At 68.5% G+C, this 57,671-nt stretch carries 49 protein-coding genes and 1 pseudogene (2 of these 50 running past the window's edge); 19 read left to right on the forward strand and 31 right to left on the reverse strand.

Annotation, left to right across the window (positions count from 1 at the left end):
• Positions 1-458 carry the 3' end of a site-specific integrase gene (locus AC099J_RS15325; protein ID WP_479616308.1) on the forward strand. The gene continues 1,375 nt to the left of window position 1, outside the view, so 458 of the gene's 1,833 nt are visible here — the last part of the coding sequence; its start codon lies off the left edge, out of view; its stop codon occupies positions 456-458.
• A 324-nt stretch (positions 459-782) separates the two neighbouring features.
• Positions 783-1,439, forward strand: a complete 657-nt coding sequence (locus AC099J_RS15330) for a chemotaxis protein CheB (protein WP_479616130.1) — start codon at positions 783-785, stop codon at positions 1,437-1,439.
• Positions 1,440-1,848: 409 nt separating this feature from the next.
• On the opposite strand, the gene AC099J_RS15335 is transcribed toward AC099J_RS15330, so the two are convergent.
• The 7 genes from AC099J_RS15335 to norR all read right to left on the reverse strand — a co-directional run bounded on the left by AC099J_RS15335 (position 1,849) and on the right by norR (position 9,283).
• Positions 1,849-2,814: a hypothetical protein gene (locus tag AC099J_RS15335; RefSeq protein ID WP_479616131.1), complete on the reverse strand. Its 966-nt coding sequence runs from the start codon at positions 2,812-2,814 to the stop codon at positions 1,849-1,851.
• A 124-nt stretch (positions 2,815-2,938) separates the two neighbouring features.
• The gene (locus AC099J_RS15340) at positions 2,939-3,322 is read right to left on the reverse strand and encodes a hypothetical protein (protein WP_479616132.1); all 384 of its coding nucleotides are present in this window, start codon (positions 3,320-3,322) and stop codon (positions 2,939-2,941) included.
• A complete protein-coding gene (locus AC099J_RS15345; RefSeq protein ID WP_479616133.1) occupies positions 3,319-3,786 on the reverse strand; it encodes a hypothetical protein in 468 nt (155 codons plus the stop codon). Before AC099J_RS15345 ends, AC099J_RS15340 begins: the two co-directional genes overlap by 4 nt.
• A gap of 59 nt (positions 3,787-3,845) precedes the next feature.
• Positions 3,846-4,490: a recombinase family protein gene (locus tag AC099J_RS15350; protein WP_479616134.1), complete on the reverse strand. Its 645-nt coding sequence runs from the start codon at positions 4,488-4,490 to the stop codon at positions 3,846-3,848.
• Between the two features lie 168 nt (positions 4,491-4,658).
• Positions 4,659-5,363: a hypothetical protein gene (locus AC099J_RS15355; RefSeq protein ID WP_479616135.1), complete on the reverse strand. Its 705-nt coding sequence runs from the start codon at positions 5,361-5,363 to the stop codon at positions 4,659-4,661.
• Between the two features lie 843 nt (positions 5,364-6,206).
• Entirely contained in the window at positions 6,207-7,409 is a 1,203-nt protein-coding gene (locus AC099J_RS15360) for a lysylphosphatidylglycerol synthase transmembrane domain-containing protein (RefSeq protein WP_479616136.1), read from the reverse strand.
• Positions 7,409-9,283: a nitric oxide reductase transcriptional regulator NorR gene (gene norR, locus AC099J_RS15365; protein ID WP_479616137.1), complete on the reverse strand. Its 1,875-nt coding sequence runs from the start codon at positions 9,281-9,283 to the stop codon at positions 7,409-7,411. Before norR ends, AC099J_RS15360 begins: the two co-directional genes overlap by 1 nt.
• Positions 9,284-9,429: 146 nt before the next feature.
• Between norR and hmpA the strand changes: the two genes are divergently transcribed.
• The gene (hmpA, locus tag AC099J_RS15370) at positions 9,430-10,620 is read left to right on the forward strand and encodes an NO-inducible flavohemoprotein (RefSeq protein ID WP_479616138.1); all 1,191 of its coding nucleotides are present in this window, start codon (positions 9,430-9,432) and stop codon (positions 10,618-10,620) included.
• A gap of 16 nt (positions 10,621-10,636) precedes the next feature.
• Here hmpA and AC099J_RS15375 read toward each other — a convergent pair whose 3' ends face one another.
• The 6 genes from AC099J_RS15375 to AC099J_RS15400 all read right to left on the reverse strand — a co-directional run bounded on the left by AC099J_RS15375 (position 10,637) and on the right by AC099J_RS15400 (position 17,790).
• Entirely contained in the window at positions 10,637-12,136 is a 1,500-nt protein-coding gene (locus AC099J_RS15375) for a GGDEF domain-containing protein (protein ID WP_479616139.1), read from the reverse strand.
• 212 nt (positions 12,137-12,348) lie between these two features.
• Positions 12,349-13,329, reverse strand: a complete 981-nt coding sequence (locus AC099J_RS15380; protein ID WP_479616140.1) for a tripartite tricarboxylate transporter substrate binding protein — start codon at positions 13,327-13,329, stop codon at positions 12,349-12,351.
• Between the two features lie 94 nt (positions 13,330-13,423).
• Positions 13,424-14,608, reverse strand: coding sequence for a CaiB/BaiF CoA transferase family protein (locus tag AC099J_RS15385; RefSeq protein ID WP_479616141.1), 1,185 nt, complete (start codon positions 14,606-14,608; stop codon positions 13,424-13,426).
• Between the two features lie 10 nt (positions 14,609-14,618).
• Positions 14,619-15,593 (reverse strand): Bug family tripartite tricarboxylate transporter substrate binding protein, encoded by a 975-nt coding sequence (locus AC099J_RS15390; RefSeq protein WP_479616142.1) that lies wholly within the window; start codon positions 15,591-15,593, stop codon positions 14,619-14,621.
• 489 nt (positions 15,594-16,082) lie between these two features.
• Positions 16,083-16,436: an AtuA-related protein gene (locus AC099J_RS15395; RefSeq protein WP_479616143.1), complete on the reverse strand. Its 354-nt coding sequence runs from the start codon at positions 16,434-16,436 to the stop codon at positions 16,083-16,085.
• Position 16,437: 1 nt separating this feature from the next.
• Entirely contained in the window at positions 16,438-17,790 is a 1,353-nt protein-coding gene (locus AC099J_RS15400; RefSeq protein WP_479616144.1) for an acyclic terpene utilization AtuA family protein, read from the reverse strand.
• 77 nt (positions 17,791-17,867) lie between these two features.
• Between AC099J_RS15400 and AC099J_RS15405 the strand changes: the two genes are divergently transcribed.
• Positions 17,868-19,085, forward strand: a complete 1,218-nt coding sequence (locus AC099J_RS15405; protein WP_479616145.1) for a 6-phosphofructokinase — start codon at positions 17,868-17,870, stop codon at positions 19,083-19,085.
• 134 nt (positions 19,086-19,219) lie between these two features.
• Positions 19,220-20,782, forward strand: a complete 1,563-nt coding sequence (locus tag AC099J_RS15410; protein WP_479616146.1) for a M28 family metallopeptidase — start codon at positions 19,220-19,222, stop codon at positions 20,780-20,782.
• Between the two features lie 50 nt (positions 20,783-20,832).
• On the opposite strand, the gene AC099J_RS15415 is transcribed toward AC099J_RS15410, so the two are convergent.
• The 8 genes from AC099J_RS15415 to AC099J_RS15450 are packed head-to-tail and all read right to left on the reverse strand — an operon-like array spanning position 20,833 to position 28,994.
• Positions 20,833-22,953, reverse strand: coding sequence for an acetate--CoA ligase family protein (locus AC099J_RS15415; protein WP_479616147.1), 2,121 nt, complete (start codon positions 22,951-22,953; stop codon positions 20,833-20,835).
• Complete coding sequence (locus AC099J_RS15420) at positions 22,950-23,747, reverse strand: oxepin-CoA hydrolase, alternative type (protein WP_479616148.1); 798 nt, start codon at positions 23,745-23,747, stop codon at positions 22,950-22,952. Before AC099J_RS15420 ends, AC099J_RS15415 begins: the two co-directional genes overlap by 4 nt.
• 5 nt (positions 23,748-23,752) lie before the next feature.
• Positions 23,753-24,730 carry a tripartite tricarboxylate transporter substrate binding protein gene (locus tag AC099J_RS15425; RefSeq protein ID WP_479616149.1) on the reverse strand — a complete coding sequence of 326 codons (978 nt, stop codon included), beginning with the start codon at positions 24,728-24,730 and terminating at the stop codon, positions 23,753-23,755.
• Positions 24,731-24,746: 16 nt separating this feature from the next.
• Positions 24,747-25,631, reverse strand: a complete 885-nt coding sequence (locus AC099J_RS15430) for a MaoC/PaaZ C-terminal domain-containing protein (protein ID WP_479616150.1) — start codon at positions 25,629-25,631, stop codon at positions 24,747-24,749.
• A 7-nt stretch (positions 25,632-25,638) separates the two neighbouring features.
• Positions 25,639-26,631: a tripartite tricarboxylate transporter substrate binding protein gene (locus AC099J_RS15435; RefSeq protein ID WP_479616151.1), complete on the reverse strand. Its 993-nt coding sequence runs from the start codon at positions 26,629-26,631 to the stop codon at positions 25,639-25,641.
• Positions 26,632-26,653: 22 nt separating this feature from the next.
• Positions 26,654-27,040: a Zn-ribbon domain-containing OB-fold protein gene (locus AC099J_RS15440; protein ID WP_479616152.1), complete on the reverse strand. Its 387-nt coding sequence runs from the start codon at positions 27,038-27,040 to the stop codon at positions 26,654-26,656.
• A 2-nt stretch (positions 27,041-27,042) separates the two neighbouring features.
• Positions 27,043-28,185, reverse strand: coding sequence for a thiolase family protein (locus tag AC099J_RS15445; protein ID WP_479616153.1), 1,143 nt, complete (start codon positions 28,183-28,185; stop codon positions 27,043-27,045).
• Positions 28,182-28,994, reverse strand: coding sequence for an IclR family transcriptional regulator (locus AC099J_RS15450; RefSeq protein WP_479616154.1), 813 nt, complete (start codon positions 28,992-28,994; stop codon positions 28,182-28,184). Before AC099J_RS15450 ends, AC099J_RS15445 begins: the two co-directional genes overlap by 4 nt.
• A 169-nt stretch (positions 28,995-29,163) precedes the next feature.
• On the opposite strand from AC099J_RS15450, the gene AC099J_RS15455 reads away from it, so the two are divergent.
• The 5 genes from AC099J_RS15455 to AC099J_RS15475 are packed head-to-tail and all read left to right on the forward strand — an operon-like array spanning position 29,164 to position 33,423.
• The gene (locus tag AC099J_RS15455) at positions 29,164-29,352 is read left to right on the forward strand and encodes a type II toxin-antitoxin system VapC family toxin (RefSeq protein WP_479616155.1); all 189 of its coding nucleotides are present in this window, start codon (positions 29,164-29,166) and stop codon (positions 29,350-29,352) included.
• Positions 29,353-29,392: 40 nt separating this feature from the next.
• Positions 29,393-32,023: an alanine--tRNA ligase gene (gene alaS / locus AC099J_RS15460; protein ID WP_479616156.1), complete on the forward strand. Its 2,631-nt coding sequence runs from the start codon at positions 29,393-29,395 to the stop codon at positions 32,021-32,023.
• 13 nt (positions 32,024-32,036) lie between these two features.
• Positions 32,037-32,216, forward strand: a complete 180-nt coding sequence (locus AC099J_RS15465; RefSeq protein ID WP_479616157.1) for an AAA family ATPase — start codon at positions 32,037-32,039, stop codon at positions 32,214-32,216.
• Positions 32,217-32,270: 54 nt separating this feature from the next.
• Positions 32,271-32,522, forward strand: a complete 252-nt coding sequence (locus AC099J_RS15470) for a hypothetical protein (RefSeq protein WP_479616158.1) — start codon at positions 32,271-32,273, stop codon at positions 32,520-32,522.
• A 55-nt stretch (positions 32,523-32,577) separates the two neighbouring features.
• Positions 32,578-33,423, forward strand: coding sequence for a DUF4276 family protein (locus tag AC099J_RS15475; RefSeq protein WP_479616159.1), 846 nt, complete (start codon positions 32,578-32,580; stop codon positions 33,421-33,423).
• 61 nt (positions 33,424-33,484) lie between these two features.
• Here the strand turns inward: AC099J_RS15475 and AC099J_RS15480 are convergent, their stop codons facing one another.
• Together AC099J_RS15480 and AC099J_RS15485 are read right to left on the reverse strand one after the other, a co-directional pair.
• Positions 33,485-34,291, reverse strand: coding sequence for an alpha/beta fold hydrolase (locus AC099J_RS15480; RefSeq protein ID WP_479616160.1), 807 nt, complete (start codon positions 34,289-34,291; stop codon positions 33,485-33,487).
• A gap of 181 nt (positions 34,292-34,472) precedes the next feature.
• On the reverse strand, positions 34,473-35,468 hold the full coding sequence (locus tag AC099J_RS15485; protein ID WP_479616161.1) for an AraC family transcriptional regulator: 996 nt from the start codon (positions 35,466-35,468) through the stop codon (positions 34,473-34,475).
• A gap of 189 nt (positions 35,469-35,657) precedes the next feature.
• Here AC099J_RS15485 and AC099J_RS15490 point away from each other — a divergent pair, with 189 nt between their 5' ends.
• The 5 genes and pseudogenes from AC099J_RS15490 (at position 35,658) to AC099J_RS15510 (ending at position 40,715) form a co-directional block, all read left to right on the forward strand.
• Entirely contained in the window at positions 35,658-36,449 is a 792-nt protein-coding gene (locus AC099J_RS15490; protein ID WP_479616162.1) for an SDR family oxidoreductase, read from the forward strand.
• A 3-nt stretch (positions 36,450-36,452) separates the two neighbouring features.
• Positions 36,453-37,700: a styrene monooxygenase/indole monooxygenase family protein gene (locus tag AC099J_RS15495; protein WP_479616163.1), complete on the forward strand. Its 1,248-nt coding sequence runs from the start codon at positions 36,453-36,455 to the stop codon at positions 37,698-37,700.
• A 5-nt stretch (positions 37,701-37,705) separates the two neighbouring features.
• Positions 37,706-38,940 (forward strand): annotated as a pseudogene (locus AC099J_RS15500) (styrene monooxygenase/indole monooxygenase family protein); the annotation flags it as partial.
• Positions 38,914-39,438 (forward strand): flavin reductase family protein, encoded by a 525-nt coding sequence (locus tag AC099J_RS15505; RefSeq protein WP_479616302.1) that lies wholly within the window; start codon positions 38,914-38,916, stop codon positions 39,436-39,438. The pseudogene AC099J_RS15500 and the gene AC099J_RS15505, both read left to right, overlap by 27 nt.
• 35 nt (positions 39,439-39,473) lie before the next feature.
• The gene (locus AC099J_RS15510; protein WP_479616164.1) at positions 39,474-40,715 is read left to right on the forward strand and encodes a dienelactone hydrolase family protein; all 1,242 of its coding nucleotides are present in this window, start codon (positions 39,474-39,476) and stop codon (positions 40,713-40,715) included.
• Between the two features lie 105 nt (positions 40,716-40,820).
• Here the strand turns inward: AC099J_RS15510 and AC099J_RS15515 are convergent, their stop codons facing one another.
• Entirely contained in the window at positions 40,821-41,753 is a 933-nt protein-coding gene (locus tag AC099J_RS15515; protein ID WP_479616165.1) for a pseudouridine synthase, read from the reverse strand.
• Between the two features lie 149 nt (positions 41,754-41,902).
• Here AC099J_RS15515 and AC099J_RS15520 point away from each other — a divergent pair, with 149 nt between their 5' ends.
• The gene (locus AC099J_RS15520; RefSeq protein WP_479616166.1) at positions 41,903-42,739 is read left to right on the forward strand and encodes an undecaprenyl-diphosphate phosphatase; all 837 of its coding nucleotides are present in this window, start codon (positions 41,903-41,905) and stop codon (positions 42,737-42,739) included.
• A 153-nt stretch (positions 42,740-42,892) separates the two neighbouring features.
• On the opposite strand, the gene trmB is transcribed toward AC099J_RS15520, so the two are convergent.
• From trmB to hppD, 4 genes are all read right to left on the reverse strand, one after another.
• Entirely contained in the window at positions 42,893-43,696 is an 804-nt protein-coding gene (gene trmB / locus AC099J_RS15525; protein WP_479616303.1) for a tRNA (guanosine(46)-N7)-methyltransferase TrmB, read from the reverse strand.
• Positions 43,697-43,801: 105 nt separating this feature from the next.
• A complete protein-coding gene (locus tag AC099J_RS15530) occupies positions 43,802-46,099 on the reverse strand; it encodes a heavy metal translocating P-type ATPase (protein ID WP_479616167.1) in 2,298 nt (765 codons plus the stop codon).
• A gap of 159 nt (positions 46,100-46,258) precedes the next feature.
• A complete protein-coding gene (locus tag AC099J_RS15535) occupies positions 46,259-48,535 on the reverse strand; it encodes a hypothetical protein (RefSeq protein WP_479616168.1) in 2,277 nt (758 codons plus the stop codon).
• 159 nt (positions 48,536-48,694) lie between these two features.
• Entirely contained in the window at positions 48,695-49,780 is a 1,086-nt protein-coding gene (hppD, locus tag AC099J_RS15540; RefSeq protein WP_479616169.1) for a 4-hydroxyphenylpyruvate dioxygenase, read from the reverse strand.
• Between the two features lie 470 nt (positions 49,781-50,250).
• Between hppD and AC099J_RS15545 the strand changes: the two genes are divergently transcribed.
• Genes AC099J_RS15545 through AC099J_RS15555 form a run of 3 tightly spaced genes read left to right on the forward strand, consistent with a single transcriptional unit; the run spans position 50,251 to position 55,197 of the window.
• The gene (locus tag AC099J_RS15545; RefSeq protein ID WP_479616170.1) at positions 50,251-52,053 is read left to right on the forward strand and encodes an adenylate/guanylate cyclase domain-containing protein; all 1,803 of its coding nucleotides are present in this window, start codon (positions 50,251-50,253) and stop codon (positions 52,051-52,053) included.
• Between the two features lie 4 nt (positions 52,054-52,057).
• Entirely contained in the window at positions 52,058-53,164 is a 1,107-nt protein-coding gene (locus AC099J_RS15550; RefSeq protein WP_479616171.1) for a phosphatase PAP2 family protein, read from the forward strand.
• Entirely contained in the window at positions 53,161-55,197 is a 2,037-nt protein-coding gene (locus AC099J_RS15555) for a S8 family serine peptidase (protein WP_479616172.1), read from the forward strand. Before AC099J_RS15550 ends, AC099J_RS15555 begins: the two co-directional genes overlap by 4 nt.
• A 16-nt stretch (positions 55,198-55,213) precedes the next feature.
• On the opposite strand, the gene cueR is transcribed toward AC099J_RS15555, so the two are convergent.
• The 3 genes from cueR to AC099J_RS15570 all read right to left on the reverse strand — a co-directional run.
• Complete coding sequence (cueR, locus tag AC099J_RS15560; RefSeq protein WP_479616173.1) at positions 55,214-55,687, reverse strand: Cu(I)-responsive transcriptional regulator; 474 nt, start codon at positions 55,685-55,687, stop codon at positions 55,214-55,216.
• A 21-nt stretch (positions 55,688-55,708) separates the two neighbouring features.
• Complete coding sequence (locus tag AC099J_RS15565; RefSeq protein ID WP_479616174.1) at positions 55,709-56,743, reverse strand: aldo/keto reductase; 1,035 nt, start codon at positions 56,741-56,743, stop codon at positions 55,709-55,711.
• A gap of 92 nt (positions 56,744-56,835) precedes the next feature.
• Positions 56,836-57,671: the 3' portion of an alanine/glycine:cation symporter family protein gene (locus AC099J_RS15570; RefSeq protein WP_479616175.1), read on the reverse strand. It continues 580 nt past the right edge of the window; only the last 836 of its 1,416 coding nucleotides appear in the window; the start codon falls outside the window, past its right edge; it ends in the stop codon at positions 56,836-56,838.

Raw genomic sequence — 57,671 nt, forward strand, 5'->3', positions numbered from 1 at the left:
CGTTGCGGACAGCGGGGTATCGGCGGCTGTTTCCCGACTTGGTCTGGCGACCGGATAAGGGCTACAGCGCCGACCCGGTGAAGTGGTTCAGCGACTTCATGAAGTCGCTTGGCTATGTGCGCAATGGGACGCTGACCAATCACAGCTTCAGGCACACGTTCATCAACGCGCTGCCCGAAGACACACCACAGCGGATGCAGAACCAGTTGTCGGGCCACACACGCGCTACCGATGTCCGCGGTAGCGTCTACAGCAAGGACATGGTGGCCGACGCCGCCGTGGACTACGTGTCGCGATTGGCAATCACTTTGCCCACCATCGCGCCGTTCGACGTGGCCTCCGGCCTGGAGGACCTGCGCGCGGCGATCAATCGCAAGATCGGGCCGACGCGTGGTGTCGAGTGCATGGGGCCGTTGGGTGTGAACAAGCCCACCTCGACGCCCGCCAGCACGGCCTGATCGTGCGGAGCTGTTAAGCGCCGGCCCTTGCGTTCTCGATGTCGAAATGGACCTGCATTTGTAAGCACCTGAATTGACGCCTCTCGCTCTGCGCAGTGCAGTATGTTTGCGTTGACTCGTCGTTCCGGGACTGCGCTGTTTCGTCGAGGGTGAACGGCTTCACATGGCCTGGTCGCTTATGGCGGGCAGCCACCTATAAGGTCTGTTCTGGTGGAGCCGAAAAAAACTCGTTGAAGGGCTTGGGGAGCAGCCTGATCGTGCATAAGGGGTGCAAGGTCTGCACCCTGGTCGCGCCGGGGCAACATCTTTGGGCCAGACCGATTAATGGCCCGCGCAGGTTTGCCCTGTAGACCAGACACGGACGGGCTATCAGAATCAGCGGTGCCTTTGGTATCGCCCTTGATCGTTGTGGCTGCGTCACTTGGTGGCTTCCGGGCGCTCAAGCACGTCCTGGGTAGCCTTGAGTTCGCATTCCCGGCCTCAATCGCTGTTGTGCTGCACACCCATGAATCGAGCCCTGGACGTCTAGCCGACATTCTGGGCAGACACACGGCGCTGCAGGTGAACTATGGTGGCGAAGGGGACCGACCGGCGCGGGGGCGCGTCTACCTTGCACCGCCAAGGGCACATCTGATTATTCGAGAGAGCGGCTGCTTCGGGCTGGACCATGGACCTAAACTGCACTTCACCCGGCCTGCGGCTGACTGCCTCTTCACCAGCGCGGCGCGAGTGCTGGGGCCGAGCGTTATCGGCCTAGTCCTGACCGGCGGAGGCACAGACGGCACCGAGGGCCTCAAGGAGATCAAAAGGTGCGGCGGCCTTGCCATTGTCCAAAGCCCTTTAGCCGCGGAAGCCCCAAGCATGCCAACACACGCGATCGTCCACGGGAATCCTGACCACGTGGTGGACCTCCGAGGCGTGGCCCCTCTGCTCAGGACACTTGTCAACACCGGTGATGGACCCCCGCAAGCGTTCACATAGCTAGACCTCCGGGTGCAGTCGCAGGCTGACGATTTGTGGACACGGTCGCCAGCTGACAGGTGTTCGCTGCAATCGCGGGTCGGCGCTGTCTGTCGAGGGCGCCGTGCACGACGGGGAGGTCGAGCCGCCGACGTGTCCTGTTGCGTCGGCGTTGATGAACACGGCGCTGCTGCTCTAGCGAGGCGCCCTTGGTGGGCTGGCGCCCTGTCCCCCATGAGCGGCTGCGACATGATCCGATCAGGGCACGTGGAGCGTGGTAGCTGGACGCGGTCTGGTGGTGGTCCCAGATGGCTGGGGTGGGAGAGGGCGCAGGGTGGGGTATTGAGTATTTAGGAAACCGTCGTGCGCCGTCTCGTTCTCACTCTGTAAAGGCTCTCCCACCTGTCCGGTTCTTGGCCAGATCTGCGCATCAAGGCTTCTGCTGACCGCGCGCCAACTTGCGCAGGGCGTTGCGGACCGGCGCGTTCACATCCGTATCGAGCACGGTGTTCAGCCTAGTGCGACGCCGATGAGCAGTGCGCGCCTTGATCTGGTCGGCGAGTAGTCGGGCGCGGCTTGGGAACAGGTCAAGCAGGGTGCTACGTTGAGGCTCCAAGATGCGCGCGTTGGGGTCTTCTGGGCCGCCCCAGGAACCCCAGTCGTCGCGCCCTGCCCATGGATCATCTAGCGGATCGACGGGTTCGTCCTGCTTGGCTACGCGCTTGCGCCATGTGAAGAACGGATTCTGCAGGTCGCGAAAGTCGTAGCTGCGCCAGGCATCAGCCGTGCGGAACGGAACAGCGTCGCCCGCCAAGGTGATCTCTGCGCGCGCGCTGCATTGCTCTCTCGGCAATGGGCGACGCTCCTTGCCTTTGCCGGCATCGTCTCTCTTCAGATACCAGCGCTGCGTGACGTCGGCGCCCCTGTGCCCGGCATTGATGGAAAACCCGTCACTGAACGCCTGGCGCACCACGTCGAAGGCTGCGACCCTACCCCCGCCGTCCTGCGGCTTCGATGAGATGCGCGGGTGGCCTACTCGTGTGGCTTGGTTCCAGTAAAAGCGCTCCGTCATCGCCAACAGTGCGGCAGGATCATGGTCTCGGTGCAATGCATCTACCGCAACCTCTACGGCGATCACCTGAACGTCGGCGCTGGCCAACTGTAGGGCGTGCAGCACGGCGTTTGGGCTGGGTGGGTCCTGCACGCGCACGATGAACGCGCGGCACGACTCCGGTCGTTCACCTGGTTGCGGACGGACCTGGCTGACTTTCAGACCAGCCTCACGCAAACGGTTCCGATACTTAGCACCCTGACTGGGGGCCTGCAACCTGACGGCGAAGTCCATCCAGTCGATGGTCGCCACGAAGCTGAAGGCGCTGATGTCGATGTCGAACATAACGGTAGTCGGGGCTGGGGCTGGCGCGACAGCAGCTGCTGCCGCAATCACTGCCCACCCCTTGTTCAGCCGTGCTGGCGCCAGTCCTTGGTGTGAACCAAGCCTAGCGCGGCGCGAACCGCCGTCACGTTACGATCTCCGCACGACGCATCTGCCAAGGTCCAGCCAGATGGCACCGCGGCATGCGAATGGTGACGGTCGTCGGTGTGCCGGCGGGCGCGGCCGGCACACTAGTGGCCTCGGACACGTCTGCAATGAACTTCTCGATGTCGACCAGGCCGAACATCGGCCTGGGCATCCCGCCTCCAGGCATGCGCACGCGCGCGACGGGCAGCAGCTGGTGACCTCCGGGAATCCTGCGGCGGTGGCGGCAACGGTAGGTGTCGCGCAGCACGTCCAGCCAGCCACAGCGCACATGTGACAGACGCTGTTGCAGGATGGCCGCGGCATCCCCAAGTGAAACGGCCTTGACGTCGATGTGAACGAGTCTGGACGGTGCCGGGCTCATACTGTGGCTCCCTGGCCGGCAGCCGCTTTTTCGACCTGCTCCGCAGCCTTCATCAGCATGCCGGCGAGTCGCCGTGCCGTTCTCACGTCCAGGGCGCCTTCGCAGCGCATGGAATGCAGGGACTGGAGCACGATCCTGATCTGGGGATGTTCCGCATCCAGCAGGGCGGCGGCGGCGGCTTGGGTCTGTGGCGCTGTGTTGTCCCGCGCTTCTTGAACCATCAGCCACTTGGTCTGCTCATTCGCGATGAATGCCATCAGGTCGGTGCCCTTGTAGCCGACCGTGCCATCCGCGGCGATCGTGTGCTGAAGTGGCGGGGGCGACTTGCGGCTGGTGCGCCGCCAGTTGGCGAGTCGATAGGCCCAGATCTCCTCTTTCCCGCCCAGGTCGATCGAGAGAAAACTCGCGGTCTCGGGGGCGGTGAAGAATGGATTGTTGTTGGGCGACTTCTTGGTGGCTGGCATGGAACTCTTTTAGTTATTGTGGAGTTCCGATTGTCCTGCAACATCGAAGTAAGTCCAAATCAGCTACTCGAATCTGCAACAGCCGACCTGGCTGCCACGTTCTTGGTGGTGGCCCAATACCTCGCGACCGTAGCCTTTCCCAACCCAAAGTTCTCAGCGGTAGCCGCGATGGTGGCGCCATGCTCGGCACGCCAGGCGTTGACGACTGCAGCGTCAAGTTTGGCTGGCCGGCCGGCATACTTTTGCGGATCGTCGCGTTTGGCCTTGTCGATCCCCTGGCGCTGCATCTCCCTACGGTTGAGGTAGTCGGCTTCACCCTGCGCGCCCATGAATGCGAGGATCGCGTCCCGCGTCGCCTTGTGAATGGCGTTGGTGGCACCGCCGTCGAACTCCATCTGGTTGAGCGTGCAAATCACCTTGACCCCTTCGGCCATCAGCTGCTGCATCGTCACGTGCAGTTCGTCGTAGCGGCGAGAGATGCGGTCAAGCCAGCGCACATACAGCACGTCGCCGCGCCGCAGCTTGTGCGCCACCTTCGACCACTCTGGGCGGTCCGCCGGTGCGACGTGGTAGCCCGACACGCCCTCATCGATGTGGACATCACGTGGGCTGATGCTCAGCGCGGCGGCAGCCTCGAATTGCGTGGCCGCAGTCTGTCCATCGTTGGTGGACACACGGCCGTAGTAGATGGAGCGTTGGGTCATGTTGCCTCACTAGGGTTGATGGCTCATATTATGCACCATCTCACAACCCGGTTGACCCTATTGGGATAAGCCCACCAGGTTCCGGAGGCCATCTCACAGGGGCATACCCATTCGAGCAACACTTGACTTGACTTGACTTTCACTTACAGCAGTGTCACATCACCGTGTCTAATTGGTTATTGTCTCGAGCACACCGTCTACGAAAACCAGTGAGCTGCCGGCTCTGTAGGTCCATACTTCAAACTGCATATTTGAAGTGGTGCTCCGGGTCGTATGAAGCGGTTTACCCCAAGAAGAGTTGAGCACGTCTTCTTGTGAAAATCCGATGGCGACACCCATCTTCTTAAACTTCCGAGCTACATCTTTCTCGCTCGACATTTCGTGGACTGTCGGTTTTACCGCTGAAATTTGGTGAAGAGCCGGTAATTCGAAGCCATAAGCTTGGTAGGGACTTAAGGAGGCTTCAAACGCACCAACCCTGATGTAGGCTCTGCTGCCATCTTCAAATCGAACCCTATAATAACAGTTGTAAAACGATACTGGGCACGCATATTGCTCGTCCTGTTTATCCACGGGAAGCACCGCACCCTCGATCGTAAACAACGTTTTCTCGCCAAAATTCCGGGCTACGCAGTCGGCGGGTCCATAAGCGAAGCAGGAGGCTTCAGGTGTTTCGGAGAAATTTGCCATGAATCGCGATATCATAGAAATTTTGCGGAGCTTCGCAATATTCTTATGGGTCTGTTTTACGTAGAAATCTCTACCAATGTAATTTCGATTATTCGGCGAAATATTTTTAAGTTCAATTTCTTGTTGCGAGTAGCTTGATAAACTGGCAGTTAGGAATAAAGCAGAAATTGCGAATGACTTCATGAGCAATCGACCCGTGTGTAGAGTTATCGGTCCAGGAGCGCGACGCGCGCGGTTCGTTTCTGCGAATTGTTACACACCCACGTGGGTGCACAGATTTGATCGTGCCCGTCGCAGCAGTGGAGTGGTGATCAAACTAAGCGCACGATTGAGTCAGGTCACGTCAGGTCACGTCACGTCACGTCACGCCATTGACATGCATTGAGCGTTATCGCGCACAAAGAGTTGCTACGCAGGACCTGGTTCTAGTTAGGCCCCTCACGGAATCAACAGGCAACGACTGGAGGCGGCAATCCTCATCCATACGATCCTACTGCCCGCGCAGCATAGGTCGGGTGGCCCAATATCGCAGGTTCCCCAAAATCGGGAGTGGTGGGGTATGCCGCTCCCGAGTCCACTGTTCCAAAGGTGTGCTACAAAACAAACCTCTCCCATGCGCTGCTAAGGGTGGTCTAAATGTGGAGCGGGTTCCCTTCACCCGCTCCACGCGCTCTTTGCAGGCGCCGGCCCTCAGCGCGTCGCCATCCCCACCACCAGACTTCAGCACCGCCAGCGCGCCTGCGGCCTGCAGCATGTGCACCGGCCGACGCAGCGCATAGCTGGCCGTCAGCAAGCACCATCGCCAGCGCCGACACGGTCAGCGCCGAACCACAGTACCTATCCTTACGTTGGCCCATCATCAGGTGGGAGGGCAGCGCCAGCCGGGCCGTGCCGGTGTGCGCGTCGAGCCAGGAAGCGCGGGCCCTTGCTGGGCCGGACGATCACGAGCAACTTGCCGAACTCGCGCAAGCCGCCCCGCGCGTGTCCTGCACGTCCCCTCCACCACACCCAACGAGTCGCAGCAACTCAGCGCTGGTGGCGCTCGATTGCCAGCAGTACACCACCGGCCAGGGCCTGCACCAGGCCCAGCACGCCAACCACCACGGCGACCGACACGCCCACCGCCGGCGGCACGCCGAAGGCCGCCAGCGCCAGGCCGGCGGCCGCTTCGCGGGTGCCCCAGCCGCCGAAGCTGATCGGCAGCGTGGACATCAGGAAGATCGGCACCGCCGCCACGGCGAAGGCCCAGTAAGGCAGCTCGACCCCCAGCGCGAGGGCGGCGCAAGCCAGACCGGCCACCGAGAGCAGGTGAACTGCCGCCGCGGACAGGGCCTGCTGCACAAAGGCGCGCGCTGCGTGCGGGCGCTGCGTCACGCCCGCGAAGCGCCCAAGTGGTGATGGTGCGGATGCAGATGCAGGCGCGCGCGTCCAAGTCGACGTCGACTTGGAGTCGGAGGCGCCCATCAACACATGTGCGGGCTGGGGATGGGGCCCGGGCTGGGGCTGGGGTTGGGGTTGGGGTTGGGGTTGGGGTTGGGGTTGGGGCTGGGGCTCGTCTGCATTCACAAGGCGGCGCTCATGGCGCCGCACCAGCCACAACAGTGCGGCCGGCCCCAGCAGTAGCAATGCTGCTGCGCCCAGCGTCGCCGGCGCCACGATGGCGGGCAGGCCCCACGCCCGCACGGCCGAGCCGGCTGGGTCCGTCGCCGCCCCCAGTGCCAGCCCCCACGCGGCGGCGAACAGGCCCGTCACCGCCACCATCCACAGGCCGATCAGCCGGTCCAGCACGACCGACAGCCCCGCCGATGCCAGCGGCTGGCCGCGGCGCCGCAATGCCGCCACGCGCCACAGGTCGCCGCCGACGACGGCACCCGGAAGCAGGGCGTTGAGCGCCACCGCCTGCAGGCACACCACCGTTGCCCGGCCCACCCCGATGCCATGGCCCAGCCAGCGCAGCAGCCAGGCCCAGCGCCAAGCCGCCGCCACGTTGGACGCCACGGCGCAGGCCAGCGAAGCCAGCAGCCAGCCTGGGCGGGCCGCGCTTAACTGTGCCGCCACGGCCGTCAGGTCGACTGCCCACAGCACTCCGATCAGCAGGAGCGGCGCCAGCAGCAGCCGCGCCCACACGGGGACATGCCATCGCCGACGCGCGGCGTGACCGCCGGTGTTGTGATCTTCGGTACGTGCGCCGTCGCGCTGCGTGGCTTGGACGAGCGGGGTGCGCTCCATCACTCGTCCGCCGCGCCGCCAGGCGAGTGGTCAGGCGCGCGGTCCGGCACGCGGTGTGGGGCCGATCGCAAGCCAAGCCGGCGCGCCAGCCGGGCCATGTTGGCCCGGTCCATCCCCAGGGCGCGGGCGGCAGCGGCACCGTTGCCGCCATGCGCGGCCAGTGCCGCCTCGACCAACTGGCGCTCGTAGGCCTGGACAGCATCACGAAACTGTGGGGCCACGGCGTTGCCGGCGTCGGCCGCGTCGGGTCCAACATCACCGGTGGCTCCAGCGCCATCGGCGCCAGGAGCTCCGGCGACTCCAACAGCTCCGGAGATTGCAGCGACTCCGGCGACTCCGGCGACTCCGGCGACTCCGGCGACTCCGGCGCCCACTGGGCCACCAATGGCTCGAACGCCGGCAGCGCCCGCAGCAGCTCCGGCGACTCTTGAGCCCACAGCGCTCCCAGCGCCTGCATCGCCCACCCCCGCCGCGGCAAGCCGTACCCCGGCGCTGCGCGGCCAGGCGGCAACCGTCGCGCGCTCGATGGCAACTGCGGCCAAACCAAGGTCGGCTGCGCCCAACGTCAGCACGCGGCTGCGCCGGTCCTGCCGGTCGATCGCGCGCAGCGCGGCGCGGGCCAGCACATGCTCCAGCTCCCGCACGTTGCCGGGCCAGTGGTAGGCCAGCAAAGCGGCCTGGGCGTCGGCGTCCAGCCGCAGCGTGCCCAGGCCCAGGCGGGCGCGGTTGTCTTCGAGGAACGCGCCGGCCAGCAGCAGCACGTCGCGACCGCGCTCGCGCAACGGCGGCACGCGCAGCGGATAGGCGCCCAGCCGGTGGTACAGGTCGGCGCGAAAGCGCCCGGCCCGCACCTCGCTCGCCAGGTCGCGGTTGGTAGCGGCCAGCAGTCGCACGTCCACGCGGTGTTCGCGGTCCGATCCCAGCCGCTGCAACTGCCCCTCCTGCAGCACGCGCAGCAGCTTGGCCTGCACCGCGAGCGGCAGCTCGCCCACTTCGTCCAGGAACAGCGTGCCGCGGTCGGCTACGTCGAACTTGCCCTGGCGCTCGGCCACCGCGCCAGAGAAGGCGCCCCGCACGTGGCCGAACAGCTCGCTCTCCACCAGCGTTTCGGGCAGCGCGGCGCAGTTCAGACTGACCAGCGTGCGCGCCGCGCGCGGCGAGGCGGCGTGCAGCGCCTGCACCACCAGCTCCTTGCCGACGCCGGTCTCGCCGTGCACCAGCACCGTCAGATCGCTGGGGCCGACGATCGCGATCTCGCGCAGCAGCGCCTTGTGCGCTGCGCTGCGGCCCACCAGCTGGCGCCGGGCCTGGCCGCTGGCGCGGCGGTACTGCTCGGCGCGGCGCTGTGCGCCTTCGGCTCGCCGGGCCAGCTCCTCCATGCGCTGGGCCACGCTGACGGTGGCTGCCGCCAGGGTGGCGACGCTCTGTAGTACCTCCAGGTCGCCGGGCCGAAAGCGCGAAACCTGCAACGCATCCAGCGTCAGCAAGCCCCAGGTGCGCTCGTCCACGCGCAGCGCGCAGCCCATGCAGTCGTGCACCTCCAGGTGGCCGTCCAGGTGTTCGACCAGGCCGTCGTACGGGTCCGGCAAGCCGCAGTCGGGCGCAAAACGCAGCGGCCCTGGCGCCGCCAGCAGCGCCTGCAGCCGTGGGTGTTCGCCAACGCGGAAGCGGCGGCCCAGCGTGTCGGCGCTCAGGCCCTCCACCGCCAGCGGCACCAGCCAGTCGCCTTCCAGGCGCAACAGGGCCACGGCATCGGCCGGCACCAGCGCACGCAGCGTGTCCAGCAGACGGCGGTAGCGGTCTGCGGCAGGCAGCTCCCGGGCCAGATCGGCAACCAGAGGCAAGGCCGCACGCAACAGGGTGTCGGGAGTCATTGAGACGCCATTGTTGTAAAAATGACTACTGATGACATGAAGTCATTGTGACGCACATCAGCGTAAGTGCCTGTCGCGTATACCCAACGAGTCTGGCACGGTTACTGCGCAGTCTTCTGCACTCCAACCCGAAGACCCCTATCACCATGCTGACCCCTGCCCAACGTGACATCGTCAAGTCCACCGTTCCCCTGCTGGAGACCGGCGGCGAGGCGCTGACCACCCACTTCTACCGCTTGTTGCTCAGCGAACACCCCGAGCTGCAGCCGATGTTCAACCAGGCGCACCAAGCCAGCGGCGCTCAGCCGCGCGCGCTGGCCAACGGTGTTCTGGCTTATGCGCGCCACATCGACAAGCTCGAAGCCCTGGGCGATCTAGCCCAGCAGATCGTGCACAAGCACGTGGCCCTGCAGGTGCTGCCCGAGCACTACCCGCTGGTCGGCGCCTGCCTGCTGCGCGCCATCCGCGAGGTGCTGGGCCCACAGATCGCCACCGATGCGGTGATCGATGCCTGGGCCGCAGCCTATGGGCAGCTGGCCGACCTGTTGATCGGCGCGGAGCGCGCCCTCTACGAGCAGGCCGCTGCGGCACCCGGCGGCTGGCGCGGCGCGCGCGCGTTCCGCGTCGCGCACCGTGCCGTGGAGAGCGAGGAGATCGTCTCCCTGACCCTGCGCCCTGCCGATGGTGGTGCGGTGATGGACTTCGCGCCGGGCCAGTACCTGGGCCTGCGGCTGGTGGTGGACGGCGAGGAAATTCGCCGCAACTACTCGCTGTCGGCGCCACCGGACGGGCAGGGGCTGCGCATCAGTGTCAAGCGCGAGTCTGGCGGCCGCGCGTCCAACCACCTGCACGATGCCGTGCAGCTCGGTGACCTGCTGGATGTGTTCGCCCCTGCCGGTGCGTTCACGCTGGTGCCGGGCAACCGCCCGCTGGCGCTGATCAGCGGCGGCGTCGGCATCACGCCCCTGCTTCCCATGGTGGAGGCTGCGCTGGCACGAGAGCCGGCACGGCCGGTGCATTTCATCCACTGCGCGCGCAACGCCCGCGTGCAGGCGTTCCGGCCGCACCTGGACGCGCTGGCGCGGCGGCACACGCAGCTCAAGGTGTTCTACTGCCACGACGAGGCGCCGGGCGAGGGGGACGCCGCACCACACGCCGTGGGCCGGCTGGACCGCCCGCGCCTGGCGGCCTGGCTGCCGGCGGACCGCGACCTGGACGTCTATTTCCTGGGGCCCAAGCCCTTCATGGCCCAGCTGCGGCGCGACCTGCTGGCCGTGGGCGTGCCGGCTGCACAGACGCGCTACGAGTTCTTCGGCCCGGCCTCGGCGTTGGACTGAAGCGAGGCGGGCCGGGTCACTGGGCCAGTGTCTCGACCACCACCCGGTCGCGGCCTTCGCGCTTGGCCTGGTAAAGCGCGTGGTCGGCGGCGTGCAGATAGCGGTCGAGCTGTTCGACCGCCGGCCGGGCCACGGCAGCGCCGATGCTGGCCGTCACCCGCACCTTGGCGCCGCTGGCGATGCTGAGCTCGCCCGCCGCGCAGGCGCTGCGCATGGCCTCGGCCACGCGCCGCGTCTGGGCCAGGTCGCAATGGGGCAACAGCACCGCGAACTCTTCGCCGCCCAGCCGACCGAGGATCTTCGGGCCGTTCGGCAGGTGCCGACGCAGGCACTCGGCCACATGGGCGATCACCAGGTCACCGGTCGCATGGCCGTGGGTGTCGTTGACCGATTTGAAGCGGTCGATGTCCAGGATCAACAGGCCCGCCGGCGCGTCGGCCAGGCGCAGCTCCTGCAGCGTGCGCGTGGCGTGCTCGGCAAAGGCGCGGCGGTTCATGGTGCCGGTCATCGGGTCGTGTTCGGCCATGTGGCGCAGACGCTTGAGCAGGGTGTTGTGCGCTGCCATCACGCTGGCCACGGCAATGGGCGACATGGCGATCAGCGCCATGCCCAGGCGGATCGAGTTGAGCGGCAGCGGCGTGTCGAAACTGGTGGCGATGTCCAGATAGCCGCGCGAGATGGCCAGCAGCGTCCAGGTCGTCGTGAGAAGCGCCAGCACGGCGGTGCGAAATACGCCGTGCGTCATGCCGCACCACAGCAGGGCCGGCAGGGGAAACGCCATGGCGCCCGGCCCGCCCACCAGCAGCGCCAGCCCCAGCGACAGCAGCAGACACGCGAACGGGGCTGCCCGCAACAGCTGGTGGGCCCGCGCGCGGTGGCCGCGCCACTGGCGCGGCACGGTGCGCCCGGTCGAGTCCGGAATCGTCAGCAGGGCCGGCAGGATGACGATGAAGTTGATGAGCTCGCTGATGAACCAGCCCAGCGCCGAACGCAGCGGATCGCCACCCAGCACCAGGGCGGCCAGGATGCCGCCGGCCACACCGGCCGCGACCGACGCCGCCAACGTGATCCACAGGACATGCAGGATGGCGCCCGGGCTTGCCAGTCGGCGCTCCTGCGGATGCCGACGCGACAACAGCACGTAGCCGACGGCGACGCTGAAGAGATTGCCCATGGTGAGCAGGGCGTTGGTCACCAGCGCGTCGCCCGCGATCTGGCCACCCAGCAGGTAGCCCGCTGTGGCACCGATCCAGCCCGCCGGCGTGTCGAACCGCGGAAACCGGATCAACAGCCCCAGCAGCAGCGCGTTGGCGGGCCAGAACACCGCGAGCTGCCCCGCCAGCCGCGTCCAGACGCCGAACAGCGACGCCAGCAGCACCAGCACGCCGAGCAGTGCCGCGTATTGCAGGACGGTGCTCGCGCGCGCGTCGCTTTCCTGTAGCGATGCAGGCTGCGTCTCGCCGATGGCGGCGATCGCGGCGTCGTGTGCGTGTGGAGCCTTGTGATCCGGTTGCATGGGGTTCCCGAACAGGTGCAGCGCGCCAGCCTGATCCACAGGCTGTGGAGCCAGGAGCGGTGCAGTGCTCAGGCCCTCGTGATGGGGCGGATTGTGCGGTATCTCCTACAAGCGTCGAGGCCCGTGCGTCGGATGCACGCTGCCGACCGCGGGCCGGCCGGTGTCGGCAACGCCAGCGTGTCATGGCGTCATGGCGTCGTCGCGCCAGAGCTTTAGTCGACCGTCGCGCCGGAGGCCTTGACGATCCGCTCCCACTTGAGCAGCTCCGACCGGTTGTAGGCCGCGAACTCTTCCGGCGTGTTGCCCACCGGCTCGGCCCCCAGCCCGGCCAGGCGGTCGCGCACCGCCGGCATGCGCACGATCTTGGCGATGTCGGCCGACACCCGGGCCACGATGTCCCTGGGCGTGCCGGCCGGCGCCCAGACGCCATACCAGGTGCTGATGTCATAGCCTGGCACACCGGCCTCCATCATGGTCGGCACGTCCGGCAAGGCACTGGCGCGCTTGGCCGTGGTGACGGCGATGGCGCGCAGCTTGCCGCCGCGGATGTGGGCGATGCTGGACGGCATGGAATCGAACATCAGCTGCGTCTGGCCGCCGATCACGTCCGTCAACGCCGGGCCGCTGCCCTTGTACGGCACATGCTGCATCGAGACGCCGGTGGCGATCTTGAAGGCCTCGCCTGCCAGGTGAGGCGCCGCAGCGTTGCCCGACGACGCGAAGTTGATCGCATCGGGCTTGGCCTTGGCCGCGGCGATCACATCCTGCACCGTGGCCAGCCCCAGCGAGGGCGCGGCCACCAGCACCAGCGGCACGTCGGCAATGAGGCTGACCGGCGCGAAATCGCGGATCGCGTCGTACGCCGGCTTCTTGTACAGGCTGGGGTTGATGACGTGGATGGACGCGTTGACCAGCAGCGTGTAGCCGTCGGGCGCCGATTTGGCGACGATGTCGGCGCCGATCATGCCGCTGGCGCCGGGCTTGTTGTCCACCACGACCGGCTGGCCGAGCGTGGCCTCCAACTGCTGCGCGACGATGCGGCCCAGGATGTCGGTCGGACCGCCCGGCGGGTAGGGGATCACCATGCGGATCGGCTTGGCCGGCCAGGCCTGGGCCAGGACGGGGCCGGCCGCAAGGGCCAGCAGTGCAGCGGCTGCGGTGGCGGTGAATCGGCGTCGTGCGCTTGTGTGCATGGGGTTCTTCCTGATGGAGAGGTAGCGAAGCGAAGGGGCGAGGTGGCGAGGTGGCGAAGTGGCGAAGTGGCGAGGTGGCGAGGTGGGCGGGTGGCTACTGGGGATGGTGGGTGACGACGCCGGCCTGCTCCAGCGCGGCGATCTCGGCGGTGTCGTAGCCCAGCTCGGCCAGCACCTCGCGGCTGTGCTGGCCGGTCGCCGGCGCGGGCCGGATCGGGCCGCCGCGCGGCGTTCCGGGCAGGTACGGCATCGGCAGCGGCGCATAAGGCGCCTGTGCCAGCGTGCCGAAGGTGCCCATGTGCTGCACCTGCGGGTGGTCGCGGAACTGCGCGTAGTCCTGCACCTGCGCGCACAGCACGTCGGCCGCCTCCAGCGCGGCGATCCAATGGGCGCTGGTCTGCGCGGCAAGGATCTGCGCGATCTCGGCATTGAGCGCCGCAGCGTTCTGGCCGCGCGCGGCGTTGTCGGAATAGCGTGCGTCCACTGTCCAGTCCGCACGCCCCAGCGCCGTGCACAGCCGCGCCCACATGTCCTGGCGCAGCACCAGCAGCGTGATGAAGCCGTCAACCGTGCCGAACACGCCGGAGGGCACGGCCGTGGGCGGCTGGTAGCGCCCGGCGAACAGCGCATCCTCGAAGATCGGCGCCGCCTGGAACGCGGCGCAGCACTCGGCCAGCGAAACCTGTACATGCCGGCCAAGGCCGGTGCGCGTGCGGGCATACAGCGCCGCGCCCACGGCCTGCACCGCGTACAGCGCCGAAATCGTGTCCGGCACCAGCATGCCCATGCGGCGTGGCCGGCCGTCGGCCTCGCGGTTCAGCACCGCCAGGCCGGTGTAGGCCTGCAGCACAGAGTCGGTGCCGGCCTTGTCGGCCCAGGGCCCGCTGCCGCCAAAGCCCGTGACCGACAGGTAGACCAGAGCCGGATGCCGTGCGCACAGCGTGGCCGCGTCTAGCCCGAGCCGTGCCATCACGCCGGGCCGAAAGTTCTCCACCAGCACATCGGCACGCGCAGCCAGACGCTCGATGACCGCGCGGCCAGCAGGTTGCCGCGCGTCCACGCTGAGCGAACGCTTGCCCAGGTTGCTGACGACGGCCAGCGGCGTCATGCCGGCCTCGCCGCCGCCCATCACGCGGATCCAGTCGCCGCCGGGCGGCTCGACCTTGACGACCGACGCACCCTGCAGCCCCAGCATGGTGGCGCAGTAGGGGCCGGCCACGCCCTGGCTCATGTCCAGCACGTTGAGGCCGGCATAGGCATCGGCTTCAGCTTGGAGCATCAGGCGGCCCTCATTCGACTTTGACGCCGGTGGCGGCGACGACCTTCTTCCACTTGTCGATCTCGGCAGCGATCTGGCGGCCGAAGGCGGCAGGTGTGCTGGCCACCGGCTCGGCGCCCATCTCCATCAGGCGCTGGGTCACGGCAGGCTCGCGCACCGCCTCGGCCACGCTGCGCTGCAGCAGGTCCACGATCTCCGGGGGCGTGCCGGCCGGCGCCAGCAGGCCGAACCAGGCCGACGCTTCGTAGCCGGCGACACCGCTTTCAGCCACGGTGGGAATGTCGGGCGCGCCCGGCCAGCGCTTGGCCGTGGTGACCGCCAGTGCGCGGATCTTGCCGGATTTGATGTGCGCCATCGACGAGGGCAGGTTGTCCACACCCATCGGGATCTGCCCGCCGATCAGGTCGGTCAGCATCGGCCCGGCGCCCTTGTAGGGGATGTGCACCATGTCGACCTTGGCCATCATCTTCAGCAGCTCCACGCCCATGTGCGGCGAGCCACCCGTGCTGGTGGAGCCAAAGCTCAGCGAACCCGGTTTGGCCCGCGCCATCGCCAGCAAATCAGGCAGGGTCCTGGCCGGCATGTCGGCATTCACGGTGATCACATTGGGCGTGCTGGCCACCAGCGTGATGGGCGCGAAATCGGCCACCGGGTCGTAGGGCAAAGCCTTGTTCAGCGCACTGTTGATGCCGTGCGAACTGATGGTGGCCATGACCAGCGTGTAGCCATCGGGTGCCGATCTGGCCACCAGGTGTGAGCCGATGCCTCCACTGGCGCCGGCCCGGTTGTCCACCGTGAAGTTCTGGCCGAATTTTTCGCCCAGCTTGGCCGCGACCAGCCGCGCCAGCAGGTCGGTCGTGCCGCCGGGCGGGTAGGGCACGACGATGCGCACGGGCTTGTTGGGGTAGGCGGTCTGGGCGAGTGCGCCGGTGCAGGCGAGGAGCAGGGCGCAGGCGAGGGTGGTTCTTCTGTGCATGTCGGTCATCCGTTGTGCTGCGTGTGGGCTGCAGGTCGTGAAACTCGGGGCGTGTGGCTTGCGTTTGCTTTTCGTATCAGGGCTTGAGAGAGGGCTGATACGGGCTCGCGGGCGCGGTCGGACTCGGGGTCGAGCGCGCGGGCCGAGGCCACCGGGTAGCCCCTTCCGCGAATGTCCCCCGCCAGGGCCGCAGGCGGCCCAGGCTCCTCCTTGATTTCGCTGCAGGGGCCACCCGATACCCTCAGCCCTGTCCACGGCGCGGCTTGCTTAACGGTCAACAGCGGCGCTTGCAGACCACGACGATGGTGTGCTCTACGCAGCGAAATAAAGGAGGAGGCCTTGCCCGCCTTACCGGCCCCAGGCCGGCAAGGCGGGCAAGGCCGGGGGACATTCGCGGAGTGGAGTACACCGTCGGCGTGGTCTCGCCCCCTCACGTGGTCAAGCCTCCCCGCAAGCTGGTTACAGGTCCTTCGAACGTTCACAAGAGATCGCGTCATCTCAAGCCTCTGTGAAATTGCGCAAGCTCGACCGCAGTGCGTCTGGCACGTCGATCCAAAACCCCAGCAGCGCCGCCGACATCGCCTTGCCATACTGGTCCAGGCTCAAGCTGCGCGACACACCACCCCCCAGCGCGCCATGCGCCACGAAGTTGATTGCGTGCAGGCCGTCCACCGGGTAGCGCAGCACCTCGCCGGTGATGGCGCCGTTGTAGAACGCCTTGACCTTCTCGGCCGTCAGCTGCTCGACGAGCAGCGGGTACAGCTCAGGCTCGTAGGCGAACACTGCGATGTTGGCCGTGTTGCCCTTGTCGCCGGAGCGGCAGTGGGCGATGTGTTGGAGCATCACGTTCACGTCAGCTCTCCAGGTAGTGGATCGTGGGTTGGATGGAATCGCGCGGCACCAGCGTGGACCACACGCCGATGATTTCGCGCGTGCGGTCCTGGTGCGGCACGCGCTTGCCGGTGTGGGCGATGCCCGAGACGGCCATGCCGTCGACCTCGCGGCCGACCTTCAGCGCCTCTTCGCGCGTGCGGGTGCGGGCCGCCACGCGCACGGCGATCTCGTAGGGCTCGGGCCAGTCGGCCGGCGTTGCCGCGCCGTGGATCGCGTTCATGCCGATGAAGTCGATGCGCAGGTCATCGGCCTTTAGGCCGACGATGCGAAAGCGCTCCTCCAGGATGCGCTTGGCCAGTTGCGCGCGGCGCAGCGCACCGGGGCCGGCGTAGAAGAACATGTCCTCGCCGACGAAGCCCTCGGTGCAGCCGATCGATGCCTTGAAGGTGCTGGTGCGCGGCTTGCCACCGATGTGGCTCACGCGCACGCGGTCGGGGCCCACCTGTTCGAGCCGCGTCGTCGTGAAGTCGACCACCACGTCGGGCGTGATGTAGTTCGCCGGGTCGTGCACCTCGTACAGCAGCTGCTCCTTGACGGTGCGCAGATCGATCATGCCGCCCGTGCCGGCGACCTTGCTCAGCACCGCGCTGCCGTCTTCGGACACCTCGGCGATCGGGAAGCCGAAGTTCCAGGGCTCGGGCACGTCTTTGAAACCCGGGTCGCTGAAATAGCCGCCCGTCACCTGCGCACCGCATTCCAGCAGGTGGCCGATGCCGTTGCCCGCACCCAGGCGCGCATGGTCCAGCGGGTCCCAGCCGAACTCCGCCATCATGGGCGCCATGAAGATCGACGGGTCGGCCACGCGGCCGGTGACGACGATCTGCGCGCCTTCGCGCAGCGCCTGGGCAATGGGCTCTGCGCCCTGGTAGACCTCGGCAGAGACCAGCGTGCCCTGCAGGCTCGCCAGCGGCGCGCCGGTCTCCATGACGGTGTCGGCCAGCGACATCACGCGGTCGGTGATCAGGCTGCCGTCCACGGCCGCCACTTTCACGCCGGTGTGGCCCATCTCGCGCAGCAGTTCCACGATGCGCGCGGCCGCACCGCGCGGGTTGATCCAGCCCTGGTTGGAGACGATGCGCGTGCCCTGGCGCATGCAGGCCGGCAGCACGGCGCGCATGCGCTCGTCCAGGTAGGTGTCGTAGCCGGGAAAGCTGGGGTCGCGCCGGGTGCGCACCTGCGCGGCCGAGACCGTGGCCTCGGCCATGGTCTCAAAGCACAGATAGTCGAGCTGGCCCTGTTCGGCGTTCAGTGCGGCGGGCTCGATGCGGTCGCCCCACCATGCCGAGCCTGATCCGATGCGGATGGTCTTCATGTATTCCTTTGTGGTGTCGGTTGGAAAGCCGGTGAACTGATCAAAATGGCGGCACAACGATTGCAGGAGACAACCCCATGGCCCCCATCAACATCCTCGTCGCCCAGGGCGGCGGCCCCACCGCCGTCATCAACCAGTCGCTTGCGGGCGTGGTGCTGGAGGCGCGGCGCCATCCGGGCATCGGCGCCGTGTACGGTGCGCGGCATGGCGTCAAAGGCATCGTGCGTGACGACGTCGTGGACCTGGGGCGCGAGAGCGCCGAGCTGCTGGAACAAGTGGCCGCCACGCCGGCCGCAGCGCTGGGCTCGACCCGCGACAAGCCCGACGCGGCCTACTGCGCCGCCATCTTCGAGACGCTGCGCGCGCGCGCAATCGGCCAGTTCTATTACATCGGCGGCAACGATTCGTCGGACACGGTGCGCATCGTCAGCGAGGCGGCGCAGGCGCAGCGCTACCCGCTCAGCTGCATCCACATCCCCAAGACCATCGACAACGACTTGATGGGCAACGACCACACGCCGGGCTACCCCTCGGCCGCGCGCTTCGTGGCCCAGGCCTTCGCCGGTGCCGACCTGGACAACGCCGCGTTGCCGGGCGTCTACATCGGCGTGGTGATGGGCCGGCATGCGGGCTTTCTGACGGCCGCCGCCGCCGCCGCGCGCCAGCACCCGGACGACGGGCCGCACCTGATCTACATGCCCGAGCGCGCCTTCGACACCAGCCGCTTTCTGGCGGAGGTGCAGGCTGTCGTGCAGCGCCTGGGCCGCTGCGTGGTGGCCGTGTCCGAGGGCATCCACGACGCCAGCGGCCAGCCCATGCTGGCGCAGCTGGGCAAGGCTCTGGCGCGCGACGACCATGGCAACGTGCAGCTGTCGGGCACCGGCGCGTTGGCCGATCTGCTGTGCGAGCAGATCAAGTCGCAACTGGGTTTCTCGCGCGTGCGCGGCGACACGCTGGGCTATCTGCAGCGCTCGTTCGTCGGTTGCGTCTCGGACCTGGACCAGCGCGTGGCCCGCGCCGTGGGCGAGCAGGCCGTGCGCTATGCGATGCAGGGGCACATGGCCGGCTCGGTATCGGTGCAGCGCCGGGCGGACCAGAGCATGGAGTACCCGTTGATTGCCTTGTCCACCGTGGCGGCGCGCACCCGCACCATGGACGATGCCTTCATCGCGGCGAGTGGCAGTGACGTGACGCCGGCCTTTTTGCATTACCTGCGCCCTCTGTTGGGCGCGGCGCTGCCGGCGGTGCAGCGGCTGCGCGCGGCGGCGGTGCCCAAGGTGTCCGGGGTCGTCTGATCTTCGTCGTGCCGCGCAGGGCCCGCCCAGAGACCAAACGGCGGGCGGGACGAGGGTTTCCGCGAGGTGCCGCTGCGACAACCTGGGGAGTACGCTGCGTAGCGCCAACAGCCCACTCCATAGGAGACTCCGCGATGAGAAATCCACACCAATCTGCCGCCAGTGCATGGCGCTACTGGCCCCACACGGCGACCGTCGCCGCCACGTTGGCACTGGCCGCTTGCGGGGGCGGCGACGCACCAGTGGGCGAGCGGGCCTCGGCGCTGGCGGCCGATTCCGCTTGTCCAGCGCGTGTGAACAACACATTCAACAAACTGCTCGAGTGCGTCACGTTGGAAGGCGTGCGTAGCCACCAGGCCGCGCTGCAGGCAATCGCCGATGCCAATGGCGGCACGCGCGCGGCCGGCACGCCCGGTTATGAGCGCAGCGTGGACTACATCGTCGCGAAAATGACGGCGGCCGGCTACAACGTGACGCTGAACAGCTTCCCATTCCTGTATGTGCCGATGCCCACCTTGCAGCAGATCGCACCGATCACGGCCAGCTATGACACCGGCGCCTTCACCGGGACGGGCTACGGCAACGTCACGGCGGTCGTCACCGCGGTAGACGTCAACCTGATCCCTCCGCGCGCCAGCACGAGCGGCTGCGAAGCGGCCGATTTCGCGGGATTCCCGGCCGGTAACATCGCGCTGGTCCAGCGCGGCACCTGCCCGTTTGGCGCCAAGGCGCTCAACGCAGCGGCCGCTGGCGCCTCGGCCGTGATCATCTTCAACCAGGGCAATGCCGACACCTCGGACCGGATGGATCTCATCGTCGGCACGCTTGGGGGCGAGAACATCGTGAGCATTCCGGTCGTCGGCGCCTCCTTTGCCGACGGCGTGGCCCTGGCGCAGCCCGGATCGCAGGCCTCCATCGCGCTGGGGCAACCGCAGAACACCACGCAGAACAACGTCATCGCCGAGTCGCGCTCGGGTGATGCGAACAACGTGGTGATGGTCGGCGCGCACCTGGATTCGGTCGACCGCGGGCCAGGCATCAACGACAACGGCTCGGGCAGCGCCGCCATTCTGGAGACCGCGCTGCAGATGGCCAAGGTCAAGCCGCGCAACAAGCTGCGCTTTGCCTGGTGGGGCGCCGAAGAAGGCGGCCTCATCGGCTCCACTGCCTATGTCGACGGCCTCAGCCAGGCCGAGCGTGACCGTATCGCGCTGTATCTGAACTTCGACATGGTCGGCTCGCCGAACCACGTGTTCTTCGTCTATGACGGCGACGATTCCGACGCCGTGGGTGAAGGCCCCGGCCCCGGCGGCTCGGCCGAGATCGAAGATGTGTTCGAGGCGTTCTACGAGCAGCGCGGCGTGCCGTTCAAGGGCACCGACTTCACCGGCCGGTCCGACTACGGCCCGTTCATCGCCAGCGGCATTCCTGCCGGCGGGTTGTTCACCGGGGCCGAGGGCATCAAGACGGCGGAGGAGGCGGCTCTGTTCGGCGGCACGGCGGGCATGGCCTACGACCCCTGCTACCACCAGAAGTGCGACACCTATGCCAACAACAACGACTTCGCAATCGATGTCAACGGCGACGCGGTGGCCTACGCGACCCTGTACTTTGCCATGAACACGGAAACGGTGAACGGGCAGCGCGGCAAGGGCAACTTCAAGGCGCCGGCCGTGAAGTGGCTGAAGGACATGTAACACCACTTGGCGCCGGCCTTGGGGCCGGCGCTTGAGCGCAGATCTGGCGCTCAACACGGCTCCTGCGGCGCCGGTGACCGGCTCGGGTCGGTGCCGTTCAATTCGATCAAGGCATCGACCACCACGGCGCCTTGTCCAGCGGCGCCCAGCATCACCGGGTTGAGGTCGATGGACGCGATGCCGCCGCCGCTGGCCACGATGAACTGGCCCACGCGCACGGCGATGTCGGCCAGCGCCTGCACGTCCAGCGGCGGGTCGCCGCGCGTGCCGGCCAGGATGGGCGCGATGCGCAGGCCTTGCAGCGCCGCCAGCACTTCGCTTTGGTCGAACGGCGGTACCAGCAGCACCACGTCGCGCATGGCCTCCACGTACTTGCCGCCGTCGCCCACCGCGACGACCGGGCCGAACACCGGGTCGATGTGCGCGCCGACCATGCACTCGTGCCGGCTCTTGTGCATGCGGGCCACCAGCACACCCTCTTGCGCAGCGCCCATGGCGGCGAGCTGGTTCCACTGCTGCTCGAAGCAGGCGGCCACAGCGTCGGCGCTTTGCAGGTTCAGCGCGACCAGGCCGTGCTCTGACTTGTGCGGCACATCGCGCGAGCAGGCCTTGACGGCGACAGGGCCGCCGAGCGCGTCGAACGCGGCGCGCGCCTCGGCGGCACTGCGGCACAGGCGGTGCGGCACGACCGTGATGCCTTGGCCGGCCAGCAGCGCCAGGCTTTGCGCTTCGTTCAGCAGGCCGTCGCCTGCGGGCAGAGCCGGTGCCGGGCTGGCCTCCCAACGCGGCTGCGGGCGGCCCAAAAGTTCCCAGTGCGAGGCGATCTGCGAGAAGACCGACAGCGCTTCGTGCTCGTTGGCATAGGTCGCGACACCGGCCCGGCGGAAAGGCTCGGCCACGACATCTTGCCAGGCCGCCACAGCCACGGGCTTGCCGCTGCTGTGGGCGAACGCGGCGGTGTCGCGCGCGAACGCGTCGACGTCGTAGCTGGCGCCGGCCACGGGAATGTGGATGAACACCATGTCGGCCGACGGGTCGCCCGCGATCACGGGCAGCACGTCGCTGAACAGGCCGCTGTTGGACAGCAGCGCGGCCGTGATGTCGATGGGGTTGGTCGTGGTGGCAAAGCCCGGCAGGCGCGCGGCCAGGCCGGCCTGCGTGCTGTCGGCCAGGGTGGCCAGCGGCAAGTCGAGCTGCTCGGACGCATCGGCCGCCATCACGCAGCTGGCGCCCGAGTTGCTGACCACCACCAACTGCCGGCCCTTTGGCCGCCAGCCTTGCAGATAACCCTGGGCCGAGGTTGCCAGTGCATGCGGGTCGCGCACGCGCCAGATGCCGTGGCGCCGCAAAAAGGCTTCCACCACGCGGTCTTCATTGGCCAGCGAACCCGTATGCGACGAGGCCGCCTTCTGCCCGCTGACCGAGCGGCCGGCCTTGATCGCGACGATGGGCAGGTCGCGGCTTTTCGCGTAGGCGGCGGTCTCGGCCAGCAGCGTGGGGTTGGCGATGTTTTCCAGGTAGAGCAGCAGCAGCTTCACGTCGGGGTCGTGCGCCACGGCCCAGGCCAGATCGGCCACGCCGATGTCGGCCTCGTTGCCCGTGGCATGCACATGGCGCACGCCCAGGCCACGCCCGCGCAGCAGTCCATAGGCCATGGCGCTGATGCCGCCGCTCTGGCTCACGATGCCGATGGGGCCGTCCAGTGGCGGCACCTCGGTGAACAGCGTGGAGAAGCTGGCGATGGCGCCGGTGCCGAAGTTGGCCAGGCCCTGGGTGTTGGGGCCGACGAGGCGCATGCCGGCGGCGCGCGCGGCAGCGACCATGCGGTCCTGTACGGCGCGGCCGGCCGCGCCGGTCTCGCCGAAGCCCGACGCGATCACGACGGCGCAGCGCACGCCCCGCGCGGCGCAGTCCTCCACGGCCGCCACGGTCTGCTCGCCACCGACGATGACCAGCGCCATCTCCGGCACCTCGGGCAGGTCGGCAAGCGACGCATAGCAGGCCAGGCCCTGCAGTTCCTTGCGGCTGGGGTTGATGGGATACAGCCGCCCCTGGTAACCCAGGCGCTGCATGTAGGCGATGGGCCGCCCACCGATCTTGTTCGGGTTTTCCGAGGCGCCAATGATGGCGATGGATTGGGGGGCGAGTGCGGCGCTGAGCAGGTCGGTCATGGCGTGTGGAAGGTGGGCTTGCGTTTGTCGAGAAATGCCGAGATGCCTTCGCCGCATTCGGGGCCATAGAGGCCGGCCACGAAGGCGTCGCGTTCGGCATCGAGTTGGGCGCGGTGGCCGCGGCCGCGTGCGGCGTAGACCAATTGCTTGATGCGCTGCTGCGCACTGCGCGGGCCGGCGGCCAGGCGTTCGGCCCATTCCAGCGCGGTCGCCTTGGCCATGCCGGGCGCCACGATGCGGTTGACCAGGCCGAGGGCATGCAGGCGCGAGGCCGTGGCCACATCGCCGTCCAGCAGCAGTTCCAGCGCGGCCTGTGGCGGCAAGGCGCGGGCCAGGGCGTCGGAGCCGCCACCGTCGGGCGACAGGCCGATCCGCACGTACGACATCACGAAGCGCGCATCGTCGGCGGCCACGATCAGGTCGCAGCCCAACGCGACGGAGAAGCCGCCCCCAGCCGCCGCGCCCTCCACCGCCGCGATCACCGGCTGCGGGCAGGCGCGCATGGCTTCGACCCAGTCGTGCAGCTGGTCCAGGATCTCGGCCTGCGTCTCAGGCGGCCGGTCGCGCTGCTGCTGCAGCCGCCGCAGGTCGCCACCGCCGCAGAAATGCGCGCCGTCGCCGCACAGCACGATGGCGCCCAGGCTCTCGTCGTCGAAGGCCTTGCGAAAGATCGTCGTGGCCTGCGGGTACAGGCTGGGGTGCAGCGCGTTGCGCGCCTCGGGGTTGTGGATCGTCAGCAGCAGCACGCGGCCGCGGCGTTCGGTGAGCAAACGGGCGGTGCTGGGCGTCGTCATGACGGTCAGTCCATCTTGATGTTCGCCGCCTTGACCACCTTGCCCCACTTCTCGATCTCGCTGCGCAGCATCTGCGCGAACTTCTCGGGCGAGGTGGGCATGGCCTCGGCACCGGCGTCGTACAGGCGCTGTTTGACGTCGGGCTGGGCCATGACGTTTTGCAGGTCGGAGCTGATCTTGGCGACGATGTCCTTGGGCGTGCCGGCCGGGGCGACGACGGCGGCCCAGGAATACGCCTCATAGCCGGGCAGGCCGGCTTCGGCAATGGTCGGCAGCTCGGGCAGCAGGGCCGAGCGCTGGGCGCTGGCCACGCCCAGCGCGCGCACCTTGCCGGCGCGGATCTGCGGCAGCGCGGTGGGCGCATCGGCAAACATCAGCTGTACCTGGCCGCCCAGCAGATCGGTCATGGCTGGCGCACTGCCTTTGTAGGGGATGTGCTGCAACTGGGTGCCGGCCTGCATGTTGAACAGCTCACCGGCCAGGTGCGTGCCGCCGCCGTTGCCGGCCGAGCCGAAGGCGATCTTGCCGGGATCGCGCTTGGCCAGCGCGATGAGCTCGGCCACATTCTTGGCCTGCAACGAGGGGTGGGCCACCAGGATCACCGGGAACATCGCGCCGAAGCTTACGGGCACGAAATCCTTCTCGATGTTGTAGGTCAGGTTGGGCCGCAACGCGGGCAGCACCGAATGGTGGATCGAGCAGACGAACAGGGTGTAGCCGTCGCCTGGCGCTTTGGCCGCGACTTCGGCGCCCACGATGCCGCCGGCACCCGCGCGGTTGTCGACGACACCGGGCTGGCCCCACAGATCGCCCAGCTTTTGCGCCATCGCACGGGCGGTGGTGTCCACCGGGCCGCCGGCGGGAAACGGCACGATGAACTTCACCGGGCGGTTGGGGTAGGCGGCCTGTGCGAAGGCAGGGCCGACCGCCAGGGCGGCCGTGGCGGCGAGCACGTGGCGGCGCGTGAAGTGCAGCGTGGTCATGAAGTTCTCCGATCGATCAAGGGGCGACCTGGGCGCGGCCAGCGTCCAGCACGGTCACGCCGCGTTCCACCGCGATGGCGCGGAACGCGATGTCGCCTGCGGTCGCGCCGGCGTACATCTCCATGCGGATGGTCTCGCCCGGGAACACGGGCGAGGAGAAGCGCGCGAACAAGTTCTTGAGCTGCTCGGGCTTGTCCTCGCACCAGGCGGACAGGATGGCCCGGCCGGCGATGCCGTAGGTGCCCAGGCCGTGCAGGATCGGCCGGTCGAACCCGGCAGCCTTGGCCACGGCCGGCTCGGAATGCAACGGGTTGCGGTCGGCCAGCAGCCGGTACAAGAGCGCCATCTGCGGCAGTGTGCGGATCTCCAGCGCGCGGTCGGGCGTGCCGGTCGGTGGCTTGGGTGGAGCGGGCGGCGAGGTGTCGGTGCGCCCGTCTTTGGCCGAGAAGCCGCCGTTGCCGCGCGCAAACGTGGTGTGGCGCACGGTGGCCAGCAGCGTGCCATTCGCCTTGTCGTGCAGTTCCTTGTCGTAGGTGACGGTGGCGCCGCGGCCTTCGCCCTTGTCGACGATGGCGACCACGCGGTGCTGGGCCAGCACCGTGCCGGCGGCCGGCAGCGGCTGGTGCAGCGTGAGCTCTTCTTCGCCGTGCACGATCTTCGTGAAATCGATGCCGGTGGCCGGGTCCTGCATCCACGAACCCGGAAAGCCCAGCACCACGGCCATGGTGGGCAGCGCCAGTGGCGTGCCGGCGATGGTGTCGTTCACGTACTGCAGCTGGCGCAGATCCATCGGGTCTTCACCCAGGCCCAGCGCCAGGGCGTAGCGCATGCTGTCGTCGGCCGTGTAGCGGTGTTCGACGACCGGGAACTTCCAGTCCAGCAGGCGTTGGTAGTCGATCATGCGGATGTCATTCCACCGTTGCTCCAGAGGTCTTGACGACCTTGGCCCATTTGTCGATTTCGGTGGTGATGAAGGTTGCGAAGGCCTCGGGCGTGCTGTAGGCGGCCGCGAAGCCCTGGGCCTCGAAGCGTTCGCGCACGTCGGGTTGCTCCATGGCGGTGCGCAGCTCGGCGCTGAGGCGGGCCAGCACGTCCTTGGGCGTGCCGGTCGGGGCCAGCAGGCCGTTCCAGGCGATGGCCTCGTAGCCGGGCACGCCGGACTCGGCGACGGTGGGCACGTCGGGCGCGGCAGGCGAGCGCCGGGCGCTGGTGACCGCCAGCGCGCGCAGCTTGCCGGCCTTCACATGCGGCATGGCCGACAGCATGGTGTCGAACATCAGCTGCGTCTGCCCGCCCATGGTGTCGCTGAGCGCGGGCGCGCTGCCCTTGTAGGGGATGTGCCGGATCTGCGTGCCGGCCATGGCGTTGAACATTTCGCCCGCCAGGTGCGTGGACTGGCCGTTGCCCGACGAGGCGAAATTCAGCTCGCCCGGCTTGGACTTGGCCAGCGCGATCAGCTCGGCGATGTTCTTGACCGGCAGCGTCGGATGCGCCACCACGACGAGCGGGCCGCTGGTCAGCTGCGAGATCGGCACGAAGTCCTTGCCGAACTGGTAGCCCAGGTTCTTGAACAAGGAAGGGTTGATGGCGTGCGCGGTGGTGGCCACCAGCAGGGTGTAACCGTCGGCCGGGCTGCGCGCGACCGCCTCGGCGCCTGTGTTGCCGCCCGCGCCGGCGCGGTTCTCGACGATGAAGGGCTGGCCGGTCTGCGTCTGCAGCTTTTGCGCGATGACGCGGGCCACGGTGTCGGTCGGCCCGCCCGGCGGGTAGGGCACGACCAGCTTGACGGGTTTGGACGGCCAGGCCTGGGCCAGTGCCGCCGCGCTGAACGCGAGGCCAATGGCGAGGCCGATCAGGGCGCGCGCGGCGCGGCTGCGCCTGGGGCGCTGTGGTGCTTGCATGGGGGGCTCCGGTTTGAGTGGTTCAGTGACGGGTGGGGGCGAAGCGCAGCAGGCTGCGCTTCTCGTGCGAAAAGGTGCCGGCCTTGACGTTGTCGCCGATGCCGGTGCCCGGCATGGCGTGGCCCATCACGCGCGGGCCTTCGTCCAGCTCGACCAGCACCAGCGTGTAGGGCACGAGCGGGCGGAACGCTTCGGACGGCGCCCGGTTGACCACGCTGGCCGCCACCACCGTGCCGTGGCCCGTGGCCTCGTGCCAGGCGAGGTGTTCGCTGCCGCAGTGCGCGCAAGCCAGGCGCGTCAGCGATTGCGCGCGGCCACAGTCGTCGCAGCGCTGGTAGCGCAGCAGCCCCTGGGCCACGCCGTCGGTGAAGGGGTGGGCGGTGGTGGTGGTGGTGCTGGTAGCGCTCATGTTCAAGACCTCCGGGACAGGACCAAACTGACATGCGAGGACAGCACGCCGCCGTCGGCGTGCACGAAAGCGTGGCGGGGCGGGCGCCCTTGGCGCTCGCCTGCGGTCGAACGCATCTGGCGCACGGCCTCGACCGTGTGCCCCATGCCGCCGGCCACGCCGCAGTGGCCGAACGACAGCAGGCCGCCGTGGGTGTTCAGCGGCAGCGGGCCGTCGGGGGCGTAGGTGCCGTCGCGCACGCGGGCTGCCGACTGGCCACGCGCGGCGAAGCCGGTTTCCTCCAGCAGCATGGCCAGCGTGATCGTGAACGAGTCGTAGATGCCCAGGTAGTCGATGTCGCTGCGGGCCAGACCCGATTCGGCGAAGGCGCGGTCGGCTGCGGCCGAGGCGCCGGTGTGCAGCACGTCGTCGATGGCCGACAGATGCTGGTGCTGGTGCGCCTGCCCGGCGCCCACGATGGCCACGCCGGCACCCGGGCCGGGCTCGCGCGTGACCACCAGGGCCATGGCGCCGTCAGAGATCGGGCAGCAGTCCAAAAGACGAAGCGGCGAGGCGATGGGCTTGGACGCGGCCACGTCGGCGGCCGTGATCGGCTCGCGCAGGTGCGCGTCGGGGTGGCGCATGGCGTTCTCGCGCATCAGCACGGCGAACGAGGCCAGGTCGTCCTGCGTGAGGCCGGTGGTGGCCATGTAGCGTGAGGCCAGCAGCGCGTAATAGGCCGGCACGCTGGCGCCGTTGGGCACTTCGAAATCCCGGTCGCCGACCTGGGCCAGCGTCTGGATGGCGCTGTCACGGGCCTGGCCGCTCAGCCGGTTCTCACCGGCCACCACCAGCACGCGCCGGCAACGGCCCGCGCGCACGAGGTCGGCGGCCAGCATCAGCATGGCCGCGCCCGTGGCACCCCCCAGCGCCATGCCGTGGCCGTAGTGCGGCGCAAGGCCGAAGCGCTCGGCGAAGAGCGTGGACAGCATCAGGTGCGGCAAGGTGGTGGCGTAGCCGCAGAGCAGCCCATCGATGTCGCTGCGGGCCAGTTGCGCATCGGCCAGCGCCTGCGAGGCGGCCTGGGCCATGAGGTCGAGCGGGCCCTGGCCTTCGAGGCGGCCAAAGCGGGTGTTGCCGACGCCGGCGATGTAGGCAGTGTTCATGAGAGATGGATTCCGGCGCCGGGCCATTGGGTTTGGCACAGCGCGGCTTCGCGCTGCACGGCGGTGGCCAGTTCTGCCTCGCGCGCGCTGATGCGGTCGGTGAGGGCGGCGATGCTGATGGCGGCGACGGGCCGGCCGTCCGCGCCCAGGATGGGCACGCCGATGCCGCCCATGCGGTCGACCACCACGTCCAGCAGCACGGCGTAGCCCTGGGCGCGCGACTCGGCGACTTTGGCCTGCAGCAGTGCGCGGTCGATGGCGGGGTAGCGCTGGGTGCGCTGCAACTGCGCTGCCACGATGTCCAACACGGTCTCGCGTTCGCGTTCGGGCATCCAGGCCAACAGCGCCAGGCTGCCGGCGCCCACGCCCAGCAGGCGCCGGTTGCCGGCCTCCAGGTAGTTGGCGCGGATGGGGTAGCGGCCCAGCTCCAGATCCAGGCACAGCGACTCGCTGCCGCTGGGCAGCGACAGGATGGCCGTGTCCTCGAACTGGCCGGCCAGCCGCAAGAGGCTGGGGCGCACGATGGCGCGTGGGTCCACCCGGGCCAGGGCGGCGGCGCCGGCCAATTGCAACTCGGGGCCGGCGCTGTAGAGCTTGGTCTGCGCGTCACGCCGCACGAAGCCTTCGCGTGCCAACCCTTCCAACAGCCGCAGCACCGTGGCCTTGTCCAGGTCGGCAGCGTGGGCGATGTCGGTCAACCGGGGTTCCTTAAGCGCCGTCAAAGCCCGCAGGATGCGGCAAGCCTTGGCCACGGACGATGGCGACTCGGCGGCATCGGGTGTTGGCGGTGTGGCAAGCGAGTATTTCACGGAACAAAAGAATGGATTGGCATGGATGCTAGGGCGGATCACAAAATCACGCGCTAGGGTTTGTTCTGATTTTGTCTGGTGAAACTTCTTCGCAGCGCGCCGCGCGACCTAGGCTGGCAGGGGTGTGGTGGGCACCGTCCGCCCAGTGCCTGCGGGCTAAAATCTGGACGTGCAGACCATGGCGCTGGAGCCCGACGCCCGCTACTGGACCGAACGTGCCCACGACTGGGAGCTGACCTCCTACGATGCCTGCTACCTCGACCTGGCACGCCAGCAGCGCCTGCCACTGGCCACCAAGAACAAGAAGCTGATGGCCGCCGCAAAGCGCGTCGGCGTCGACATCTTTCAGCCAGCCTGATCCTGCCCCCGAGACACCATCTTTTCTGCTGCGAATTTCCATGAACCAGAACACTCCCCTCGTGACCGTCGCCGACATCCGCAAGTCCTTCCTGGACTTCTTCGCCACCAAGGGCCACACCGTGGTCGCGTCCAGCCCGCTGGTGCCCGGCAACGACCCGACGCTGATGTTCACCAACTCGGGCATGGTGCAGTTCAAGGACGTGTTCCTGGGCGCCGACAAGCGCAACTATGTGCGCGCGGCCTCCGTGCAGGCCTGCCTGCGCGCCGGCGGCAAGCACAACGATCTGGAGAACGTGGGCTACACGGCGCGGCACCACACCTTCTTCGAGATGCTGGGCAACTGGAGCTTTGGCGACTACTTCAAGCGCGACTCGCTGAAGTGGGGCTGGGAGCTGCTGACCCAGGTCTACAAGCTGCCCCCCGAGAAGCTGCTGGCCACCGTCTACATCGACGACGACGAGGCCTTCGACATCTGGACCCAAGAGATCGGCCTGCCGCCCGAGCGCGTCATCCGCATCGGCGACAACAAGGGCGGCAAGTACAAGTCCGACAACTTCTGGATGATGGCCGACACCGGCCCCTGCGGACCCTGCAGCGAGATCTTCTACGACCACGGCCCGCACATCCCCGGCGGCCCCCCGGGCAGCCCGGACGAAGACGGCGACCGCTTTATCGAGATCTGGAACCACGTGTTCATGCAGTTCGACATGCAGGAAGACGGCAGCGTGGTGAAGCTGCCCGCGCCCTGCGTGGACACCGGCATGGGCCTGGAGCGCCTGGCCGCCATCCTGCAGCACGTGCACAGCAACTACGAGATCGACATCTTCGACGCGCTGATCAAGGCCGCCGCGCGCGAGACCGGCGAGGCCGACCTGAACCACAAGAGCCTGCGCGTGATCGCCGACCACATCCGCGCGACTGCGTTCCTGGTCAGCGACGGCGTGATCCCCAGCAACGAAGGCCGCGGCTACGTGCAGCGTCGCATCGTGCGCCGCGCGATTCGCCACGGCTACAAGCTGGGCAAGAAGACGCCGTTCTTCCACAAACTCGTGCCTGACCTGGTCGCGCTGATGGGCGATGCGTATCCGCTGCTGAAAGCCGAGGCCGACCGCATCATGGCCGTGCTGAAGGCCGAGGAAGAGCGCTTCTTCGAGACGCTGGCCAACGGCATGGAGATCCTGGATGCGACGATGGCCGATGGCAGCAAGACGCTGCCGGGCGACGTCGCCTTCAAGCTGCACGACACCTTCGGCTTCCCGCTCGATCTGACGCAGGACGTCTGCCGCGAGCGTGAGGTCGAGGTCGACGTGGCCGGCTTCAACGCCGCCATGGACAAGCAAAAGGCCCAGGGCCGCGCCGCCGGCAAGTTCAAGATGGAACGCGCTGTGGACTACAGCGGCGAAGGCCACCCGTTCACCGGTTACGACACGTTGGCCGAACCGGCCAAGGTGGTTGCGCTGTACCACGAGGGCGCGGCCGTGCAGGCGCTGCAGGAAGGCCAGAGCGGCATCGTGGTGCTGGACACCACGCCGTTTTATGCCGAGAGCGGTGGCCAGGTCGGCGACTGCGGTGTGCTGGCGGCCGAGGGCCTGCAGTTCGGCGTGGAGGACACGCTGAAGATCAAGTCCGACGTCTTCGGCCACCACGGCATGCAGACGCAGGGCCAGCTGAAGGTCGGCGACGCCGTCACAGCCGAGGTCGACGTCGCGCGCCGCCAGTCCACCATGCGCAACCACAGCGTCACGCACTTGATGCACAAGGCGCTGCGCGAGGTGCTGGGCGAGCATGTGCAGCAAAAGGGCTCGCTGGTCGATGCCGACAAGACGCGCTTCGATTTCACGCACAACGCGCCGGTCACCGATGCGCAGATCACCGAGATCGAGAAGCGCGTGAACGTGGAGATCCTGGCCAACGCCGAGACGCTGGCCCGCGTGATGGACATCGAGGCCGCCAAGGGCACCGGCGCCATGATGCTGTTCGGCGAAAAATACGGCGACAGCGTGCGCGTGCTGGACATCGGCAGCAGCCGCGAGCTGTGCGGCGGCACGCACGTGGGCCGCACCGGCGACATCGGCCTGTTCAAGATCACGTCCGAGAGCGGCGTCGCGGCCGGCATCCGCCGGGTCGAAGCCATCACCGGCGAGAACGCGCTGGCCTACCTGCAGCAGCTCGAAAGCGCCGTGCAGCAGGCGGCCGGCAGCCTGAAGGCCCCGGTGGCCGAGCTGCAGACCCGCATCACGCAGACGCTGGAGCAGGTTCGCGCGCTGGAGAAAGAAGTCGCCGCGCTCAAGGGCAAGCTGGCCGCCAGCAAAGGCGACGATCTCGTGTCGCAGGCCATCGACGTCAAGGGCCTCAAGGTGCTGGCCGCGCGCCTGGACGGCGCCGACGTGAAGACCTTGCGCGAGACCATGGACAAGCTCAAGGACAAGCTCAAGACCGGCGCCATCGTGCTGGCCGTGGTCGATGGCAGCAAGGTGCAACTGGCGGCCGGTGTCACGGCCGACAGCGTAGGCAAGATCAAGGCTGGCGAGCTGGTGAACTTCGTTGCCCAGCAGGTCGGTGGCAAGGGCGGCGGCAAGCCGGATCTCGCCATGGCGGGCGGCACGGATGCCAGCGGGCTGGACAAGGCGCTGGCTTCGGTGCAGGGCTGGGTGAGCGAACGGGCTTGAGGTCACACACGCTATGGCGCAAATCGAATCCATCACCATCCGGGGCTTCAAGTCCATCCGGGCGCTGGAGGGCTTCGCGCTGCGACCGCTGAATTTGCTAATCGGTGCCAACGGCGCGGGCAAGAGCAACTTCATCGGCGCGCTGCGCTTTCTGTCGGAAGTCGCTGGCGATAACTTTCCGGGGCATGTGTAAAAGCAGGGCAAGGCTGGCGCGCTGCTCCATGGTGGGCGACGGAAAACGCAGACGATGGAATTCGAGGTGTTCGGTCAGCCCACGGGGGGCTATCGCAATGGCTACCTCATCAGCTTGGACGCCACCAACGACAACCGCTTTGTTTTCTCGCGAGAGCACACCTGGATTGCCGGGTCGATGACAGATGGAAAGGCCTATTCACTCGGTCGAAACCATGAGGAGGCCTTGGTCCGCAGCGACAGGCAGTTACGTCGGGAAATACGTACTGCGCATGATGCAAAGCTGGCGTCAGTACCACTTCCATGACACTGGGGAACTGGCTGCAGTGAAGCAGCCTCACAGCGCGAAAGACACTTTGCGCTTGAAGACTGATGCGGGAAATCTGGCGGCGTATCTTGGACGTCTGCGCAGTCAACACCTTGAGTCGTACCAGCAAATTATCGAAACAATTCGATTGGTAGCGCCGTTCTTTGGTGACTTCGTGCAGCGCGAGCCGCAAGCCGAGACGGTAGAGCTGGAATGGACGCAGAAAGGCGACCCGGACACGCCGTATGGTGCAAGCGCTCTTTCCGACGGTACGTTGAGGTTCATCTGTCTGGCGACGCTGCTGCTTCAACCTGTTTGGCTTCTTCCGGACACCGTCCTGATCGACGAACCCGAGTTGGGTCTACATCCCTATGCCGTCGGCGTGCTGTCGGACCTGCTCAAGCAGCAGGCCGAAACGCGCCAGCTCATCGTGTCGACGCAGTCGGCCGCTCAGCCTGCGAAATGTGGACTCGTCGTCGGCACGGTCGACCACCACGATGTCTTCAGGCGCGAAGGCATTGATCAACTCGCTGCGCTTGACGCAGCGCTCGTGAAGGCGCTCGGCTTTCGGCCGGAACGGTTCATGGCGCACATCCAACCCTACGAGTTGGAAGGCCTGTTCTTCGCGGCAACCGATGCCCTGTGCCGCAGCCAGCCCGGCTGGTCGGCCGCGTCTGCGGCCTTGCAAGCCGTGCGCCAGGCTTTCGCCACGCCGGAACACATCAACGACGGGTTCGACACCAAGCCGTCCGCCAGGCTTGCCGAGCTGTTGGTGCCGCGGTATCGCAAGACCACCCACGCACCGTTGATCGGTCAGCACATCGGCTTGACTGCCATCTTGCGCGAATGCCCGCACTTTGCGGCCTGGGTCGAACGATTGCGGCGCTTGCGGCCCCTGTAGGGCGGTCTCGACCTCAAGCTGGTTGCATGGCCGCAGCAACATACAAGGCCGATCTGCAACATCACAGGAATGGGGTACTTCCGGGGCCACCACCGACAAGTCGCTCGGTGGCCGTCTCCATCAGCGACTGAATCGCCCCCACCACGGCCAGCGGCGCATCGCGCTGGATGTAGTGCCCGGCACCGGCTACCGGCGTCAGCGCTGAGGTGCCGGTCAGGTGCAGCCAGTCCTGGCGCAGGCTGCCCAACGCCGCGTGCAGGTCGGCGCCTTCATAGGCCGGCGAGCGGGTCGACACCATCATCACCGTCGGCACGTTCAGCGGTGTGGCGCTGTCCAGCGCGTCCAGGCAACCGGCCTGGGCGTCGAACTCCTGCCGCATGGCTGGCGTGAACACGGTCTGCCGCGCCAGCTGCAGCAACGCGGCAGCACCGGGCGCCTCGCGCTGCATCGTCGGCAGGATTTGTGGGTGCGTCGGGTCCAGCAGCACCAGGCCGGCCACCTCATCGGGGTATTGCCGCGCATAGACGTACTGGTACAGGCCGCCCAGGGAATGGCCGACCAGCACGTAGGGCGGCATCAGGCCGGCGCGGCGCAGCATCTGGCGCTGCTCGTGCGCAATGCGGCAGGCGTCGCGCACTTCGGTGCGGGCCGGGCTGGCGCCGTAGCCAGGGCGGTCCGGGGCCACGGCCTCGATCTGCGGTGGCAACTGCTGCAGCACTTCGGCCCAGGCGCCGTGGTCATCGCCCAGGCCGCTTTGGAACACCACCGTGGGCAGCACACTGCCCCGGCCCTGGTGTGCAAAGGCGATCGGCGTGCCTGGCAGCGGGGCGACCGACATCGGCGACGGTGCCGGGGGGACAACGCCCATGCAGGCGCTGAGCGCCATGCCCAGGGTGATCGCGCCAACCCAAGTGCGCCCTGAATTCCATTCGACCCGCATGTGCAGCATCCAAAGCAGTTGTGTACAACTGCCGATTGTCCATGCTGCACCGCACAAATGGATGCGGAATAAATGTCAACCCAGCGCGGGAGTACAGGTGCAGTGGGTGTCAGACGCGGCGCCGCGCCTGCGTGTCTGAAGGCCGCTCGCCAAAGCGCGTACGGTATTGCGCCGCGAAGTGGCCCAGGTGCACAAAGCCGTATCGTTCGGCTGTCGCGCGTACGCTGGCGTCGCTTGCCATCAGTTCGGCACGCACCCGGTCCAGCCGCAGGTCGCGCAGGAAGTCCATAGGCCCTTGGCCCAGGTGCTGGCGAAATGCCTGCTGCAGGCTGCGCGCGCTGCAGCCGGCAGCAACGCAGACGGCTGCCAGGGTCACGGGCGCTTGCGCGTGTGCGGCCATGTAGTCCTGGGCGCGGCGCACCGAGCGCGGCAGCAGGCTGCGCTGGGCCTGGCCGTTCAGCGCGGCGCTGTGGTTGTGGCGCGCGCAGAGCAGCAGACTGGTCAGCAGATAGGCCTCGGCGTGCTGCGCCAGCAGGCTGCCAGGCTGCAGGGCGCCGCCCGTGTCCAGGCTGGCGCGCAGGTAGTCGACGAACTGCAGCAGAGCGGCCAGCGCCGGGTCGTCCAGCGGCACGCCCAGGTCGAACACCAGGTCGTCGCGCACGGGGGCCTGCAGCAGCCCTTCGAGCTGGGTCAGCAGGGCCGGGCGGCCCAGCCGCACGATCAGGTGCGGGCTGTCGTCGGCCCAGCGCATGGCCAAGGGCTCGGTCGGAGACGGCAGCGAGGCCAGGCGCGTCGTGGCCGTGACGTGTTGCGCACCGCAGCGGATGTCGGCGCCGCCGCGCAGCGGGATCTGCAGCAGGAAGAAGTCTTGCAGATGGCCCGGGTCGATCTGCACCGCCGGGCCGTACTGCACATAGTTCAGGCTCACATCGCGGTGCAGGCGCACGCTGTGGTGGCAGGCGTCCAGTGGCACGCGGGGCCCCAGCATGTTCAGGCCGTGCGGGCAGAACACGCGTGCCACGCGCTCGCGGGCCTCGTCCAGGTCCTGGCTTTCGAACAGGCGGTAGCGCGCAAGTGGCAGGGGCGGGCAGGCGGTGGTGGGCATGGCGGGTGGGCAAAGGTAGCGCACCGCCCCGGTTCCCACAATGCGGATCGATCCGTGGGCGCGCCGCAAAGATGTGCGCTTGCGGGACACCGGCCGCGCCTGCGGGATGCGCAGTCGCGCCGGCTGCACCTAAGGTTGCGGGGCAGGGCGCCGCTCCGGTCGCCCGTCCACAGGGGGAGTGCGAGCAGCATGTTCAAGGGACTACAGGGCAAGAGCGCCATCGTGACCGGCGGCGCCACATTGATCGGCGCCGGCGTGGTGCGCGCGCTGCACGCGGCCGGCGTGCGCGTGGTGATCGCCGACATCGACGCCGACAAGGGCCAGCCGCTGGCCGACGCGCTGGGCGCAGGCGCGCACTTTCGCCGCTGCGACATCACCGACGACGCGCAGGTTGAGGCCTGTGTGGCCGACGCGGCCGCGCGCCACGGCGGCGTGCAGCTGCTGGTGAACCTGGCCTGCTCCTACCTGGACGAGGGCTTCAAGTCGCCGCGTGCCGACTGGCTGACGGCGTTCAACGTCAACGTGGCCAGCGCGGTCGCCATGCTGCAGGCCGTGCACCCGCACATGCTGGCGGCCGGCGGTGGCGCCGTGGTCAACTTCACCAGCATCTCGTCTGGCGTGGCGCAGACGGGGCGCTGGCTGTACCCCGTGGGCAAGGCCGCCATGGCCCAGCTCACGCGCAACATGGCGATGGACCTGGCGGCCGACCGCATCCGCGTCAACAGCGTGTCGCCGGGCTGGACCTGGTCGGCCGTGATGGACCAGCTGAGTGGCGGCGACCGCGCCAAGACCGACCGCGTGGCCGCGCCTTTCCACATGCTGGGCCGCGTGGGCGACCCGGACGAGGTCGCCCAGGTGGTGCTGTTCCTGCTGTCGGACCACGCCAGCTTCGTGACCGGCGCCGACTACGCGGTCGACGGCGGCTATTCGGCCATGGGGCCTGAACAGGCCGTTCCGGCCATTCCCAAACTGATGGAGTAAGACATGCACGCATCCAAGCGGATCGCCATCATCGGCGCCGGCCAGTCCGGCCTGCAACTCGGCCTGGGCCTGCTGGCCGCCGGCCACCACGTCACGCTGTACAGCAACCGCTCGGCGACCGATATCCGCGCCGGCAAGGTCATGTCCAGCCAGTGCATGTTCCACAGTGCGCTGCAGATCGAGCGCGACCTGGGCCTGGACTTCTGGGGCCGTGACTGCCCGCCGGTCGAGGGCATTTCTCTGACGGTGCCGCACCCCGAGCAACGCGGCGCCAAGGCCATCGAGTGGGCCGCGCGCTTGCAGTCGGTCGCGCAGTCGGTGGACCAACGTCTCAAGGTGCCCGTCTGGATGGGCGAGTTCCAGCAGCGCGGTGGCGAGCTGGTGTTCCAGGACGCCGGCATCCCCGAGCTGGAAGCCTGCACGCTGCAGCACGACCTGACGCTGGTGGCCAGCGGCAAGGGCGAGATCGCGCAGCTGTTCGCGCGCGACGACCACAAGTCGCGCTTCGCGCAGCCGCAGCGTGCGCTGGCGCTGACCTACGTGCGCGGCATGCGGCCACGCGCGCCGTTCTCGGCCGTCAGCTTCAACCTGATCCCCGGCGTCGGCGAATACTTCGTGTTCCCGGCGCTGACCACGACCGGCCCGTGCGAGATCATGGTGTTCGAAGGCGTGCCCGGTGGCCCCATGGACTGCTGGGCCGACGCCAGGACGCCTGAGCAGCACCTGGCCCGCAGCAAGCAGATCCTGGACACCTTCCTGCCCTGGGAAGCGGAGCGCTGCGCAGGCATTGAACTGACCGACGACCACGGCATCCTCGCCGGCCGCTTCACCCCGACGGTGCGCAAGCCGGTCGCCACGCTGCCCTCGGGCCGCAAGGTGCTGGGCATGGCCGATGTGGTGGTGCTGAACGACCCCATCACGGGCCAGGGCTCGAACAACGCGGCCAAGTGCGCCGACACCTACCTCAAGAGCATCCTCGCGCAGGGCGACGCGCCACTCGATGCCGCGTGGATGCAGCACACCTTCGACCGCTACTGGTTCGGCTATGCGCAGTGGGTGGTGCAGTGGACGGGCATGCTGCTGACGCCGCCCCCGCCGCACGTGCTGCAACTGCTGGGCCAGGCCGGTGCGGTGCCGCCCCTGGCCAGCGCGATCGCCAACGGCTTCGACGACCCGCGCACCTTCTTCCCCTGGTTCGCCGATCCGGTGGAGGCCGAGCGCTTTGCCCAGACCTGCGCGGCCGTCGCCTGAAGCGCATGACCAGGCGCTTTGCCATCGTCGGTGCCGGCCAGTCGGGCCTGCAGCTGGCCCTGGGGCTGCTGCAGGCGGGCCACCAGGTCACGCTGCTCAGCAACCGCACGGCTGCAGACATCCTGGGCGGCCCGGTGCTGTCCAGCCAGTGCATGTTCGAAAGCGCGCTGCAGACCGAGCGGCTGCTGGGGCTGGACCACTGGGCGCAGGTCTGCCCGACGGTGGACGGCATCGCCGTCACGGTGCGCAGCCCGCAGGGCGGCCCGTCCGTCCGTTGGGCAGCGCGGCTGGACCACCCGGCCCAATCCGTCGACCAGCGCCTCAAGCTTGCGCACTGGATGGGCCTGTTTGAGGCGCGCGGCGGCCAACTGCAGATCCGCGAGGCCGACGAGGCCACGCTGCAGGCCCTGGCCGCCGACCATGACCTGGTGCTGGTGGCCAGCGGCAAGGGCGCCCTGTCGGCGATGTTCGCGCGCGATGCCGAACGCTCGCCTTTCGATGCGCCGCAGCGCGTGGTGGCCTTGACCTATGTGCGTGGCATGCGGCCGCGCACGCCGTACTCGGCCGTCAGCTTCAATTTGATCCCCGGCGTCGGCGAATACTTCGTGTTCCCGGCGCTGACGGCCACCGGCCCCTGCGAGATCATGGTGTTCGAAGGCTTGCCCGGCGGCCCCATGGACTGCTGGGACGACGTGCAGACGCCGGCCCAGCACCTGGCGCGCAGCCTGCAGATCCTGGCCACGTTCCTGCCCTGGGAGGCCGAGCGCTGCGCGGATGTGGCGCTGACCGACGACCACGGCACCCTGGTCGGCCGCGTGACGCCCACGGTGCGCGCGCCGGTCGCGCATCTGCGTTCGGGCCACCCCGTGCTGGGCATGGCGGACGCCGTGGTGCTGAACGACCCGCTGACCGGCCAGGGTGCCAACAACGCCGCCAAGTGCGCCGACATCTACCTGCAGTGCGTGCTGGAACACGGCGACGCGCCGTTCGACGCGGCCTGGATGCAGCAGACCTTCGGGCGTTATTGGGAAGGCTATGCGCGCTGGCCACGGCCTGGACCAACAGCCTGCTGGCGCCACCGCAGCCGCAGGCGCACAAGATCCTGCAGAGCGCCGCGCGGCTGGACGCTGTGGCCGCCAGCGTGGCCAACGGCTTCGACGACCCGCGCGCGTTGGCGCCCTGGTGGTGCGATGCCGGCGCGGCCGACCGCTTCCTGGACGCCCGTGCGCGCGAAGCCGCCACCGACCGCTTCGACCGCCGCGACCTGCGGCGTGCGCTGGGGCAGTTCGCCACCGGCGTGGCGGTGATCACCACGCGCGCGCTCGACGGGCGGCGCGTGGGCATGACGGCGAACTCGTTCTCATCGGTGTCGCTGGAGCCGCCGCTGGTGCTGTGGAGTCTGGCGCGGCAGTCGGCCAGCCTGGCCGACTTCACGGCCGCCAGCCATTTCGGCATCAACGTGCTGGCCGCCGGGCAGCACCATGTGTCGCGCCAGTTCTCCACGCCGCAGCCCGACAAGTTCGGCGGCGTGGACTGCCTGGACGCCATCGCCGGCGTGCCGCTGCTGGACGGTGCGCTGGCCCACTTCGTCTGTCGCAACGTGCGGCAGTACGATGGCGGCGATCACCTGATCTTCATCGGCGAAGTCGAGCATTACGACCGCTTCGACGGCGAACCCCTGGTGTTCCACGCGGGCGCCTACCAGGTCGCCACGCGGCACCCCGAATGCGCACCCTGAGCGCCCCCCTCCCACCGACACGACAAGGAATGCAGATGGCCGACACGCCGAAATCGCAGTACATCGAGATCCCCGCCGCCGACGGCAGCGGCACGTTCCGCGGCTACCTGGCATTGCCCAGCGCGGGCACCGGCCCGGGCCTGGTGGTGGCGCAGGAGATCTTCGGCGTCAACGCCACCATGCGCGAGGTCGCCGATGCCTATGCCGAGGAAGGCTACGTGGCCCTGGTGCCCGACCTGTTCTGGCGCCAGCAGCCCGGCATCGAGCTGGGCTACACGCCCGACGACTGGCAACGCGCGTTCGCGCTGTACAAGGGCTTCGACGAGGCGCTGGGCGTGGACGACATCCAGTCCGCCATCACCGCGCTGCGCCAGCGGCCCGAGGTCACGGGCGCCCAGGTCGGCGTGCTGGGCTTTTGCCTGGGCGGCAAGCTGGCCTACCTCGCGGCCTGCCGCACCGACGCCGACGTGGCCGTCGGCTACTACGGTGTGGGCATCGAAGCCGCGCTGGACGAGGCAGCCCGCATCACGGCCCCGCTCTTGCTGCACATTGCCGAGCTGGACGGCTTTTGCCCGCCCGAGGCGCGCGAGCGCATCGTGCAGGCCCTGCGCGGCCACCCCAAGGTGCAGCTGCAGGTCTACCCCGGCGTGGACCATGCCTTTGCGCGCGTGGGCGGCGACCATTACCACCGCAGCTCGGCGCTGCTGGCGCACGAGCGCAGCATCGCCACGCTGAAAGCCGCCATCGGCCCGCACTACGACCTGGCCGCGCTGTGGGACAAGCACTGCGAATACGAGTTCGCCACCCGCGATGTCGATGCCACGATGGCCACCATGGTGGCGCAGCCCTATGTGAACCACATCCCCACGATGACCGGCGGCGTGGGCTACGAGAAGCTGCACCACTTCTACACCCACCACTTCGTCAACAGCAACCCGCCCGACACCGCGCTGGTGCCGATCTCACGCACCGTGGGCGCCACGCAGGTGGTGGACGAGATGCTGTTCAGCTTCACCCACACCAGCGAGATCCCGTGGATGCTGCCCGGCGTGGCCCCCACCGGCAAACGCGTGGAAGTGCCGCTGCTGGCCGTCGTCAAGTTCCGCGGCGACAAGCTGTGCCACGAACACATCTACTGGGACCAGGCCAGCGTGCTGGTGCAGGTGGGCCTGCTCGACCCGAAGCTGCTGCCGGTGGCGGGCGTGGAGACGGCGCGCAAGCTGATCGACGAAAGCCTGCCGTCCAATACCTTGATGCCTGGGGGTGGGGTGGTGTGAGCGCGGGGCGCTCGCACGTCGCGGCGCGCGCTGGGGCCCGGCGAGCCATCAGGGGCACCATCGCGCGCGCCATCCACGCACGCCATTCACGCCGTCACGAGGCCCTCACGCAGGCGCGGATCGCAGCGCTTGAAGTGACCGCAGGCTGTGAAAACGGCGCTGCTCCCCCGTGACAGGGTCTGTGAACCCGATGGACCGCGCCAACAGCTGCAAGGGCCGCGCGTGGTCGTCCGGCTCATCCGGCCCGCGCAGCACCGCCGGGTAGAACGCGTCGCCCTCGATTGGCAGGCCGAGCGCCGCCATGTGCACACGCAGCTGGTGGCGTTGGCCGGTGCGCGGCTCCAGGCGGTAGCGGCCGCGTAGGCCATGGGATTCGACCAGCGCGACGCGGGTGCTGGCATTCGGCTCACCCGCCGCCTCGCACTGCCGGAAGAACGGTTCGCCGCGCACGATGCGGCTTTCGCGCACCAGCGGCAGCGCGAGGCCGGGCCGCACCGGCGCAATCGCCTCGTATTCCTTGTCGACCACGCGGTCGCTGAACAGCGCGTGGTAGGCCGCGCGGTCCTCGCGGCGCAGGCTGAACAACACCAGCCCCGCCGTCTCGCGGTCGATGCGGTGCAGCGGCTGCAGCTCGACCAGCCCGGTTGCGCGGCGCAGGCGTGCCAGCAACGTTTCATGCAGGTACTGGCCGGCTGGCGTCACGGCCAGGAAGTGGGGCTTGTCCGCCACCAGCAGGTGCGCATCGCGGAACAGGACCTGCGCCTCGAACGGCACGGGCGCCTCGTCCACCAGCGCCCGGTAGTAGTAGGCACGGCCGTGTGCGCGGTAGGGTGCGTCTGGTGCCAGCAGATCGCCTCGGTCGTCCATCACTTCACCGCTCAGCATGCGCGCGCGCCACTCGGCACGCGGGATGTACGGGAAGCGGTCGGTGAAAAACTTCAGCCACGAAGCCCAGGGGCCGGCCGGCAGGCCCACGGTGCTGGCTGTCACGCCAGCGCGCATGGGCAGGGCGGGGGGTGACGCTGGTGGGGCGGGCATGTCACGGCATTGTCGCCGTGCCATGGTCAGAATCAGTGGAAACCCTGAGCCGCTATCATCGTCCGCCCTCCACGACCCCCGTCCAGACCCATGCCCATGCCCCGACTTCTTGCAGCACCTGCCTTTGTTTCCGCACCCGGAGCGGGGCGTTGAGCGCGGTCGGGTGGGGCGAGGCTGCGTTCCTCGGGTTGATCCAGGGGTTGACGGAGTTCCTGCCGGTTTCCTCCAGCGCGCACCTGCGCATCATCGGCCCGATGCTGCCCTCCGGCGGCGACCCGGGCGCGGCGTTCACGGCCATCACGCAGATCGGCACCGAGGCCGCCGTGCTGCTGTACTTCCGCCACGACATCGTGCGCATCTTCCTGGCCTGGTGGGCCTCGCTGCGCCAGCGCGGTCAGCCGCTGAGCCCGGACGCGCGCATGGGCTGGCTGGTGATCCTGGGCACGCTGCCCATCGCCATCCTGGGGCTGGCGTTCAAGGATGCCATCGAGGGTTCGCTGCGCAACCTGTACATCACGGCGACGATGCTGATCGCGTTTGCGCTGGTGCTGGCTGCGGCCGACCGCCTGGGCCGCAAGCAGCGCACGCTGGACCAGCTGACCTGGGGCCACGGCGTGCTGTTCGGGTTCGCGCAGGCGATGGCGTTGATCCCCGGGGTCTCGCGCTCTGGCGGCACGATCACGATGGGGTTGATCCTGGGCTACACGCGCGAGGCGGCAGCGCGCTACTCGTTCCTGCTGGCCATCCCGGCGGTGCTGCTGTCCGGCTTCTACCAGCTCTACAAGACCTGGGGCGTGGCCAGTGCGGTGGGCGCCGGCCAGACGCTGCTGGCCACGGTCATCGCGTTCTTCGTCGGATATGCGGTGATCGTCGGCTTTCTGAAGCTGGTGTCCACACGCAGCTACATGCCGTTCGTGTACTACCGCGTGGCGCTGGGCGTGGTGGTGTTCGCGCTGCTGGGTGCCGGCATCCTGCAGGCGATCTGAGCGGGTGAGCCTCGACGGGGCGCCCTGAGGGGCCCGCCACCGCTGGCGAGGACGACGGTCATCCTGTGGCCCCTGAGCAAGATCAACACGATCGGCGTGAGAGAGCTGCCACCGCTGGCATGGCCGACGGTCATCCTGTGGCCCTGCCGAGACTCACCGGCGACGGAACACCAGGTCCCACACGCCGTGCCCCAGTCGCAGGCCGCGGCGTTCGAACTTGGTGTCGGGCCGGTAGTGCGGGCGCGGTGCGAAGTCGGCCGCCGTGTTGGCCAGCAGCGGCTCGGCACGCAGCACCTCCAGCATCTGGTGGGCATACGGCTCCCAGTCGGTCGCGCAGTGCAGGTAGCCACCGGGCGCCAGCCGCTGCACCAGACGGGCCACGAACGGCGGCTGGATCAAGCGGCGCTTGTGGTGGCGGCTCTTGTGCCACGGGTCGGGAAAGAAGATGTGGATGCCGGCCAGGCCCTGCGGGTTCTGCTGCGCGTCCCACGGCGGCAGCATGTGGTCGAGCACCTCGACGGCGTCGTGCGCCAGGATGCGGATGTTGGTCAGCCCGCGCTCGCCGATGTGCTTGAGCAGCGCGCCCACGCCGGGCTCGTGCACCTCGCAACACAGAAAGTCCGTCTCGGGCAGCACGGCCGCGATGTGGGCCGTGGCATCGCCCATGCCGAAGCCGATCTCCAGCACCGTCGGGGCCGTGCGGCCGAAGGCGGCGGGCAGGTCCAGTGGCGCCGCGCGGTAGGGCAGCACGAAGCGCGGGCCCAGTTCGGCCGTGGCCTTGGCCTGGCCGGTGGTGGTGCGGCCGGCGCGCTTGACGAAGGTGCGGATGGCGCGGGGGTGGGCCACATCGGCGGGGGCGGAACCAGGTTCTGCCCCGGTCGCAGCGCTGGGTGCAGAGCCGGCTTCGAGGCTGGTGGCAACGCTGGCCGCAAGGTCGGCCGCAGTGCCGGGTGCGATCGGTTTCGCGCGGTCTGATGCGGCAGCTGGCGCCGGGTCTGCAGCGCGGGGTGCCAGCAGGTCGTTGGGGGTGTCGTCGGGCGGTGGGATGTTCACCCGGCGATTCTAGGTAGCGCCATGCGGTGGCTTGAACCGCTTGAGCCGCAATGCATTGCCCAGCACGAACACCGACGACAGCGCCATCGCCCCGGCCGCGAACACCGGTGACAACAGCGTGCCGTTGAACGGGTACAGCGCCCCCGCCGCCACCGGCACCAGCGCGGCGTTGTAGGCGAAGGCCCAGAACAGGTTCTGGCGAATGTTGGCCATGGTCGCCCGAGACAGCGCGATCGCATTGGGCACCCCCTGCAGGCTGCCCGACATCAGCACCACGTCGGCCGCCTCGATCGCCACATCGGTGCCGGTGCCGATCGCCAGGCCCACGTCGGCCTGCGCCAGCGCTGGCGCGTCGTTGATGCCGTCGCCCACGAATGCCAGCCGGCCGTGGCGCTGCTGCAGCTGGCGCACGGCATCGACCTTGCCGCCGGGCAGCAGCTCGGCCACCACCTCGTCGATGCCCAGCTGCCGCGCAATCGCCTCGGCGGTGCGGCGGTTGTCGCCGGTCAGCATGGCCACCTTCAATCCCAGTGCATGCAGCGCGGCGATGGCGGCCGGCGTGGTCGGCTTGATCGGGTCAGCCACGGCGACGATGGCGGCCAGCCGGCCGTCCAGCGCGGCGTACAGCGGCGTCTTGCCCTCGTCGCCCAGGCGCTGCGCGACCTCGGCGAATGCTTCGGGCGCCAGGCCCAGCGCGCGCATCCAGCGGTCGGCGCCGATCTCCACGCGCACGCCGGCCACGTGGGCCCGCACGCCCTGGCCGGTGGTGGAGGCAAAGCCTTCGGCCGGTGCCAGTGCCAGGCCCTCGGCCTGCGCGGCGGCGACGATGGCGCGGGCGATCGGGTGTTCGGATTTCGCCTCCACCGCCGCCATGGCCGCCAGCACCTGGGCGCGCGTGAAGCCGCTCGCCAGGTGCAGGTCGGTCAGCGTCGGCCGGCCTTCGGTCAGTGTGCCGGTCTTGTCGACGGCGACGACGCGCGTCTCCTGCAGCAGCTGCAGCGCCTCGCCTTGGCGGAACAGCACGCCCAGGCCGGCGCCGCGCCCGGTGCCCACCATGATCGAGGTAGGCGTGGCCAGCCCCATGGCGCAGGGGCAGGCGATGATCAACACGGCCACGGCGTTGACCAGCGCGAAGGTCAGCGCCGGCTCGGGCCCCAGCAGCAGCCAGGTCACGAAGGTGAGGGCGGCCAGCGCCATCACGGCCGGTACGAACCAGCGCGTCACCCGGTCCACCAGCGCCTGGATCGGCAGCTTGTCGCCCTGTGCCTGCTCGACCATGCGCACGATCTGCGCCAGCACCGTGGTGTCGCCCACTGCCGTGGCGCGCAGGGCCAGCGCACCACTCTGGTTGACGGTGCCGCCGGTCAGCCGCGCGCCGGCCGCCTTGTGCACCGGCACGGGTTCGCCGGTCAGCATGGATTCGTCGACGAAGCTCTCGCCCTCGATCACCTCGCCATCGACCGGCACGCGTTCGCCGGGGCGGATCTCGACCACGTCGCCGCGCTGCAGCGCCTGGGCCGGCGTCTCGATGACCTGGCCATCACGGCGCACGCGGGCCGTGCGCGGCTGCAGGCCGACCAGCTGGCGGATCGCCTGCGAGGTGCGACCCCGGGCGCGCGCCTCCAGCGTGCGGCCCAGCAGGATCAGCGTGACGATGACGGCCGCCGCCTCGTAGTAGACGGCCACGGTGCCGCCCGGCAGCAGCGCCGGGGCGAAGGTGGCGACGAGAGAGAAGCCATAGGCCGCCAGCGTGCCGACCGCCACCAGCGAATTCATGTCGGGTGCCAGCCGCCACAGCGCGGGCAAGCCATCCCGGTAGAAGCGCAGGCCGGGGCCGAACAGCACGACGCTGGTCAGCGCGCATTGCAGTAGCCAGCTGTTGCGCATGCCGATGGTGACGTGCACCCAGCCGTGCACGGCCGGCACCAGATGGCCCCCCATCTCCAGCAGGAAGACGGGCAGCGTCAGCACGGCCGCCAGCAGCAGGTCGCGCCGCAGCACGCGGGCCTCGTCCTCGCGCCGCACCGCAGTGGCGGCATGGGCGGCCGCGCTGTCCACGATGGGTTTGGCGACAAAGCCGATGCTGGTGACGGCTTGCACCAGCGTGGCAGCATCCAGCGCAGTGGCGGACTGCACGCTGGCGCGCTCGGTCGCCAGGTTCACGCTGGCCTGCTGCACGCCCGGCACGGCGCGCAGCGCGCGTTCGACGCGGCCGACGCACGAGGCGCAGTGCATGCCCTCGATGCCCAGCGTGAGGGTGGCCGGGCCAAGACCTGTGGCGTCGTTCAACGTGTGATGGTGGTTCATGCTCAGATCATCGTCTTTGCCATGGTGGGAAGGTCAAGTGCTCCGTGCCGAAGAAGCACTGATCGGGCGCACGGCACGGTGCCGCTGCATGCCTGGTGACATCATGCAAGCTGCCGTCGCCGGGCGCTTGCGCGTGCTCAAGCGATGGCTCCCAAGCTCTCAGCGTGCCGGCTCGCTGGCCGGGGCTGCCGCCGGCGCGGCGCTGGCCGAGGCCACCGGCGCGGCGCTGGGTGGGGCCACCGGCGCGGCGCTCTCTGCGGGCATCGGCGAACTGGACGACGGCCCCGGCATCGTCTGCGTCACCCGTCGCTGATCCGCGCCGAACTGCCAGATTCCCCATCCCAAAGCCGCCGCCAGCAGCACTGCCAACACCACCCAGCGCGCGCCATGCCGCTCCGCGAACGGGTCGGGCTGGCGCCGCGTGCCGGGCGGCAACTGCGCTGTCTGCGACAGCGAGGCCCCCAGCCGCACGTTCAGCCGCATGCGGCCGTTGATGGCCCAGCCGCTGGCGTCCAGGATCGGCCCCAGGCTGCGCTGGCGCAGCTTGAGCCAGGCGATCAACATGCTGGGGCCGGAGATCGACAGCACGATGCCGACGATCGCCATCGGAATCCACCAGCCCAGCTCCACGAACTTGCCGAACACGCCGACGATCACCGCGCTGATGCTGCCCAGCGCCACGCCCAGCGCCGCCACGGTGCCGACGTCGATGCGCCCGCGTGCCGGCGGGTCGGCCAGCGCTGTGGCGGTGCCGGTGCCCGCACCGGCCGCGGGCTTGCCGGCGCTGGCCACCTGGCCGGCCCACTGGCCCATCCGGCCCTGCTGCGTGGCGTCGCCGGCCGCCGCGCGCTTGGCGACCTGCTCCTCGATCATGCGCAGGAACTTCTTGTAGGGCGACATGAAGGCCTGGGCGATGCTGATCGGGTTCTCGATCACCTTGACGATGCGGGCGTCCCAGTCGCGGCCCTCGCGGTCGTAGAACAGGCCGTTGCGGCCGACGAACAGGAAGTCCACGTCGCCGGCCGTGAAGGCGGCGGCGATGGTGATCTTCTCCTTGCCACGCGTGCATTCGCAGTACGCCAGGTAGGCCTTGGCCAGGCCTGCCACCACGGCGTGCTTGCTGGCGTCGGCCACCTGCACGGTCAGGTCGCAGCTGCGGCCGTCCAGGTACAGACGGCCCGCCTGGAAGACAGCGCCCTCGCGTCGGTAGAAGGCTTCGAACGAGACGAAGTTGCGCAGCAGGTTCAGCAGGTCGCGCTGCAGGCGCAGCAGCTTTTCCAGGTCGTTGATGCGGCCGTGCTGCGGCGCGGCGTCGCGGTCTTGCGCGATCAGGTCGAGCACGCGCGCCCGTGCAACGGCTGCGTCGTCGCCCAGCAGTGCGGCCAGAGCCGGGTGGCCCAATGCAGCCACCGGCCCGGTGGGGCCCTTGGCCAGCCAGGCGCGGCAGGGCGCGACCTGGGCCTTCAGCTGCTGCCAGCCGGCCTCGTCCAACGCCTCGCGCTGGGTCTCGCCCAGCAGGGGCACCACGGCCTGGTCGCGCAGCGCACGCAGCGCCGCGTGCCAGGCGGGGTTGGCGGCATCGCCGAGTGGCAGCGCCCGGCCAGGCGCGACCGGGGCGAGTGGCAGCTTCTTCAACAGGGCCGCATCCAGCGACAAGGTGTGCAAAGCCTGCTCGCGCAGCAGCTCGGGCGCCGGGCTGCTCAGCGCCTCGGCGGCGCGGCTGTCGAAATCGGCCAGGCGGCAGCGGGCAAAGAAATCCTCCACCTTTGCATGCACCGCGTCAACGGCCTGCGCCGCGTCGCGCAGCGTGCCGCAGTCGTGTTCGCCCCGCGCGTGCCAGGCCAGCAATGTGTCAGCGGCGTCAAAGAAGGCCCGCGCGCGCACCTCGTCGATGCCGGGCGTGCCGCCGGCGTCGTCCACGCCCCCCTGTGTGGCCACGATCTGCGCGATGAGCGCGCGCAGCGCCACATCGTCACCTGCGGTGGCCGGGGTGACGATGCCGTCGCCATTGAAGCGTTCGCCGGCCAGGTGCTTCTGGCGTTCCGCCAGCTCGTCCAGGCCAATGTCGGGCGCGTCGGCCTGGCCGTGCAGCGCCAGCGTATGGCGGGCTGCATCGGCCAGCGCACGGCCCGTGTCATCGTCGGCCAGGTCGGCCAGCGCCAGGCGCTGTTGCGGATGCAGCAGCCGGTCCGGGTCGCGCAGGCGGGCGCAGGCCCACTCGCACGCGGCCAGCAGCTCCGGCGCGCGGATGCGGCCGTCGTGGTCGGTGTCGATCAGGTCCAGCGTGCGGTGGTCGAAGTCGATGCCGCGCGTCGGGCAGGCCAGCGCGACCCAGAGCTTCTGGTCGAGCTGGCGCAGCTGCGCGATGTCGGCGCCGCGGGCGATCAGGACCTGATCGACACCGCCGGCGCGAAAGAACTGCCAGACATGGGGCATGGGCGGGGAGAGAAGAGGCGCCGCCAGGCACGGGGCCTGTGCAACTGTGGAACGGCAATGCGGACCACGAGCCTCTCAGCGGCAAGGGCGGCGTGCCATCGCCACGCGCCGCCCGGTGCTGTAGGACGGATGCGCAAGGCGCGCATCCGCAAGCGGCGGTTACGCCGCTTCGGTCTGCAACACGCCGCGGCGGATCTGGTCGCGCTCGATCGACTGGAACAGCGCCTTGAAGTTACCTTCGCCAAAGCCGTCGTCGCCCTTGCGCTGGATGAACTCGAAGAACACCGGCCCGCCAAAGGCCGTCTCCGAGAAGATCTGCAGCAACAGGCGCGGCGTGTCGCCGGCGGTCGAGCCGTCTAGCAAGATACCGCGCGATTGCAGCTCGGGCACCGGCTGGCCGTGGCCCGGCAGGCGCTGGGCCAGCATCTCGTAGTACACGTCGTTGGGTGCGCTCATCAGCGGCACGCCGGCCAGGCCCAGCTGGTCGATGGTGTGCAGGATGTCGTCGGTCAACAGGGCGATGTGCTGGATGCCCTCGCCGTTGAACTTCATCAGGAACTCTTCGATCTGGCCCGAGCCCTTGGACGATTCCTCGTTCAGCGGGATGCGGATCATGCCGTCCGGCGCGGTCAGCGCCTTGGACGTGAGGCCGGTGTATTCGCCCTGGATGTCGAAGTAGCGGATCTCGCGGAAGTTGAACAGCCGCTCGTAGAAGTCAGCCCAGAAGGCCATGCGGCCGCGGTAGACGTTGTGCGTCAGGTGGTCGATCAGCTTCAAGCCATGGCCCACGGGCCGGCGGTCCACGCCGTCGATGAAGGCGAAGTCGATGTCGTAGATGGATTTGCCGTCTTCGAAGCGGTCGATCAGGTAGATCGGCACGCCGCCGATGCCCTTGATGGCCGGCAGCCGCAGCTCCATCGGGCCGGTCGGGATCTCGATCGGCTGCGCGCCCAGTTCCAGTGCGCGGGCATAGGCTTTGTGCGAGTCCTTCACGCGGAACGCCAGGCCGCAGGCCGCAGGCCCGTGCTCGGCGGCGAAGTAGCCGGCGGCGCTCTTGGGTTCGCGGTTGACGATGAAGTTGATCTCGCCCTGGCGGTACAGCAGCACGTCTTTGGAACGATGCTTGGCCACGAGGGAGAAGCCGAGCATCTCCAGATAGGGTTCGATCACGCCAGGCGTGGGGGAGGCGAACTCGACGAACTCGAATCCTTGCAGGCCCATGGGGTTGTCGAACAGCTCGGTCATGAAGTCTCCATCAGTGGGTGTGTGAAGCTCTCCATGGTAGGCATTTGTGCTGCAGCATTCCTGCAATGTCGCGTGCGCAGTAGGGTGCTTGCGCTCCAATCCTGCGGGATCGTTGGAAACGCCGCCGCAAGGCTTCGCACATCGCCAAAAACCCGATGGATTCAAGCGTTACGCCCACACCCGCAACAACCGCGAAAGTCTGCAAAGTCGGCATGGAGGGCCGCAGGCTCATCATCCTTCACGGCCCGCTTCCCGATCTGAACATGCCGCCGACAACCCATGATCCTCGGTGTGCAGGATGCGGCCATGCTCGAACAGGTGCGGGCGGGCGAGAAGGTGCGCATGTGACCGAGAAGATCAACGGCCGGTACGTGGTGACGCATATCTGCAGCGGGCGTTAGGCTGCATCGGCGCAACGGACGGCTGCGGCGCAGCTTGTCGGCGCCTGGGCGTCCACTGAGAATTCATAGATGCATCCTTCAGATGAACCCGCCAATGCCCCGACCAACTGGTCGACGGTTGACCTGGTACGCCGCACCGTCATGGTCATCGACGTCGTCAACTCGGTGCGGCTCGTGGGCGAATCGCGCGCGCAGTTTCCGCAGCGGTGGACGCAGTTCGTGCGGGCGGTGCGTGACGGCATGCTGCCGCCGCGGGGTGGCCGCCTGGTCAAGCATCTGGGCGACGGCATGCTGGTCGAGTTCGACAGCGCCGTGCCCGAGGCCGTGGCGCTGGCCCTGCAGTGCCATGCGCAGTGCCGCCAGGACAACCAGGCCTGGCCGCAGGACGCGGCGATCGAACTGCGCATCGGCATCGCGGTCGGCGATGTGGTGGAGGACGACATCGACGTGTTCGGCACCTCCGTCAACCTGGCGGCGCGGCTGTGCGCGCTGGCGCCACCCGGCCAGACGGTGGTGTCGGCCGAGGTGCGCGATCAGCTCGTGCCGGGTTTGGACGCCGAGATCGAGGACCTCGGCCTGTGCTACCTCAAGCACTTCGATGAGCCGGTGCGCGCGTTCCGCATCGCCGACGCGCAGGCCATCCAGCCCTGGCTGCCGATCGGGCGCGTGGCGCCGCTGCGACCCACGATTGCCGTGGTGCCGTTCGTCGCATTCGACCTGAGCGGCGTGCAGGCCATGCTGGGTGATGCGCTCGCCGACGAACTGATCGGCGTGCTGTCGCGGCACACCGGGCTCACCGTCATCTCGCGCCTCTCGACCGCCGCTCTGAAAGGCCGGGCGGACATCCTGACCGACGCCACGCACCATCTGCGCGCCGACCATGTGCTGACCGGCCGAGTGCACCTGGCCGGCAACCGGCTGCGCCTGGTGGTGCAACTGGCCGAGGCGCGCACGGGCGCGGTGATCTGGTCCGACGACGCGCACGGCAACGCATCGGCCGTGTTCAGCGGCGAGGACCCGTTGGTCGTGGACGTGGCGCGCCGCCTGTGCGAGGCGCTGGCCCTGCGCCAGATCGAGCGGGCCCGCAACGAACCACTGGCCACTCTGGAGAGCTATTGCCTGCTGATGGCGGCGGTGGCGTTGTTGCATGGCAGCTCCCAGCAGGACTTCGAGCGGGCGCGGCGCATGCTCGACGTGCTGGTCGAGCGCGATCGGCGGCACGCCGCGCCGCTCGTGTGGCTGGCCAAGTGGCACGTGCTGCGGGTGCAGCAGGGCTGGAGCGACAACCTAGAGCGCGACCGCCGCATGGCGCAGGACCACACGCGGCGCGCGCTGGACTTGAACCCGCAGTCCTCCCTGGCACTGGCCATTGATGGCTTCGTGCACTGCAATCTGTTCAAGGACATGGCGGCGGCCGAGCGCTGCTACGACCTGGCACTGGCCGAGAACCCGAACGAGCCGTTCGCCTGGCTCTTCCTCGGCACCATGCGGGCCTTCACCGGAGAAGGCGCCGACGCCATGTACGCGGCCGACCGCGCGCTGGCCCTGTCACCGCTGGACCCGATGCGCTACTTCTTCGATTCGCTGTCGGCCACGGCCGCGCTGGCGGCGGGCCAGTGGGAGACCGCCATCGACCGTGCGCGGCGCTCGCTGCGGCTGAACCGACACCATACGTCGACCTTGCGCGTCATCACAATTGCGGAGGTGCAACTGGGTCGGATCGAGCAAGCTCGGCAGACAGCGCAGGAACTGCTGGCTCTGGAGCCGACCTTGAACATCGAGGACTACCGGCGACGCTCGCCCAGCACCGGCTACAGCACGGGAGAGATCTGGACCGAATCGCTCGCCGCCGCCGGCATTCCCTTGCGCTGAAGAGTTGCAGCCGTCCGCTTCGGACGACGAAAGGGAGGTCGACATGGGTAGCTTGTCAGGGCGCGTGCTCGGGGGTGCTGGCGGGGCCGGGGGTGCGGGTGGCGCTGGTGGGGCCGGCGGAGCTGGGGGGGCCGGTGGCGCGGGCGGCGCGGCGTCTGGTGGCTTCGTTGACAGCTGGCTCGACGCGTGCGGGTCGCTGGTCAATCGCGACGGGTTGGTGGGGGCGTTCAGCAATGCCCTGGTCAGTCCGGCGAGCCGCCTGCCGCTGAAGGCAATCGATGATCCTGGGCCTCTGCTGACCTGGGAGCCCTGGGTCCGTGCCGTCGTGGTGGATGTGGAGGCGATGGACGGCGTGAGTTTCGTGGGAAACGGGCCGCAGCACCGCTTGACCATGAAGGTTTCTGGCACGCCACTCGTAAAGCTGCACCGCCCTCGCTCGGGCACGGCCGTCGACCTTAAGACGCAACTGGCCTATGTGCATGAATACGCCGAACTCCGGGACGACCGCGCCAGCGAAATCGTCTCGCAGATCCCGCAACTTGCGACCTACTGGGCTTCCCTGGCCGGCCTGCAGGCCACGCGCCACAAGTGGACGCTGGAGCTGATGGCCGCCGCCGTGCGCCTGGCCATCGCCGTGGAGATGCGCTTCAAGCACGCCTTCGCATTTCCGCGGCCAGCGTACCTGTCGCCGCAGATCCAGCCCATGATCGCAACGCCCGGCCACGGCAGCTACCCCAGCGGGCACTCGACCGAGGCGCACTGCACGGCGCACGTCTTGGCGGCGGTGACGGGAACCTTGAACACGCCGTTTCACGAAATGCTGCTGCAGCAGGCCGCCCGGTTGGCCATCAACCGAACCATCGCGGGCGTGCACTTTCCGATTGACAGTATGGCGGGGCGGGTGCTGGGCACCGCGCTGGGGGAATACCTGGTGGCGCGTTGCAAAGGGGGCAAGCTGCCTGCCGTGCCGCGCAGTCTGGATGCTGCAAAGGAACTGGCCAAGGATTTTCACTACGAGGCGTTCAAGCCGAACGCTGCACAAGGTGTCGCTGCTCCCGCTTCGCCTATCCTCACATCGCTCTGGAATGCGGCCCGCAAGGAATGGAATTGAGCACTCCAAAGACCCCGAAGGTTCCGCCGCTGCAGCCACGCGCCGATGGCTACTACCAGTGGTGCGCTGCGACGAAGTACCGCGACGTGGGCGCCACCGGTGCGAAGGACTGGATCTCGCTGATCGTCCAGTTGCGCGGCGAGGGCGACGTGATCGCCCAGCTCTACGTCACAGCGAGCCGGTGCAAATGGCTGCGTGTGCCGGGCCACTACGCGTCTCGGGATCAGCGGTGGCGGGAGCTGCGGCACTGCACGCTGCTCGTCACCCAGCCCATCGTGGCCATGCTGGCGTCGGCGGCGGTGCCCGTGGATGGGGAACAACGCGCGCTCTGGGAGGCGGTGGAACGCTTCGAAATCTGCTTTGCCGCAGCGAATCCAGCAGCGAAGCGCTTCGATGGCAACTTCGATTTTCCCGGCAAGCCACCGGGTGCCCGGGTGCTCGTCGGCGTCATCGACGACGGCATTGCCTTTGCCAACCAACGCTTTCGCGTGACGCGCAACGAGTCGCCGGCCAGCCGCTTCCTGGCGTTCTGGGACCAAAACGCGGCGGACCCAGCATCACCGTTCTGGCCCGGCAGTGTCCACTCGCAGTCTGCGCTGGATACGGCGATCAGTGCGGCCACCGGCGCCCACAACGCGGTCGACGAAGAGCAGGTCTACCGCGCGCTCGGCTACCACGAAGTGCGCCGCCGCGCCACGCACGGCACGCACGTGCTCGACCTCATGGCCGGGGAAGAGCCTGATTCGGGCGCGGCGACGGCGACGGTCATCGTCGGCGTGCAGTTGCCCGGCCGCGCGGTCGAGGACACATCCTGCGGCTCCATGGCAGCGCACATCATCGAAGGTCTGCACTGCATCCTGCGTGCATCCGAAGCGTCAGAGCTGCCGGCCGTCGTCAACATCAGCATGGGCAACATCGCAGGGCCGCACGATGGCTCCTCGATCTTCGACACGGCGCTGGACGAGCTCGTGCTGGTCAGCCGGCAGGCCGGCACCGGCCCTGTGCTGGAAGTCGTGATGCCGGAAGGCAACAGCTACCTCGCGCAATGCCATGCCCGTGCCGAGATGAAACACGAGGAAGAAGGCTCGACGATGTCGGTCGATTGGGTGGTGTCGCCGGACGACGGGACGTCCAGCGTCGTCGAGCTCTGGGTCAGCCGGCCGGACAACAAGCCGCCCTTGCAGGCGCAGACCCGCGACTTTGACATCAAGATGAGCGTCGTCGCGCCGAATGGCGCGAACTTCCCGGTGGAACTGCTGCGCGCAAGCACAGGGGACGCCACACGGCCCATCAAGATCGATGGTCACGCCGTGGGGCACATCGGCCTGTACCCGCACCCCGGCAACGGCGCCTCGCCGATGGGCTTGATCGCGCTGGCGCCCACCGTGTTGCAGGATGCCCGTCCCCATCCGGCCCCGTTCGGGCGCTGGACCATCACGGTCGAACATGCAGGCGAGCCATTGTTCGTCAGCCTCTACGTGCAGCGCGACGACGTGGCGTTCGGCCGCCGTGGCCGTGGCCGGCAGTCGCGGCTGGACGACCAGGACTACCTGCGCTTCGACGAGGACGGCAGGGCGAAAGTGGAGGACCAGCGAAATAGTTATGTGCGCCGGGAGGGGACGTTGAACGGCATGGCGACAAGCCGCGCTGTCCAGGTCGTCGGTGGTCTCCTGCGCGCCCCGGACGGTAGCCCGACGCAGGCGGCTTATTCGTCCGTGGCAGGCGAATCGACCCCCAGTCCGGCATCGCTCACATGGGCCATCACCGAAGACTCGCCCGTGCTGAAGGGCATCCTGGCCAGCGGTACACGCAGCGGCACCGTGGCTGCCTTGAGTGGCACCAGCACGGCATCGCCCCAGCGCGCGCGGGCGGTTGCCGCGCGCTACACCGCCACCGCCCGGGGCAACGCGGCACCGCCAGCCTCCGTCCCCAGGAAAGTGCCGGACTCCAACGGGCGGGACCGCAACGTGGACGAACCACACCCGGCGCTGCAGCGGCGGGCCGCGTTGCGACTGGCGCCCCGCGTGCCCTGATCGTGTTGTCCGGCGCTCACGCGCGGCGCACGTGCCGGCCTGGCTGCAGACCCACGCCACGGCTGGGCGGCCTGCCGGCCGGCGACCCGGCCGTCGGCGCCTGCACCTGCGCCAGACTGTCAATGATCGGGCAGTCCGGTCGGTCATCGCCATGGCAGCAATCCACCAGGTGCGCCAGCGTCGCCTTCATGGCTTGCAGTTCGCGCAGCTTGGCGTCCAGCTCGTCGATGTGCACCTGCGCCAGCGCCTTGACCTCCCGGCTGGGCCGGCTGCGGTCCTGCCACAGGCCCAGCAGATCGCGGATCTGGTCGATGGAAAAGCCCAGGTCGCGCGACTGCCGCACGAAGCGCAGCACACGCACATCGCGCTCGCCGTATTGCCGGTAGCCGGCCTCGGTGCGCGTGGCCGGCGGCAGCAGCCCCACGCTCTCGTAGTGCCGGATCATCTTGGCGGAAACGCCTGTGGCCTGGGCGGCCTGGCCGATGTTCATGCGCTCGTGCCCTGGTGCGTGTCAGCGGCGCAGCAAGGCCTGCTCGTGCAGCATCGCAAAGCCGCGCTGGTGCCACACCGGGTAGGCCGGCGTCACCTCGCTGGCGGCGTCCAGCAGCGCGATGTGCTCGCTCGCCAGCGACCAGCCGACAGCGCCCAGGTTCTGCATCAGCTGCTCCTCATTGCGTGCGCCGATGATGACGCTCGACACGGTGGGCCGCTGCAGCAGCCAGTTCAGCGCGATCTGCGTGTGGGTCTTGCCGGTCTGCTCGGCCACCACATCCATCGCCTCGACGATGCGGAACAACCGCTCCTCCTCGAACTTGGGGCCGGTGCCGGCAATGTCGTGCGCGCGCGTGCCGGGCTGGGCCGGCTGGCCGCGGCGGATCTTGCCGGTCAGCTTGCCCCAGCCCAGCGGGCTCCAGACCACGGCGCCCACGCCCTGGTCGCGCGCCAGCGGCATCAGCTCCCACTCGTAGTCGCGGTTCAGCAGCGAGTAATACGCCTGGTGCGCCACATGGCGCGGCCAGCCGTGCTGCTGCGACACGGCGAGCGATTTCATGAGGTGCCAGCCCGCAAAGTTCGAGCAGCCGATGTAGCGCACCTTGCCGGCGCGCACCAGCTGGTCGAGCGTGTGCAGCGTCTCATCCACGGGCGTGTTGTAGTCCTGTCCGTGCAGCTGCAGCAGGTCGATATGGTCCGTGCCCAGACGCGTGAGGGCGCGGTCCACGGCGTCGACCAGGTGCTGGCGCGAGGAGCCGAAATCGTTCGGCCCGTCGCCGACCGGGAACGTGGTCTTGGTCGAGATCAGCAGCCGGTCGCGCTTGCCCGCGATGGCCTTGCCCAGGATCTCTTCGGCCAGGCCGTTCGAGTAGACATCGGCGCTGTCGAACATGCAGACGCCGTGGTCCAGGCAGATGTCGATCAGGCGCGAGGCGCCCGCAGCATCGGTCGCGCCCCAGGCTTTGAAGAAGTCGTTGCCACCGCCGAAGGTGCCGGTGCCGAAGCTGAGCGCGGGGACACGCAGGCCGCTGTGGCCGAGCCGTCTGAATTCCATGGGGGCCTTTGACGCGTAGAGGAGTGGTGCGCAGATGAAAGCGCGCGCCCGGGTCGGCGCGCGATGACTTTACTGCGTCGGCGCCCCCAAGCTCAATGCCGGGACCAGATGGCCCTATCGATCTGCCCGTCCAGTTCGGGATAGTCCGCCGGGTCGAAGCGCGGGGTGCCGCTGCGGCGCTGCGCGAAGTAGTCGCGCGTGAGCTTGGCGACCAGGCCGGACAGCAGCACGATGGCCACCAGGTTGACCGTGGCCATGAGGCCCATGGCAGCGTCGGCCGCGTTGAAGACGGTGGCCACGTTTTCGTACGAGCCCCACATCACCATCACCAGCACCAGCAAGCGCAGCACCAGCAGCGGGCCTTTGCCTCCCAGCTTCAAAAAGGTCATGGCGTTCTCGGCATAGGCGTAGTTGCCGATGATGGAGGTGAAGGCGAAGAAGAAGATCGCGATGGCGATGAAGGCGCCACCGAACGAGCCGATGTGCACCGTCAACGCCTGCTGGGTCAGCGCCGTGCCGGTGATGCCCGAGCCGGGCACCAGCTTGTCCGACAGCAGAATCATGATGCCGGTGGCGGTGCAGATCAGCAGCGTGTCGATGAACACGCCCAGCGCCTGCACCAGGCCTTGCGATGAGGGGTGGTGCGGATTGGGCGTGGCCACGGCGGCGATGTTGGGCGCAGAACCCATGCCGGCCTCGTTGGAGAACAGGCCGCGCTTGATGCCGTTGAGCATGGCGGCGGCCATGCTGCCGGCCACACCGCCGACAGCGGGTTCCAGGCCGAAGGCGCTGCGCACGATCAGGGACAGGGCGGCCGGTACTTCGGCGATGTTGGCGATCACCACGTACAGGGCGATGCCCAGGTAGATGATGGCCATGAAGGGCACCACGTATTCGGCCACCTGCGCGATCTTCTTGATGCCACCGA

The organism is Rhodoferax sp. RT4P68 (genome assembly GCF_056521305.1).

Excerpts from the sequence above, each read along its gene's own strand:
- AC099J_RS15330 (WP_479616130.1), top strand. The coding sequence starts at position 783 with ATGGCCCGCGCAGGTTTGCCCTGTAGACCAGACACGGACGGGCTATCA.
- AC099J_RS15335 (WP_479616131.1), bottom strand. The coding sequence starts at position 2,814 with ATGTTCGACATCGACATCAGCGCCTTCAGCTTCGTGGCGACCATCGAC.
- AC099J_RS15340 (WP_479616132.1), bottom strand. The coding sequence starts at position 3,322 with ATGAGCCCGGCACCGTCCAGACTCGTTCACATCGACGTCAAGGCCGTT.
- AC099J_RS15345 (WP_479616133.1), bottom strand. The coding sequence starts at position 3,786 with ATGCCAGCCACCAAGAAGTCGCCCAACAACAATCCATTCTTCACCGCC.
- AC099J_RS15350 (WP_479616134.1), bottom strand. The coding sequence starts at position 4,490 with ATGACCCAACGCTCCATCTACTACGGCCGTGTGTCCACCAACGATGGA.
- AC099J_RS15355 (WP_479616135.1), bottom strand. The coding sequence starts at position 5,363 with ATGAAGTCATTCGCAATTTCTGCTTTATTCCTAACTGCCAGTTTATCA.
- AC099J_RS15360 (WP_479616136.1), bottom strand. The coding sequence starts at position 7,409 with ATGGAGCGCACCCCGCTCGTCCAAGCCACGCAGCGCGACGGCGCACGT.
- norR (WP_479616137.1), bottom strand. The coding sequence starts at position 9,283 with ATGACTCCCGACACCCTGTTGCGTGCGGCCTTGCCTCTGGTTGCCGAT.
- hmpA (WP_479616138.1), top strand. The coding sequence starts at position 9,430 with ATGCTGACCCCTGCCCAACGTGACATCGTCAAGTCCACCGTTCCCCTG.
- AC099J_RS15375 (WP_479616139.1), bottom strand. The coding sequence starts at position 12,136 with ATGCAACCGGATCACAAGGCTCCACACGCACACGACGCCGCGATCGCC.
- AC099J_RS15380 (WP_479616140.1), bottom strand. The coding sequence starts at position 13,329 with ATGCACACAAGCGCACGACGCCGATTCACCGCCACCGCAGCCGCTGCA.
- AC099J_RS15385 (WP_479616141.1), bottom strand. The coding sequence starts at position 14,608 with ATGCTCCAAGCTGAAGCCGATGCCTATGCCGGCCTCAACGTGCTGGAC.
- AC099J_RS15390 (WP_479616142.1), bottom strand. The coding sequence starts at position 15,593 with ATGACCGACATGCACAGAAGAACCACCCTCGCCTGCGCCCTGCTCCTC.
- AC099J_RS15400 (WP_479616144.1), bottom strand. The coding sequence starts at position 17,790 with ATGAAGACCATCCGCATCGGATCAGGCTCGGCATGGTGGGGCGACCGC.
- AC099J_RS15405 (WP_479616145.1), top strand. The coding sequence starts at position 17,868 with ATGGCCCCCATCAACATCCTCGTCGCCCAGGGCGGCGGCCCCACCGCC.
- AC099J_RS15410 (WP_479616146.1), top strand. The coding sequence starts at position 19,220 with ATGAGAAATCCACACCAATCTGCCGCCAGTGCATGGCGCTACTGGCCC.
- AC099J_RS15415 (WP_479616147.1), bottom strand. The coding sequence starts at position 22,953 with ATGACCGACCTGCTCAGCGCCGCACTCGCCCCCCAATCCATCGCCATC.
- AC099J_RS15420 (WP_479616148.1), bottom strand. The coding sequence starts at position 23,747 with ATGACGACGCCCAGCACCGCCCGTTTGCTCACCGAACGCCGCGGCCGC.
- AC099J_RS15425 (WP_479616149.1), bottom strand. The coding sequence starts at position 24,730 with ATGACCACGCTGCACTTCACGCGCCGCCACGTGCTCGCCGCCACGGCC.
- AC099J_RS15430 (WP_479616150.1), bottom strand. The coding sequence starts at position 25,631 with ATGATCGACTACCAACGCCTGCTGGACTGGAAGTTCCCGGTCGTCGAA.
- AC099J_RS15435 (WP_479616151.1), bottom strand. The coding sequence starts at position 26,631 with ATGCAAGCACCACAGCGCCCCAGGCGCAGCCGCGCCGCGCGCGCCCTG.
- AC099J_RS15440 (WP_479616152.1), bottom strand. The coding sequence starts at position 27,040 with ATGAGCGCTACCAGCACCACCACCACCACCGCCCACCCCTTCACCGAC.
- AC099J_RS15445 (WP_479616153.1), bottom strand. The coding sequence starts at position 28,185 with ATGAACACTGCCTACATCGCCGGCGTCGGCAACACCCGCTTTGGCCGC.
- alaS (WP_479616156.1), top strand. The coding sequence starts at position 29,393 with ATGAACCAGAACACTCCCCTCGTGACCGTCGCCGACATCCGCAAGTCC.
- AC099J_RS15465 (WP_479616157.1), top strand. The coding sequence starts at position 32,037 with ATGGCGCAAATCGAATCCATCACCATCCGGGGCTTCAAGTCCATCCGG.
- AC099J_RS15470 (WP_479616158.1), top strand. The coding sequence starts at position 32,271 with ATGGAATTCGAGGTGTTCGGTCAGCCCACGGGGGGCTATCGCAATGGC.
- AC099J_RS15480 (WP_479616160.1), bottom strand. The coding sequence starts at position 34,291 with ATGGGCGTTGTCCCCCCGGCACCGTCGCCGATGTCGGTCGCCCCGCTG.
- AC099J_RS15485 (WP_479616161.1), bottom strand. The coding sequence starts at position 35,468 with ATGCCCACCACCGCCTGCCCGCCCCTGCCACTTGCGCGCTACCGCCTG.
- AC099J_RS15490 (WP_479616162.1), top strand. The coding sequence starts at position 35,658 with ATGTTCAAGGGACTACAGGGCAAGAGCGCCATCGTGACCGGCGGCGCC.
- AC099J_RS15495 (WP_479616163.1), top strand. The coding sequence starts at position 36,453 with ATGCACGCATCCAAGCGGATCGCCATCATCGGCGCCGGCCAGTCCGGC.
- AC099J_RS15510 (WP_479616164.1), top strand. The coding sequence starts at position 39,474 with ATGGCCGACACGCCGAAATCGCAGTACATCGAGATCCCCGCCGCCGAC.
- AC099J_RS15515 (WP_479616165.1), bottom strand. The coding sequence starts at position 41,753 with ATGCCCGCCCCACCAGCGTCACCCCCCGCCCTGCCCATGCGCGCTGGC.
- AC099J_RS15530 (WP_479616167.1), bottom strand. The coding sequence starts at position 46,099 with ATGAACCACCATCACACGTTGAACGACGCCACAGGTCTTGGCCCGGCC.
- AC099J_RS15535 (WP_479616168.1), bottom strand. The coding sequence starts at position 48,535 with ATGCCCCATGTCTGGCAGTTCTTTCGCGCCGGCGGTGTCGATCAGGTC.
- hppD (WP_479616169.1), bottom strand. The coding sequence starts at position 49,780 with ATGACCGAGCTGTTCGACAACCCCATGGGCCTGCAAGGATTCGAGTTC.
- AC099J_RS15545 (WP_479616170.1), top strand. The coding sequence starts at position 50,251 with ATGCATCCTTCAGATGAACCCGCCAATGCCCCGACCAACTGGTCGACG.
- cueR (WP_479616173.1), bottom strand. The coding sequence starts at position 55,687 with ATGAACATCGGCCAGGCCGCCCAGGCCACAGGCGTTTCCGCCAAGATG.
- AC099J_RS15565 (WP_479616174.1), bottom strand. The coding sequence starts at position 56,743 with ATGGAATTCAGACGGCTCGGCCACAGCGGCCTGCGTGTCCCCGCGCTC.